This window comes from Kitasatospora sp. NPDC058406, from assembly GCF_042722765.1.
Classification (GTDB): domain Bacteria; phylum Actinomycetota; class Actinomycetes; order Streptomycetales; family Streptomycetaceae; genus Kitasatospora.
Genome location: NZ_JBHXKE010000039.1, coordinates 1 through 46,163, shown reverse-complemented (window position 1 = coordinate 46,163; position 46,163 = coordinate 1). Strand labels below are relative to the sequence as shown.

47 protein-coding genes are annotated in these 46,163 nt (G+C 73.3%); 21 read left to right on the top strand and 26 right to left on the bottom strand.

The genetic code is table 11. The annotated features are described in order from the left end of the window. Positions 1-48 precede the first annotated feature (48 nt). Positions 49-1,887 carry a phosphatidylglycerol lysyltransferase domain-containing protein gene (locus tag ACFWOG_RS10885; RefSeq protein ID WP_329949178.1) on the bottom strand — a complete coding sequence of 613 codons (1,839 nt, stop codon included), beginning with the start codon at positions 1,885-1,887 and terminating at the stop codon, positions 49-51. Positions 1,888-2,262: 375 nt separating this feature from the next. Here ACFWOG_RS10885 and ACFWOG_RS10880 point away from each other — a divergent pair, with 375 nt between their 5' ends. Together ACFWOG_RS10880 and ACFWOG_RS10875 are read left to right on the top strand one after the other, a co-directional pair. Beyond that, positions 2,263-3,414 (top strand): alpha/beta hydrolase-fold protein, encoded by a 1,152-nt coding sequence (locus ACFWOG_RS10880; RefSeq protein ID WP_329949177.1) that lies wholly within the window; start codon positions 2,263-2,265, stop codon positions 3,412-3,414. A gap of 113 nt (positions 3,415-3,527) precedes the next feature. Then, complete coding sequence (locus ACFWOG_RS10875; protein ID WP_329883965.1) at positions 3,528-4,334, top strand: ferritin-like domain-containing protein; 807 nt, start codon at positions 3,528-3,530, stop codon at positions 4,332-4,334. Positions 4,335-4,359: 25 nt separating this feature from the next. Here ACFWOG_RS10875 and folE read toward each other — a convergent pair whose 3' ends face one another. The 6 genes from folE to dacB form a co-directional block, all read right to left on the bottom strand. Beyond that, positions 4,360-4,965: a GTP cyclohydrolase I FolE gene (folE, locus tag ACFWOG_RS10870; RefSeq protein WP_329883966.1), complete on the bottom strand. Its 606-nt coding sequence runs from the start codon at positions 4,963-4,965 to the stop codon at positions 4,360-4,362. 112 nt (positions 4,966-5,077) lie between these two features. Then, positions 5,078-7,129 (bottom strand): ATP-dependent zinc metalloprotease FtsH, encoded by a 2,052-nt coding sequence (ftsH, locus tag ACFWOG_RS10865; protein ID WP_329949176.1) that lies wholly within the window; start codon positions 7,127-7,129, stop codon positions 5,078-5,080. Positions 7,130-7,358: 229 nt separating this feature from the next. After that, the gene (gene hpt, locus ACFWOG_RS10860; protein ID WP_030059589.1) at positions 7,359-7,913 is read right to left on the bottom strand and encodes a hypoxanthine phosphoribosyltransferase; all 555 of its coding nucleotides are present in this window, start codon (positions 7,911-7,913) and stop codon (positions 7,359-7,361) included. Positions 7,914-7,984: 71 nt separating this feature from the next. Then, entirely contained in the window at positions 7,985-9,112 is a 1,128-nt protein-coding gene (gene tilS, locus ACFWOG_RS10855) for a tRNA lysidine(34) synthetase TilS (RefSeq protein ID WP_380356889.1), read from the bottom strand. Positions 9,113-9,502: 390 nt separating this feature from the next. Then, positions 9,503-10,681 carry a zinc-dependent metalloprotease gene (locus ACFWOG_RS10850; protein ID WP_380356880.1) on the bottom strand — a complete coding sequence of 393 codons (1,179 nt, stop codon included), beginning with the start codon at positions 10,679-10,681 and terminating at the stop codon, positions 9,503-9,505. A gap of 49 nt (positions 10,682-10,730) precedes the next feature. After that, on the bottom strand, positions 10,731-12,287 hold the full coding sequence (dacB, locus tag ACFWOG_RS10845) for a D-alanyl-D-alanine carboxypeptidase/D-alanyl-D-alanine-endopeptidase (RefSeq protein ID WP_380356873.1): 1,557 nt from the start codon (positions 12,285-12,287) through the stop codon (positions 10,731-10,733). Between the two features lie 76 nt (positions 12,288-12,363). Here dacB and ACFWOG_RS10840 point away from each other — a divergent pair, with 76 nt between their 5' ends. Then, positions 12,364-12,855, top strand: coding sequence for an inorganic diphosphatase (locus ACFWOG_RS10840; RefSeq protein ID WP_148643392.1), 492 nt, complete (start codon positions 12,364-12,366; stop codon positions 12,853-12,855). Between the two features lie 230 nt (positions 12,856-13,085). Next, positions 13,086-13,757 (top strand): biliverdin-producing heme oxygenase, encoded by a 672-nt coding sequence (locus ACFWOG_RS10835; protein WP_329949175.1) that lies wholly within the window; start codon positions 13,086-13,088, stop codon positions 13,755-13,757. 96 nt (positions 13,758-13,853) lie between these two features. Here ACFWOG_RS10835 and ACFWOG_RS10830 read toward each other — a convergent pair whose 3' ends face one another. Then, positions 13,854-15,575, bottom strand: a complete 1,722-nt coding sequence (locus ACFWOG_RS10830) for an HtaA domain-containing protein (protein ID WP_380356869.1) — start codon at positions 15,573-15,575, stop codon at positions 13,854-13,856. Between the two features lie 42 nt (positions 15,576-15,617). Then, positions 15,618-17,198, bottom strand: a complete 1,581-nt coding sequence (locus ACFWOG_RS10825) for an HtaA domain-containing protein (RefSeq protein WP_380356866.1) — start codon at positions 17,196-17,198, stop codon at positions 15,618-15,620. Between the two features lie 158 nt (positions 17,199-17,356). Between ACFWOG_RS10825 and ACFWOG_RS10820 the strand changes: the two genes are divergently transcribed. From ACFWOG_RS10820 to ACFWOG_RS10810, 3 genes are read left to right on the top strand one after another with little or no spacing between them, the layout of a single operon-like run. Continuing rightward, positions 17,357-18,388, top strand: a complete 1,032-nt coding sequence (locus ACFWOG_RS10820) for a hemin ABC transporter substrate-binding protein (RefSeq protein WP_380356863.1) — start codon at positions 17,357-17,359, stop codon at positions 18,386-18,388. Between the two features lie 29 nt (positions 18,389-18,417). Continuing rightward, positions 18,418-19,455, top strand: a complete 1,038-nt coding sequence (locus ACFWOG_RS10815; RefSeq protein WP_329884022.1) for an iron ABC transporter permease — start codon at positions 18,418-18,420, stop codon at positions 19,453-19,455. After that, positions 19,452-20,270, top strand: a complete 819-nt coding sequence (locus tag ACFWOG_RS10810; protein WP_380356860.1) for a heme ABC transporter ATP-binding protein — start codon at positions 19,452-19,454, stop codon at positions 20,268-20,270. Before ACFWOG_RS10815 ends, ACFWOG_RS10810 begins: the two co-directional genes overlap by 4 nt. A 64-nt stretch (positions 20,271-20,334) precedes the next feature. On the opposite strand, the gene ACFWOG_RS10805 is transcribed toward ACFWOG_RS10810, so the two are convergent. The 3 genes from ACFWOG_RS10805 to ACFWOG_RS10795 all read right to left on the bottom strand — a co-directional run bounded on the left by ACFWOG_RS10805 (position 20,335) and on the right by ACFWOG_RS10795 (position 22,387). Next, positions 20,335-20,550 (bottom strand): dodecin, encoded by a 216-nt coding sequence (locus ACFWOG_RS10805; protein WP_329883979.1) that lies wholly within the window; start codon positions 20,548-20,550, stop codon positions 20,335-20,337. A 200-nt stretch (positions 20,551-20,750) separates the two neighbouring features. Next, positions 20,751-21,710 (bottom strand): asparaginase, encoded by a 960-nt coding sequence (locus ACFWOG_RS10800; RefSeq protein WP_329883980.1) that lies wholly within the window; start codon positions 21,708-21,710, stop codon positions 20,751-20,753. A 74-nt stretch (positions 21,711-21,784) separates the two neighbouring features. Continuing rightward, positions 21,785-22,387: an ABC transporter substrate-binding protein gene (locus tag ACFWOG_RS10795; protein WP_355406036.1), complete on the bottom strand. Its 603-nt coding sequence runs from the start codon at positions 22,385-22,387 to the stop codon at positions 21,785-21,787. A 470-nt stretch (positions 22,388-22,857) separates the two neighbouring features. On the opposite strand from ACFWOG_RS10795, the gene dtd reads away from it, so the two are divergent. Then, positions 22,858-23,298: a D-aminoacyl-tRNA deacylase gene (gene dtd / locus ACFWOG_RS10790; RefSeq protein WP_380356855.1), complete on the top strand. Its 441-nt coding sequence runs from the start codon at positions 22,858-22,860 to the stop codon at positions 23,296-23,298. A gap of 68 nt (positions 23,299-23,366) precedes the next feature. Here the strand turns inward: dtd and ACFWOG_RS10785 are convergent, their stop codons facing one another. The 3 genes from ACFWOG_RS10785 to ACFWOG_RS10775 all read right to left on the bottom strand — a co-directional run bounded on the left by ACFWOG_RS10785 (position 23,367) and on the right by ACFWOG_RS10775 (position 25,495). Beyond that, positions 23,367-24,329, bottom strand: coding sequence for a folate-binding protein (locus ACFWOG_RS10785; protein WP_329883983.1), 963 nt, complete (start codon positions 24,327-24,329; stop codon positions 23,367-23,369). Between the two features lie 10 nt (positions 24,330-24,339). After that, entirely contained in the window at positions 24,340-24,804 is a 465-nt protein-coding gene (locus ACFWOG_RS10780; protein ID WP_329883984.1) for a Fur family transcriptional regulator, read from the bottom strand. A 106-nt stretch (positions 24,805-24,910) separates the two neighbouring features. Continuing rightward, the gene (locus ACFWOG_RS10775) at positions 24,911-25,495 is read right to left on the bottom strand and encodes an FABP family protein (RefSeq protein ID WP_329883986.1); all 585 of its coding nucleotides are present in this window, start codon (positions 25,493-25,495) and stop codon (positions 24,911-24,913) included. A gap of 273 nt (positions 25,496-25,768) precedes the next feature. On the opposite strand from ACFWOG_RS10775, the gene ACFWOG_RS10770 reads away from it, so the two are divergent. After that, complete coding sequence (locus ACFWOG_RS10770) at positions 25,769-26,149, top strand: DsrE family protein (protein WP_329883987.1); 381 nt, start codon at positions 25,769-25,771, stop codon at positions 26,147-26,149. 46 nt (positions 26,150-26,195) lie between these two features. Here ACFWOG_RS10770 and ACFWOG_RS10765 read toward each other — a convergent pair whose 3' ends face one another. The 7 genes from ACFWOG_RS10765 to ACFWOG_RS10735 form a co-directional block, all read right to left on the bottom strand. Then, positions 26,196-26,468 (bottom strand): DUF3099 domain-containing protein, encoded by a 273-nt coding sequence (locus ACFWOG_RS10765; protein ID WP_329883988.1) that lies wholly within the window; start codon positions 26,466-26,468, stop codon positions 26,196-26,198. 67 nt (positions 26,469-26,535) lie between these two features. Then, entirely contained in the window at positions 26,536-26,826 is a 291-nt protein-coding gene (locus ACFWOG_RS10760; protein ID WP_030397542.1) for a DUF1416 domain-containing protein, read from the bottom strand. 40 nt (positions 26,827-26,866) lie between these two features. After that, positions 26,867-27,700, bottom strand: a complete 834-nt coding sequence (locus ACFWOG_RS10755; RefSeq protein WP_329883989.1) for a sulfurtransferase — start codon at positions 27,698-27,700, stop codon at positions 26,867-26,869. A gap of 259 nt (positions 27,701-27,959) precedes the next feature. After that, entirely contained in the window at positions 27,960-28,040 is an 81-nt protein-coding gene (locus ACFWOG_RS10750; protein ID WP_350517234.1) for an Ms5788A family Cys-rich leader peptide, read from the bottom strand. Positions 28,041-28,361: 321 nt separating this feature from the next. After that, complete coding sequence (locus ACFWOG_RS10745) at positions 28,362-29,078, bottom strand: DUF2993 domain-containing protein (RefSeq protein ID WP_329950621.1); 717 nt, start codon at positions 29,076-29,078, stop codon at positions 28,362-28,364. A gap of 184 nt (positions 29,079-29,262) precedes the next feature. After that, positions 29,263-30,756: a hypothetical protein gene (locus tag ACFWOG_RS10740; protein ID WP_380356849.1), complete on the bottom strand. Its 1,494-nt coding sequence runs from the start codon at positions 30,754-30,756 to the stop codon at positions 29,263-29,265. Between the two features lie 5 nt (positions 30,757-30,761). After that, on the bottom strand, positions 30,762-31,064 hold the full coding sequence (locus ACFWOG_RS10735; protein WP_380356846.1) for a MoaD/ThiS family protein: 303 nt from the start codon (positions 31,062-31,064) through the stop codon (positions 30,762-30,764). A 728-nt stretch (positions 31,065-31,792) separates the two neighbouring features. Here ACFWOG_RS10735 and ACFWOG_RS10730 point away from each other — a divergent pair. The 5 genes from ACFWOG_RS10730 to ACFWOG_RS10710 all read left to right on the top strand — a co-directional run bounded on the left by ACFWOG_RS10730 (position 31,793) and on the right by ACFWOG_RS10710 (position 37,418). After that, the gene (locus ACFWOG_RS10730) at positions 31,793-32,527 is read left to right on the top strand and encodes a response regulator transcription factor (protein ID WP_329950624.1); all 735 of its coding nucleotides are present in this window, start codon (positions 31,793-31,795) and stop codon (positions 32,525-32,527) included. Between the two features lie 124 nt (positions 32,528-32,651). After that, positions 32,652-33,698, top strand: a complete 1,047-nt coding sequence (locus ACFWOG_RS10725; protein ID WP_329950625.1) for a LacI family DNA-binding transcriptional regulator — start codon at positions 32,652-32,654, stop codon at positions 33,696-33,698. Between the two features lie 94 nt (positions 33,699-33,792). Continuing rightward, positions 33,793-35,001, top strand: a complete 1,209-nt coding sequence (locus ACFWOG_RS10720) for a S1C family serine protease (RefSeq protein ID WP_380356842.1) — start codon at positions 33,793-33,795, stop codon at positions 34,999-35,001. An 87-nt stretch (positions 35,002-35,088) separates the two neighbouring features. Further along, positions 35,089-35,865: a response regulator transcription factor gene (locus ACFWOG_RS10715; protein ID WP_329950627.1), complete on the top strand. Its 777-nt coding sequence runs from the start codon at positions 35,089-35,091 to the stop codon at positions 35,863-35,865. Further along, complete coding sequence (locus tag ACFWOG_RS10710) at positions 35,862-37,418, top strand: sensor histidine kinase (RefSeq protein ID WP_380356840.1); 1,557 nt, start codon at positions 35,862-35,864, stop codon at positions 37,416-37,418. The genes ACFWOG_RS10715 and ACFWOG_RS10710 overlap by 4 nt, the downstream gene beginning before the upstream one ends. A gap of 188 nt (positions 37,419-37,606) precedes the next feature. On the opposite strand, the gene ACFWOG_RS10705 is transcribed toward ACFWOG_RS10710, so the two are convergent. After that, complete coding sequence (locus tag ACFWOG_RS10705; RefSeq protein ID WP_380356838.1) at positions 37,607-38,095, bottom strand: hypothetical protein; 489 nt, start codon at positions 38,093-38,095, stop codon at positions 37,607-37,609. Between the two features lie 58 nt (positions 38,096-38,153). After that, entirely contained in the window at positions 38,154-38,669 is a 516-nt protein-coding gene (locus ACFWOG_RS10700; protein ID WP_380356835.1) for a hypothetical protein, read from the bottom strand. Between the two features lie 846 nt (positions 38,670-39,515). Between ACFWOG_RS10700 and ACFWOG_RS10695 the strand changes: the two genes are divergently transcribed. The 5 genes from ACFWOG_RS10695 (at position 39,516) to ACFWOG_RS10675 (ending at position 43,825) form a co-directional block, all read left to right on the top strand. After that, entirely contained in the window at positions 39,516-40,463 is a 948-nt protein-coding gene (locus ACFWOG_RS10695; RefSeq protein WP_380356833.1) for a hypothetical protein, read from the top strand. A gap of 235 nt (positions 40,464-40,698) precedes the next feature. Continuing rightward, entirely contained in the window at positions 40,699-41,385 is a 687-nt protein-coding gene (locus ACFWOG_RS10690) for a hypothetical protein (RefSeq protein WP_380356831.1), read from the top strand. Continuing rightward, positions 41,382-42,143: a hypothetical protein gene (locus tag ACFWOG_RS10685; protein ID WP_380356829.1), complete on the top strand. Its 762-nt coding sequence runs from the start codon at positions 41,382-41,384 to the stop codon at positions 42,141-42,143. The genes ACFWOG_RS10690 and ACFWOG_RS10685 overlap by 4 nt, the downstream gene beginning before the upstream one ends. A 349-nt stretch (positions 42,144-42,492) precedes the next feature. After that, complete coding sequence (locus ACFWOG_RS10680) at positions 42,493-43,056, top strand: RNA polymerase sigma factor (RefSeq protein WP_380356827.1); 564 nt, start codon at positions 42,493-42,495, stop codon at positions 43,054-43,056. 4 nt (positions 43,057-43,060) lie between these two features. Beyond that, positions 43,061-43,825 (top strand): hypothetical protein, encoded by a 765-nt coding sequence (locus ACFWOG_RS10675; protein WP_380356824.1) that lies wholly within the window; start codon positions 43,061-43,063, stop codon positions 43,823-43,825. Between the two features lie 77 nt (positions 43,826-43,902). Here ACFWOG_RS10675 and ACFWOG_RS10670 read toward each other — a convergent pair whose 3' ends face one another. Beyond that, the gene (locus tag ACFWOG_RS10670) at positions 43,903-44,277 is read right to left on the bottom strand and encodes a hypothetical protein (RefSeq protein ID WP_380356821.1); all 375 of its coding nucleotides are present in this window, start codon (positions 44,275-44,277) and stop codon (positions 43,903-43,905) included. 12 nt (positions 44,278-44,289) lie between these two features. Here ACFWOG_RS10670 and ACFWOG_RS10665 point away from each other — a divergent pair, with 12 nt between their 5' ends. Then, the gene (locus tag ACFWOG_RS10665) at positions 44,290-44,478 is read left to right on the top strand and encodes a hypothetical protein (protein WP_380356818.1); all 189 of its coding nucleotides are present in this window, start codon (positions 44,290-44,292) and stop codon (positions 44,476-44,478) included. A gap of 613 nt (positions 44,479-45,091) precedes the next feature. Here the strand turns inward: ACFWOG_RS10665 and ACFWOG_RS10660 are convergent. Further along, positions 45,092-45,568, bottom strand: coding sequence for a hypothetical protein (locus tag ACFWOG_RS10660; RefSeq protein ID WP_380356816.1), 477 nt, complete (start codon positions 45,566-45,568; stop codon positions 45,092-45,094). A gap of 59 nt (positions 45,569-45,627) precedes the next feature. On the opposite strand from ACFWOG_RS10660, the gene ACFWOG_RS10655 reads away from it, so the two are divergent. Beyond that, the gene (locus tag ACFWOG_RS10655) at positions 45,628-45,855 is read left to right on the top strand and encodes a hypothetical protein (protein WP_380356813.1); all 228 of its coding nucleotides are present in this window, start codon (positions 45,628-45,630) and stop codon (positions 45,853-45,855) included. Positions 45,856-46,163: the final 308 nt, after the last annotated feature.

The window sequence follows — 46,163 nt, the reverse complement described above, 5'->3', positions numbered from 1 at the left end:
CCGCCGAGGACACGCCTCGACGGGGGCCGGCGGACCGGTCGGCGCGGCTCAGGCGGCCTCGCCGACCTCCGGCCGGGCGTCGGCCGGCATCAGGCCCTGGCGCTGCCGCTTGCGGCCGATCCGGGGCATGCCGAGCGTGATGAAGGCCTCCGCCTGCATCGCGGCGAACCCGATCCGGGGCAGGTCGCGGGTGTTGGGGAAGACCAGGAACCGGGGCTCCCACTCCGGCTGGAACTTGGCGTTGAACTTGTACAGCGACTCGATCTGGAACCAGCGCGAGAGGAAGACCAGCAGCCCCCGCCAGGCCCGCAGCACCGGTCCGGCGCCGATCCGCTCACCGCGGGCGAGCGCCGAGCGGAACATCGCGAAGTTCAGCGAGACCCGCCGGACCCCCATCGCCGGCACCGCCTGCAGCGCCGCGACGATCAGCAGCTCGTTCAGGCCGGGGTCGGCGGCCCGGTCACGGCGCATCAGCTCCAGCGAGATGCCGTCCGTCCCCCAGGGGACGAAGTGCAGCACGGCCTTGAGGTCGTCGCCGGTCTCGCCCTCCTCCGGGGCCTTGTGGGCGGTGACCACCACGCAGGCGTCGTCACCCGGGTCCCCGAACCGGCCGAGGGCCATCGAGAAGCCGCGCTCGGTGTCGGTGCCGCGCCAGCGGGCCGCGGCGTCGGCGATCCGGTACTTCTCCTCCGGGGTCAGGTCGGAGACCCGGCGCACCTGGCAGGAGTAGCCGTTGCGCTCGATCCGCTTGACCATCTGGCGCACGTTGCGCATCGCCCGCCCGGAGAGCGAGAAGGTGGCCGTGTCGACGATCGCCTCGTCCCCCAGCTCCAGCGCGTCCAGGCCCGCCTCCCGGGTCCAGACCTCGCCGCCGACCTCGCTGCAGCCCATCACGGCCGGCACCCAGGCGTGCTCGCGGGCCTCGGCCATGAAGACCTTGATCGCGCCGGGCCAGGCCTCGACGTCGCCGACCGGGTCACCGGAGGCGAGCATCACCCCGGAGACCACCCGGTAGGAGATCGCCGCCTTGCCGCTGGGCGAGAACAGCACGCTCTTGTCGCGGCGCAGCGCGAAGTAGCCGAGCGAGTCCCGCTCGCCGTGGCGCTCCAGCAGCCCACGGACCTTCTCCTCGTCCTCGGCCGTCAGCTCCGGCTTGGGCTTCTCCGGGCGCAGCGCCAGGTACGCGGTGGTGAAGGCGGTGATCAGGCCCATCCCGCCGAGCAGGTAGGCGACCAGGTCGGAGACCCGGTCCGAGGTGTAGTGGACCTGTCCCTCGAAGCCGAACAGTCCGTAGACGACGTGCTCCAGCCGCTCGTACAGGCCGGCGTGGCCGAGCTCGTACCCGGTCCGGGTGGAGACGACCAGCAGGCCGAGCAGCACGCTGACGGCGCCCATCACGACCAGGTTGACCACCGCCCGCCAGCGCGTGCGGGGGTCCGCCTTGGCGTAGAACTCGCGCCGGTGGACCAGCACGACCACGAACAGCACCAGCGAGATGACCGCCGGGCCCAGCTGGTGCCAGCGCAGCAGGTGCAGCGCGGCGCCGATCGGCAGCAGGACGCAGACCGCCCGCCAGGCACGCCGCTTGCGCCGGCGCAGCGCGTGCGCGAGCAGCACCAGCAGCAGGCCGACCATCAGGGTGCCGGCGGCGGCCAGGGTGGTGGTGCCGCCGGGCAGCTGCCCGGCGAAGGTGTGCACCTTGGTGTGCCGGAGCTTGGGGAACACCGCGCTGGCGACGTCCACCAGCCCGATCAGCAGACAGGCGTAGCCGACCGCACCGGGCAGCCAGGCCCGGGGTACGGCGGCCGCTTGGGTACGAAGCGTCTGCAGGCCGCGACGGCGGGGCGGCTGCTCGGGGCTCGGCTCAACGGACACGGGAACGCTCATGGAGGTTCAGCGTAGAGGCTTCGGAGCGGTGTCCTGTCACTCCGGGGGAGGAGCCGTGATGGACCTTCATGCGATTTCCTTCATCAGGCAAGACGCACACCAAGGAACCGGAAACGAAGGGTAAGCCGAAGCCCTGGGGGCACTGCGATTGAGCCGAGGGGTGGGTGCCGGAGCCCCTCGCCGCGTGGCGCGACGGGCCCCCGCGTACGCGGTACGTACGGTGGACGCCGCATTCTAGGGCGTCGGTTGCGCACTGCGACCGGCGGCCTCCCGGGCCCTCCCGACGTCCGGACAGCCTAGCCGCGCTGGCCCCGGCTGACGCACCGCCAGACGATGAACCCTGCACCGACAGTGTCCCACCGGAAGGCCCACGGCATGGAACTGACCAGCGACGCGCTGATGAACTCGCTCCTCGCCCTGGGCTCGGCGGCGCTCGTCGCCACCCTCTGGATCTGGCCCAGGCTGGCGCGCCAGCGCCCGCTGCCGGTGCTCGGCCGGGTCGGACTGATGACGGTCACTCAGGTGTCGGTCCTCGCCGTGATGGCGCTCGCCGTCAACAACTCCTTCGGCTTCTACACCACATGGAACGACCTGCTCAGCTCCGGCGGCACCAAGCTCGCCCTGACCAGCAACGAGAACCACAAGGGCGGAGCGACCCCCGACGCACTGCTCCAGCCGACCAACGAGGGCGGCATGGAGACCGTCGGCGACCTGCCGAAGGGGCCGCCCGAGGAGGTCGGCAGGGTCGAGTCGGTCCGGATCACCGGGAAGGAGACCGGCCTGTCCGACCAGATGTTCGTCTACCTGCCGCCCGAGTACTTCGACCCGAAGTTCGCCCTGGTCCGCTTCCCGGTGCTGCTGGCCATCGCCGGCTACCCCGGCACGACGCTCAATCTGATGAAGGACCTGCCGGTCGTCCAGACCGCCGCCGAGCTCCAGCGCACCGGCAGGATGCAGCCGACCATCGTGGTGCTGTCCCGTCCGACCGTCTCCGCGTCGCGCAACACCGAGTGCGTGGACGTCCCCGGCGGGCCGCTCGCCGAGTCCTGGTTCACCAGGGACGTCCCGGAGGCGCTCCGCTCCGCGTACCGGACCAGCCGCTCGGCCGCCGCCTGGGGCACCTTCGGCTACTCGACCGGCGGCAGCTGCGCGTTCCGGCTGGCGATGCGGTTCCCGAACGTCTTCGGCGCGGCCGGCGGCCTGCACGGCGACTTCAAGGTCGTGGAGGACCAGTTCACCGGCGGCAGCCTGTTCGGCGGCGACGCGGCGCTGGCCGAGCAGAGCGACCTCGCGTGGCGGCTGCAGAACCTGCCCGTCCCGGCCCTGTCGATGCTGGTCGTCTCCACCCGCAAGGAGGCCGACTACCCGCGGACCGTCCAGTTCGTCGACCTGGCCCAGCAGGTCGCCGCCGCCAACCCCCAGTTCACGGTGGAGTCGCTCTACCTGGACGACGGCGGTCACAACTTCGAGAGCTGGGTGCGCGAGCTGCCCGCCTCGCTGGAGTGGATGGGCCACCACCTCGGCTAGGGCAGCCGGGTGACTACCGGCCGGTCGGGCGGACCGCCCGGCGCCCCGGGGGAACGCATCGAGACCGCCCGGCCGAACGGCCGGCACCGTCCCGGATCCGGGCAGGAGGCCCCATGCTCAGCACCCGATCACTCTTCGACGAGATCTACCGGAACGACGAGGCCTATCAGCTGTTCTGCAGCATCGCAGCCGGCGGCGAGGACCAGGGCGGCTGGGAGAACGAACGGATCACCGTCCTCACCCTCGACCCGGTGCTCGCCCCGAAGATCGCCCGGCACGGCGCCGACGAGCGCAAGCACGGCCGGATCTTCACCCAGCTGCTGAACAAGCGCGGCCTGCCCAGGATCGACGTCCCCGCCGAGGCCGACTACTGCATGCTGCTGGAGCGCCAGGGCGTCGGCCTCGCCCACGAGCGGCTCACCGGCGACGTCCCGCTGACCGAGCGCGAGATCATCACCTACCTGGCGCACAGCCGGGTCACCGAGCAGCGCGCGGCCGAGCAGATGCGCCAGCTGGTGAAGGCCTACGGGGACAACCCCGACGTCGGCCGGGCGATGCGGATGATCTCGGCCGACGAGGACAACCACCTCGCCTACTGCCACGAGGAGCTGCTCCGGCTGGTCTCCGAGGGCCACGGCCCGTACGTCCGGCACGTCCTGGAGACCTGCGCCCGCGGCGAGATCCGCACCCACCGGGACGTCGGGCTCGCGGTGACGTCCCGGATGGCGCGGATCCTGCGCTGGCCGCTCTGGCAGCGGGCCGTGGTCACCGCGGGCGTCCACGCGCTCTACCTGTACGACCGGTCGTACGGCTGGCGGCGGATGGTGCGGCTGCGGATGCCCGCGCGCCGAAACGCGCTGGGCACGCCCGCTCCGCCGCACGCGGTGTCCGACGCCCAGGAGGCGCAGGAGGCGATCTGACCGGCGGCCCGCGGCGCCGACCCGGTCAGCGCCCGATGATGAGGCTCATCGCCTCGGCCCGGGTGGCCGGGTCGCGCAGCTGGCCGCGCACGCAGGACGTGATGGTCTTGGCCCCGGGCTTGCGGATGCCCCGCATCGACATGCACATGTGCTCGCACTCGACCACGACGATCGCGCCGCGGGGCTCCAGGATCCGCATCAGCGCGTCGGCGACCTGGCTGGTGAGACGCTCCTGGACCTGCGGCCGGCGGGCGTAGACGTCGACCAGCCGGGCCAGCTTGGACAGGCCGGTGATCTTGCCGCTCGTGGACGGGATGTACCCGACGTGCGCGACCCCCCGGAACGGGACCAGGTGGTGCTCGCAGACGGACGTCAGCTCGATGTCCTTGACCAGCACCATCTCGTCGTGGCCGAGGTCGAAGGTGGTGGTGAGGACCTCCTCGGGCTCCTGCCAGAGACCCGCGAATATCTCCTTGTACGCCCGTGCCACCCGCGCGGGCGTCTCCAGCAGCCCCTCGCGGTCCGGGTCCTCCCCCACGGCCAGCAGCAGCTCGCGGATCGCGTTCTCGGCCCGCTTCTGGTCGAAGGTGCCGACGGCGGGCGGACCGTCGAGCGTCACCGGGTCGATCATGCGGGCCTCGCTTCTCGTGGGACTGACTTGGCTGAACAGCACGGATGCCGCGCCTCCAGGGTACAAACCCTGGTGACGCGGCATCCATTCCGGCGGGTGCCCGTGCTGCCGGTCAGCCCTCGGCGGGCGGTTCGGGCTGCAGCGGCGGGACCTTCGCCACGTCGGCCGGGGCGGCCTCGACGGCGGCGGCGCCGTAGGTGAGCGCCAGCTCCTTCGGGGACTGCACCGGCGGGCGGGTCGACGGGGTCCGACGGGCGGACCCGGTCCAGGCCGGACGAGCCGGGCGCTTCACGATGTGCGTGAAGATCTCGGCGATCTGCTCCTTGTTGAGGGTCTCCTTCTCCAGGAGCTCCAGGACCAGGTTGTCGAGCACGTCGCGGTTCTCGACCAGGATCTCCCAGGCCTCGTTGTGCGCGTTCTCGATGAGCTTCTTGACCTCTTCGTCGACCAGCCCGGCGACCTCTTCCGAGTAGTCGCGCTGGTGACCCATCTCACGGCCCAGGAACGGCTCCGAGTTGTCGCTGCCGAACTTGATGGCACCGAGGCGCTCGGTCATGCCGTACTGGGTGACCATGGCCCGCGCGGTGGCGGTGGCCTTCTCGATGTCGTTCGAGGCACCGGTGGTCGGGTCGTGGAAGACCAGCTCCTCCGCCGCACGCCCGCCCAGCATGTACGCCAGCTGGTCGAGCATCTCGTTGCGGGTGGTGGAGTACTTGTCCTCGTCCGGCAGCACCATGGTGTAGCCGAGGGCCCGGCCGCGGGACAGGATGGTGATCTTGTGCACCGGGTCCGCGTTCGGAGAGGCCGCCGCCACCAGGGCGTGGCCGCCCTCGTGGTACGCGGTGATCTTCTTCTCCTTCTCGGACATGATCCGCGTGCGCTTCTGCGGACCCGCCACGACGCGGTCGATCGCCTCGTCCAGGGTGTTGTTGTCGATCAGCTTCTTGTCCGAGCGGGCGGTCAGCAGCGCCGCCTCGTTCAGGACGTTCGACAGATCGGCACCGGTGAAGCCGGGGGTGCGCTTGGCGACGGCCGAGAGGTCGACGTCGGGCGCGATCGGCTTGCCCTTCTGGTGCACCTTGAGGATGTCCAGACGGCCCTGGAGGTCGGGACGCTCGACCGAGATCTGACGGTCGAAGCGGCCCGGGCGCAGCAGCGCCGGGTCCAGGATGTCCGGGCGGTTGGTGGCCGCGATGAGGATCACGCCGCCCTTGACGTCGAAGCCGTCCATCTCGACCAGCAGCTGGTTGAGGGTCTGCTCGCGCTCGTCGTGACCGCCGCCGAGACCCGCACCGCGGTGCCGGCCGACTGCGTCGATCTCGTCGACGAAGACGATCGCCGGGGCGTTCGCCTTGGCCTGCTCGAAGAGGTCGCGGACGCGGCTGGCGCCGACACCCACGAACATCTCGACGAAGTCCGAACCCGAGATCGAGTAGAACGGCACCCCGGCCTCGCCCGCGACGGCACGCGCCAGCAGGGTCTTGCCGGTTCCGGGCGGGCCGTAGAGCAGCACACCCTTGGGGATCTTGGCGCCGACGGCCTGGAACTTGGCCGGCTCCTGCAGGAACTCCTTGATCTCGTGGAGCTCCTCGACCGCCTCGTCCGCGCCCGCGACGTCGGAGAAGGTGGTCTTCGGGGTGTCCTTGGTCAGCAGCTTGGCCTTGGACTTGCCGAACTGCATGACGCGGGAGCCGCCGCCCTGCATCTGGTTCATCAGGAACAGGAAGACCAGAACGATGATCACAATGGGCAGCATCGACAGCAGCAGGCTGACGAGGGTGCTCTGCTTCTCCGGGCTGACGGTGTAGCCCTCGGAGAGCGTGCTCTGGTCGTTGTCGTTGATCTGGGCCTGCAGCTTGTCGGCGATCGCAACGCCCTGGTCCCCGATGTAGGAGGCCTGGAACTTGCTGCCGGACTGCGGCTTGCCGGTGCCCACTGCGGGCAGCTTGGCACCGTCCTTCAGCTGGATCTTGATTGTGCTCGAGTCACCCGTGGTGATCTGCGCCGACTTGACCTGCTTCGCGTCGATCGCTGCGACGACCTGCCCGGTGTCCACCGTCTTGTAGCCGTTCGAATCCGAAACGACCTGCATCAGCACGATGACGGCGAGGACGGCCAGCACGATCCACATGATCGGCGCACGGAAGTATCGCTTGACGTCCATCCATGCGGGGCGTTGCCGCCCCGTCCCTCCTGCCACTCAACGGCGCCGCGGGGCTGTGGGCCGCCGGCGCATCCGGTCTGTGCTCATGTGAAGAGCGGTTTTATTGGACCGTACCGCAGTACGACCCGCTCATGGCGGGAGCACAGCGACACGACAGTGTTTCTCTGTTCCCCCGACCCAACGGGCAGGAACGGCCAACCGTTCCCGCCCGTCGTCCGAACGGGGTCAATCAGCCGCCGTAGACGTGCGGGGCGAGCGTGCCGATGAACGGCAGGTTGCGCAGCTTCTCGGCGTAGTCGAGGCCGTAGCCGACCACGAACTCGTTGGGGATGTCGAACCCGACGTACTTGACGTCGATCTCGACCTTGGCGGCGTCCGGCTTGCGCAGCAGCGTGCAGACCTCCAGCGAGGCCGGGCCGCGCGAACCCAGGTTGCCGAGCAGCCAGGAGAGGGTCAGTCCGGAATCGATGATGTCCTCGACGATCAGCACGTCACGGCCGGCGATGTCGGTGTCGAGGTCCTTGAGGATACGCACCACGCCGGAGGACTTGGTGCCCATCCCGTAGGAGGAGACCGCCATCCAGTCCATCGTGACCTGCGAGTGCAGGGCCCGGGCGAGGTCGGCCATGACCATCACGGCACCCTTGAGGACGCCGACGATCAGCAGGTCCTTGCCTGCGTAGTCGCGGTCGATGCGCTCGGCCAGCTCCAGGAGCTTCGCGTCGATCTCGTCCTTGCTGATGAGCACCTTCGCGAGGTCAGCGCCCATGTCGTTCTGGTCCACCGGGGATACGTCCTCAAACGTGTCGGGGTCTGGATGGCCGGCGGCCGGCTTCCCCGGGGCACACCAGCCCGTCAGTCGCCCTGTCGCCGAAAGACCAGCGTGCCACACCGCCGGGTGGCTTCGACGCCCCCGGGTAGGTGCAGCGGTCCCTGGCCGCGCCATCCGGTGACCAGCAGGTCGATCGTTTCGAGGTGCCGGGCGAAGAGGTCCCCGGCCGGGCAGCCCGCGCGCAGCGCGGCCCGGCGCAGCACCCGGCGGCGCACGGCGGAGGGGAGTTCGGCCAGCTTCACGGCGTCCAGGGTGCCTTCGCCCGTCCGGAGGTCGCGTTCGGCCAGGGAGGCCCACTGGTCCAGCGCGTCGGCGTCGTCGCGGAACAGCCGGGCGGTGCGGGCGAGCGCCTCGACCACGCCGCCGCCCAGGTGCTTCTCCAGCACCGGCAGCACCTCGTGGCGGACCCGCGAGCGGGTGAAGGCCGGATCGCAGTTGTGCGGGTCGTCCCAGACCGGGATGGACTGCGCGGAGCAGGCCTGCCGGGTGGCGGCCCGGTCCAGTTCCAGCAGCGGGCGGCGGTAGCGGCCCTTCTGGGCCGGCATCCCGGCCAACGAGCGGGAGCCGGAGCCGCGGGCCAGGCCCAGCAGGACCGTCTCGGCCTGGTCGTCGCGGGTGTGGCCGAGCAGGACGGCGACCGCGCGGTGGCGCTCGGCGGCCTCGTCCAGGGCGGCGTACCGGGCGTCGCGGGCGGCGGCCTCGGGGCCGCCCTCGCGGCCGACCTGGACCGGGATCGCCTCGACCGGGTCGAGCCCGAGCTCGCGGAGCCGGTCGGCGACCTGGGCGGCCCGGTCGGCGGATCCCGCCTGGAGGCCGTGGTCGACGGTGACGGCGCCGACCCGCAGACCGATCTTGGGGGCCTCGAAGGCGGCCGCGATGGCCAGGGCCATGGAGTCCGCGCCGCCGCTGACGGCGACCAGGACCAGCGGGGAGCCCGGCGCGGCGGGGGTGCGCGGCAGCCCGGACGGGTGGCGGTGGGCGTTGCCGATCAACGTGGTGCCGACGGCGGCGACGGCCAGCGGCACGCCCCCGGTGCGTTCACGCGGCTCGCGGACCGGGGCGGTGAAGGTGGAGCCGGCCTCGGTGGCGAGGTCGGCGAGGGTACGGCGTACGGCCAGGCGTATCGCTGCGACGGCGGGGTGAGGGCCCACGGCGGACGACTCCTCGGCAGAGGGGGACAGGACGGCTGTGGGCGCGGCGGGGACCGCGCATCCATGCGCACCGCGTTACCGGGCGCTCACAGATGGTGGCAGAAAGGAGGCACCCGCTACGCCACCCGCGCCACCGGTACGACCACCGTCCCACGTTCGGGTGAATGGAGAAACGTATCTTCACCCGCCATCTGCACGACTGGACCACTCGTACGAACGGGTTTGACCGCGCGCGACCACCCTTCGGACCGAACGCCCCGCCGAGACGGTCGTCCGCCCCCGCTCCCGGCCCGTCCCGGGCGGCCGAAGGTCCGCGCCGGCCCGCCGAGGACGACGCCCTCCGGCCCGACGACGGGCACGGAGGGCGGGCGGACGGCGGGACGGAAGGGGTTACCGCGCGACCCGGGCGACCCAGGCGGCCGGGTCGTGGACCTCCTCCTTGGTCGGCAGGGTGTTCGGCGAGGTCCAGACCCGGTTGAAGCCGTCCATCCCGACCTGGTCGACCACGCCCCGGACGAAGACCGCGCCGTCCTGGTACTGGCGGAGCTTGGCGTCCATGCCGAGCAGCCGGCGCAGCACCAGGTCGAGCCGGTTGGCGCCGCGGTCCCGCCGCTGCTGGAACTTCTCCCGGATCTCCGCCACGCTCGGCACCACGGCCGGGCCGACACCGTCCATCACCACGTCGGCGTGGCCCTCCAGCAGCGACATCACGGCTGTCAGCCGGGCGAGGATCTCGCGCTGCGCCGGCGACTGGACGATCTCCAGCAGTCCGGCGGACGGGGCGCTCTCGGCACGGCCGCCGAGTCCGGGCAGGCCGCCGCCGAGCGTGCCGGCCGCGTCGCGCAGCCGGTCCAGCAGCGCCCCCGGGTCGACGTCGGTCTCGGACAGGAACGACTGCACCTCGGACTGGATGTGGTCGCGCAGCCAGGGCACCGCGGTGAACTGGGTGCGGTGGGTCTCCTCGTGCAGGCAGACCCAGAGCCGGAAGTCGGCCGGGTCGACGTCCAGCTCGCGCTCGACGTGCACGATGTTCGGCGCCACCAGCAGCAGCCGGCCCGGGCCTGCGGTCTCGGGGCCGAGCCGCGGCTTGTCGAACAGGGCCGCCGGGCTGTCCGGCGTCTCCAGCGAGGACTCGGCCGGGGCGAAGGTCTCGTACTGGCCGAGCACCTTGGTGGACAGGAAGGCCAGCAGGGCGCCGACCTCGATCCCGGTGGCCTTCTCCCCCACCGTGCCGAAGACCCCGGGGCCGGAGCCGTTGGCCCGGCGCGCCTGGAGCTTCTCCACCAGCGGCTGGACGATCGTGCGGAACCCCGCCACGTTGGCCCGCACCCAGCCGGGGCGGTCCACGATCAGCACCGGGGTCGCGACCGCCTCGGCCAGGCTGCTGGACCGCATGCCGGTGAACTCCCGGACGTGTTCCTCGGCCTCCAGGGCGTGCCGGCGCAGTTCGGCGACCACCGCGGCCGCCTCGGCCCGGCTCACCTCCGGCCCCGGCCGTACCAGCCTGGTCGCGGTTGCGACCGCGAGATTCCAGTCGACCATGTCAGCACCGCCGCTCGCGCTCGTCATGCCCTCACCGTACGTGCTCTCGTCCGCCGGGGGGAGCCACAGTGGCCGGTCAGTGGCAGCCGCAGGCCGCCAGCCGGGCGACGATGCGGTCCATCGCGGCGCGGGCCGCGTCGACGGGGGCCCCGGTCCGGGTCATCACGGCGAAGGAGAGCAGCCGGCCCTCGGCGTCCACCACGGTGCCCGCCAGGGTGTTGACGCCGCTGAGGCTGCCGGTCTTGGCGCGGACCAGCCCGGCCGCGTCGGCGGCGCCGGATCCGGCGCCGAACCGCTTGCCGAGGGTGCCGGTGAAGCCCGCGATCGGCAGACCGGTCATCACCGGTCGCAGCGCCGGGTGCTGGTCGGCGCCCGCCAGCGCGAGCAGCCTGACCAGGACGACCGGCGGGATCGCGTTGCCGGTGTGGAGGCCGCTGCCGTCGTTGATCACCACCCCGGTCATCGGCACGCCGAGCCGGGCGAGTTCCTGGGTGACCGCGGTGGCGGCACCCTCGAAACCGGCCGGCTGGCGGGCGGCGAGCGCGGCCTGACGGGCGATCGCCTCGGCGAGGGTGTTGTCGGAGGTGGTCAGCATCCGTTCGACCAGCCGGGCCATGGTCGGCGAGTCCACCCGGCCGAGCACCGCGGCGTCGGCCGCGGCCGGGGCGGACGCCTGCTTGGCCTTGCCCTGGACGGTGATGCCCTGGGCCTTCAGCAGGCCGGCGAACGCCTCGGCGGCCTGGCCGGCCGGGTCGGCGAACCGGGCCGGCGCGTCCTCGCGGCTCTTCGGGTCGACCTTGCCCTCGTCCACCATCAGGGAGGTGACCAGCGCGATGTTCTCCCCGTCGTGGTTCTTGTGCTGCGGGTTGCCCGAGTAGAGCGAGAGGTCGTAGTCCAGCGAGACGGTGGTGGTGCCGACGGCCTTCAGGGCGGTGGCGGTCTGCCGGGCCAGCGCGTCCAGCGACGCCGGGGCGGTGTCGGGGTCGGCGGGCAGGCCGGCGATCTGCACCTGGTCGGCGGGCAGCGCGGTCAGCGTGGGGTCGCCACCACCCACGAGGGTGATCCCGCCGGGGGCCGCGCCCTTGACGACCCGGGTGGTCAGCCGGGTCTCCGCCGGGATCAGCGAGAGGGCCGCGACCGAGGTGGCCAGCTTGGTGGTGGAGGCGGGCGTGGCCGGGGTGTTCTCCCCGCTGCCGTACAGGAGCCGGCCGTCGGCGGCGTCCGCGACGGCGAGGCTGACGGTGCCGAGGTTCCGGTCGCCGAGCACGGGGGCGAGGGCCTGTTGGAGTCCCTGCGCGGTGGGCAGTCCGGCGCCCGGGCCGGCCTCGGCGGCGGCCAGCACCGTGCCGGCGGCGGGTGCGGGGCGGGCGGCGGAGCCGGGGGACGCCGAGGCGGACGCCGCCCCGGGCGTGCCGGTCGCGGGCGTGCCGGTCGCGGGCGTACCCGGCCCGGGCGTGCCGGTGCCGGGCGGTGCGGTGGACCCGCCGGGCGTGGGCGTCGCCCCGGGCGTCGCGGAAGGCTGCGCGTACGCACCACCCGACGTCAGCACCGTCCCCGCGACCAGCAGTGCCGTCCCGAACAGCCCCGCGGCCGTCCCCCGACGGCGGCCCCCCGCCCCAGCCCCTGCGCGCACGACCCGGCCCCTTTCCTGAGCATCCACTCCCGTAGGAGACACTTGGATTCTGTCAGTCCCTACCTTGGAGGAACCGTTGGAGTTCGACGTCCTGATCGAGATCCCGAAGGGCTCCCGCAACAAGTACGAGGTCGACCATGAGACCGGTCGCCTTCGCCTGGACCGGATGCTCTTCACCTCGACCCGTTACCCGGCCGACTACGGCTACGTCGAGGGCACCCTCGCGGACGACGGCGACCCGCTGGACGCGCTGGTCATCCTGGAGGAGCCGACCTTCCCCGGCTGCCTGATCAAGTGCCGCGTCATCGGCATGTTCAAGATGACGGACGAGGCCGGCGGCGACGACAAGCTGCTGTGCGTCCCGGCGACGGACCCGCGCTGGGAGCACCTCCAGGACATCCACCACGTCTCGGAGTTCGACCGCCTGGAGATCCAGCACTTCTTCGAGGTCTACAAGGACCTGGAGCCGGGCAAGTCGGTCGAGGGTGCCAACTGGGTCGGCCGCGCCGAGGCCGAGGCCGAGGTCACCGCGTCGATCAAGCGTCTGGCGGAGCAGGGCGGCCACTGAGTCGTCGTACCGATCTCGTCCGCCCGGCGGTCCGTCCGCCGGAGCGGCTCGGGGCAGGTCGCGGCAGTCGAAGGCCGGGGTTCGCGGGGTTGTCCCGCGGGTCCCGGCCTTCGCCGTTCTCCGGGACTCCCCGGGGCGTACGAATCTTCCCGACACCCTGTCGGCATGACGAAAGATTAGGCTAGGCTAACCAAAGCAATCGGGGGTGTACTCGATACCTGGAGGCCCGCATGCCCATACCCGAGCAGCCCGTCCCGTTCTCCACCGTGCTGCGCACCGCGAGCAGCGCGGAACACGAGGCCGCGGAACAGTCCTCGTTCATGAGCCGGCTCCTCGGCGGGCACCTCGGGGTCGACGCCTACGCCGACCTCACCGGCCAGCTCTGGTACGTCTACCGCGCCCTGGAGGGCCGGGCCGCCGAGCTGGCGGAGCACCCGGTGGCCGGGCCGTTCATCGACCTGGCCCTGATGCGGACCGCCGCCATCGAGCGCGACCTGGCGCACCTGCTCGGGCCCGGATGGCGCGACGCGCTGTCGCCGCTGCCCGCCACCGCCGCGTACGCGGCCCGCGTGGAGGAGCTGGCCGAGCAGTGGCCGGCGGGGTACGTCGCGCACCACTACACCCGCTACCTGGGCGACCTGTCGGGCGGCCAGATCATCCGCGGCATCGCGGAGAAGACCTGGGGCTTCGACCGCAAGGGTGACGGCGTGCGGTTCTACGTCTTCGAGGAGGTCGGCAACCCGGCCGCCTTCAAGCGCGACTACCGGGCCAAGCTGGACGCCGCGGGGCTGGCGCTGGACGAGATCGAGCGCCGCCGGGTGGTCGAGGAGTGCAAGCAGGCCTTCCGGCTCAACGGCGCGATCTTCCGGGACCTCGACACGCGGTACCCGCTGAGCGCCTGAACGACCCCGTACGGCGACGGCCCCGGCGAGCAGCTGCTCGCCGGGGCCGTTCCCGTGGGGCCGCCGGCTCGGGACCGTCGAGCCGGCGGCCGGTCCTCAGGCCCGGGCCGCGCCGCGACGGCGGGCCAGGACGGTGGCGCCGCCACCGGCCAGCAGCAGACCGCCGGCGGTGGCCAGCAGCGGGGCCACCGGGGTGGACGAGCCGGTGGAGGCCAGCACGCCCGAGCCGCCCAGCGAGGCGCCGCCGGAGGTGGTGAGCGAGGCACCGCCCACCGAGCCCGCACCGGTGCCCGTCCCCGTGCCGGTACCGCTGCCGGTGCCGCCCGCGGCGGTCCCGCCCGTCGTGCCGCCGCCGGCCGGGTTGGTGGGCAGCTGGGCGTTCTTGTCGAAGGCCAGCGAGACGGTGACCGGGTCGAGCACCTCGCCCGCCGGGTAGTTGGCGAAGGCCGGCACGCCCTCGGCGGTCAGCGCGGCCGGAACGCCGGTGAGCGTCACCACGCCGTTGACCGGGGCGAGGGAGGCCTTGGACAGGTCGAGCTTGGCGATCCGGGCACCGGACAGCGCGGACGTCTTGCCGTCCAGGGACTTGGCGTTGACGTCGGCGGTCAGGAACGCGCCGTCCTTGCCGATGCTCAGGCCGAGCTTGGAGAAGGTGGTGTCCAGCTGGTAGCCGCCGGCCGCGGGGTGGCCGAGGAAGCGGACGGAACCGGCGAAGCCCGCCGACAGGGTGTGGTTCCGGGTGTCGTAGCTGCCGGTCGCGCCGCCGAAGCGGTAGTCGGCCGCGCCGCCGCCGAACTCGACCTTGCCGTTGGCCACCGGGCTCTGCAGGTACTTGCGGAAGCTCTCCTTGACCTTCCAGTCCAGGCTGCCGTCGACGACGGCGAGCTGGCCGGCGGCCGGCGGGGTGGTCGACGTGGTCGTGGCCGACGGGGTGCCGGTGGCGGTGGCCGACGGGGACCCGCTCGGGGAGCCGGTGGCCGACGGGCTGCCGGACGCGGAGGGCGAGCCGGTCGCGCTCGGCGACTGGGTGGCCGACGGAGAACCGCTCGGGGAGCCCGTGGCGGTCGGCGACTGGGTCGCGGACGGGGACTGCGTCGCCGAAGGGGAGCCCGTGGCGGTGGGCGACTGGGTCGCGGAGGGCGTCGCGGTGGCGGTCGGCGTGGCGGTCGGGGACGGGGTGGCCGGGCTCTGCTTGAGCAGCAGCGCCAGCGGGTCCATGTCCGAACCGGCCTGGTAGAAGCCCGCGAACGCCTTGGCGCCCTGCTCGGTGAGCTTGGCCGCCGCCGGCACGCCGTTGGTGGTGTCCCGGGCGACCGTGAAGGTCACCAGCGGCACGTCGTCCCGACGGGTGACCTCGGTGGCGCCCATCGACTCCTTGGACGCGGTGTCGGCGGTCAGCGTGCCGACCGTCCCGGCCGTGGTGATCCTCAGGTCGCTGAGGGCGACGTCGAGCGCGCCGTGATGGGCGGTGAAGCGGACCCCGCCGGTGAACGAGGAGCTGAGCGCGTGGGTGGACATGTCGTAGGCGGCACTCACCAGACCGAAGTGGAAGGTCCCGTCGGCGTTGGTGGTGGCGCCGCCGGTCAGCTCCACGGCGCCCTGGCCGACCGGGCCGGTCACGTAGTTCCGGAAGCTGGCCTTCACGCCCCAGTCCAGCGAACCGGTGTCGTACGTGACGGTGGTCGGCGCACCGGCGCCGAAGGCCAGCGCGGGGACGCCTGCGGCGGCCAGGCCGAGACCGGCGGTGACGGCGGCCAGGGCCGCCAGCCGGGTGCGGTTGCGGCGGCCGGCCGAAGGCAGGGCGGTGCTGCGGGACATGGGGGTACTCCGATCGGTGAGCGGGGGAAGGTGGAGCGGCGGTCAGGCCGCGTCGGCCGGGGCGGTGGCCGGGGGGTCCGTCGGCGCGGCCCGGCGCCGGCGGAGGGTGTACACGCCGCCGGCCGCGGCGAGCGCCGCCACCAGCACGACGCCGGCCACCACGGCCGCCGTCGGCACTCCGCCGGATCCGCCCGCATCGGCGGCGTCGGCCACCGGGGCGGCGGACGGCGAGGCGGTCGCCGACGGGGCCGGCGTCGCCGCCGGGGCGCTGCCGATGTCGGGCAGCGGCGGGAGGGCGGCGGCCGGGTCGAGCGCGACGGCGAAGCTCAGCGGGTCCATCACGGTGCCCGCCGGGTAGAGGTTGCCGAAGGCCTTGGCGCCCGCCTCGGTGAGCTTCAGCGGGAGTTCGGCGGCCTTGAGCAGGCCGCCCTCGGGCTTCAGCCCGGCCGGGTCGAAGGCGCCCAGCTCGACGCCGGTGAGCTGCTGGGTGGCGCCGTCCGGCGTCCGGCCGGAGACGTCGGCGAGCAGCCTCCCCTGACCGTCGGCGATCGTCACGCCGAGGTTGGCCAGGGTGAGGTCCAGCCCGTGGGTGTCACCGGTCTTCAGGCCGGTGAAGCGGACGCCACCGGTGAAGGCGGCGGTCAGGGCGCCGGTCGCCGGGTCGTAGGCGCCCTTGGCCGGGGTCCAGCGGAAGAAGGCGCCGCCGTCCGCCGCGCCGCCGGTGAGCTCCCAGCGGCCCTGGGCGATCGAGCCGGTGACGTAGTCGCGGAAGGTCCGTCGGACGCCCCAGTCGAGCGCGCCGTTGCCGAACTCCGCCCGGGCGGCGGCATCCTGGGTCGCCGCCGGGGCGGCCGGCGTCGTCGGTGCGGCGGTCGGCGCCGGCGTGGTGGGCGTTGCTGCGGTCGGTGCGGCGGTCGGTGCGGGCGCCCCGGCCGGGGTCGACGCGGCGGCCGTCGGGGCCGTCGAGGGTGCCGTCGAAGCCGGCTGGGCCGCCGGGAGGTTGACCGAGAGGTTGACCGGGTCGAGCGCCGTCCCGGCGGTGTAGAAGCTGCCGAAGGCCCTGGCCCCGGCGTCGGTCAGCGTCGCCGGGACGCCGCTGAGGGTCAGGGTGCCGGCCGCGCCGCGCAGGTCGACGCCGGCCAGCGAGAGGTCGGCCAGCTTGGCCTGGCTCGCACTGCTGACCTGGCCGGTCTCCTTGGACCTGCTGCTGATGTCCGCGTACAGCCCGGCCGCGCCGCCCGGAGCGGCCCGGAAGGTGAGCCGTCCGACACTCAGGTCGAGCACGTTGACACCGTTCTCCTGGTGCCCGGTGAACCGGACCCCGCCGGAGAACGCCGCGGTCAGCGCGCCGCTCGCCGGGTCGTACGTGCCGGTGGCGGAGTGGAACCGGAAGCCGCTGCCGGAAACGGTCGCCGCACCTCCGGTCAGCGCCCAACTCCCCTTGGCTATCGGCCCGGTGACGTACGTCAGGAAGGACTGCCTGATCCCCCAGTCGAGCCGCCCGCCGGAGACCTTCCCCTCGGCCGCCACCGCCTGGCCGGGCAGCAGCACGGCCGTCATCAGGGCAGCCAGGGCGGCCACCAGGACGGCGGCCAGACGACGTAGCCGGCTGGGCAGAGGCACGCGGATCACTCCTCGGCGCGACGGGGGAAAGAGAGTCGGTACACCACCGACCCCCTTGCGGAATTGAGGTAAGGCTAACCTAATATATGAGTCAAGAGCCCCGCCGGTCGCCCCCCACACATGGCACCCGGCAGGGACAACTCCCACCGAAGGGGACCATGTTGAGCAGCAGTACCACCCGAAGCCGGGCAGCCCTCGGGCCTGCCCTCCTGCTGCTCGCCCTCGGCCTGCTGCTCACCCTGACCGCCTGCGGCCCGTCCACCGGCTCCACCGGCGCCGCCACCGGAACGGGCGTCACGAAGGCCCCGGACACGGTCGAACCGCTGCCCGGCGAGCCCGCCCCGCAGCTCCCGGCCACCGTCGCCTCCGCCGACGGACGCCAGGTCACCGTCACCAGCGCCGACCGGATCGTCCCGCTCAACGGCAGCCTGGCCGAGATCGTCTTCAGCCTGGGCCTCGGCCCCAAGGTGATCGCCCGGGACGTCTCCACCACCTTCCAGCAGGCCGCCGCCCTCCCGGTGATCACCCAGGCCCACGACGTCTCGGCCGAGGGCGTGCTCTCGATGCACCCGACCCTCGTCCTCGCCGACCGCTCCACCGGCCCGGCCGAGGCGATCGAACAGATCCGCGCCGCCGGCGTCCCGCTGATCGTGCTGGACGACGCCAAGAAGCTCGGCGACGTCGGCCCGCGCATCGACACCGTCGCCGCCGCGCTCGGGGTCCCCGACGCCGGGCGGCAGCTGAAGGAGCGCACCGAGCAGCGGATCACCCAGGCCAGGGCCGCCCTGCCGGCCGTCGACCGCCACCCCAAGGTCGCCTTCCTCTACCTCCGCGGCAGCGCCTCGGTATTCCTGCTCGGCGGCCCGGCCTCCGGCGCGGGCTCGCTGATCGAGGCGGTCGGCGGCGAGGACGCCGGAACCGCCGCCGGGCTCTCCGGCGACTTCACCCCGCTCACCAGCGAGGCCCTGGTCAAGGCGGCACCCGACGCGATCCTGGTGATGAGCAAGGGCCTCGACTCCGTCGGCGGCGTCGACGGCCTGCTCAAGCTGCCCGGCGTCGCCCAGACCCCCGCCGGGCTGGACCGCCGGGTCGTCTCCGTCGAGGACGGCCAGCTGCTCAGCTACGGCCCGCGCACCCCGCAGGTGATCCGCGAGATCGCCGAACAGCTCTACCCGGCGGCCGCCAAGTGACCACCGCCGTACAGAAGAAGACCGTCCCCATGGCCCGGCCCCGGAGCCGGACCACCCTGGTCGTCGTCGGTCTGGCCGTCGCGCTGGTGCTCTGCGCCCTGCTCGCGGCCGGGATCGGCGCCTACCGCATCCCGCTCGGCGACATCCTCGCCTCGTTCGCCCACCGGCTCGGCCTCGGCGGACACCCGCTCGACCGCGTCCCCGAGTCGGTGCTCTGGAACGTCCGGCTCCCCCGCGTGGTGCTGGCCCTGCTGGTCGGCGGCTCGCTCGGCTGCGCGGGCGCACTGATGCAGGGCGTCTTCGGCAACCCGCTCGCCGAACCCGCCGTGATCGGCGTCTCCTCCGGCGGCGCGGTCGGCGCGGTCGCCTGCATCGTGCTCGGCCTGGACGCGTTCGGCAACTGGACCATCACCGCCTTCGCCTTCGCCACCGGCCTGCTGACGGTCTTCGCGGTGTACGCGATGTCCCGCTCCGGCGGCCGCACCGAGGTGGTCACGCTGATCCTCACCGGCGTCGCGGTCAACGCCTTCTGCGGCGCGCTGATCGGCCTCTTCCTCTTCACCGCCGACACCGCCGCGATCAACCAGGTCACCTTCTGGCAGCTCGGCTCGCTCGCCCAGGCCACCTGGGGCAAGGTGCTGGCCGTCCTGCCGTTCGCGCTCGTCGGACTGGCCCTCGCCCCCCGCTACGCGCGGCCGCTGGACCTGCTCGCGCTCGGCGAGCGGCCGGCCCGCCACCTCGGCGTCGACGTCGAGCGGATGCGCCTGGTGCTGATCACCCTGGTCGCCCTGCTCACCGCCGCCGCCGTCGCGGTCAGCGGCATCATCAGCTTCGTCGGCCTGGTCGTCCCGCACCTGCTGCGGATGGTCGCCGGACCGGGCCACCGGTTCCTGCTGCCCGCCTCCGCCCTCGGCGGCGCCCTCGTCCTGGTCGCCGCCGACCTCGCCGCCCGCACCCTGGCCGAGCCCGCCGAACTCCCGCTCGGCGTGCTCACCGCACTGATCGGCAGCCCGTTCTTCTTCTGGCTGCTGCGCCGCACCCGGACCAAGCAGGGAGGCTGGGCATGAGACTGCGAACCCGTCCCGGGGTGCCCGCACGCCCCGCCCCGGGCACCGAACTGCTCACCGCCGACGCCGTCCGGCTGACCGTCGGCGGGCGCGAGCTGCTGGCCGGCGCGGACGTCCGGGTGACGGCCGGCGAAGTGGTCGCCCTGCTCGGGCCGAACGGCGCCGGGAAGTCCACCCTGCTCTCCGTGCTGGCCGGCGACCTCCCGCCGACCGCCGGCGAGGTCCGCCTGCTCGGCCGGCCGCTGGCCGGCTACCGGCCCCCCGAACTCGCCCGGCACCGCGCGCTGCTGCCGCAGTCGGCCGCTCTCTCCTTCCCGTTCCCGGCGGACGAGGTGGTCCGGATGGGCCGCGCGCCCTGGTCCGGTACGGCCGCCGCCGCCGAGGACGACGCGGTGGTCGCCGAGGCGATGGCCGCGACCGAGTCCACCGCCTTCGCCGGACGGCCGTTCACCGCGCTCTCCGGCGGCGAGCGGGCCCGGGTGGCCCTGGCCCGGGTCCTCGCCCAGCGGACCGCGCTGCTGCTCCTCGACGAGCCCACCGCCGCGCTCGACCTGCGCCACCAGGAACTGGTGCTGCGGGTCGCCAGGGCCAGGGCCGCCGCCGGGGACGCCGTGGTCGTCGTCCTGCACGACCTCACGCTGGCGGCGGCCTACGCGGACCGGGTGGTGCTGCTGACCGGCGGTGCGACGGTCGCCGACGGACCGGTGGCCGAGGTGTTGCGCGCACCGCTGCTCAGCGAGGTCTACGGCCACCCGGTCGAGGTGCTGCCGCATCCGCGCACCGGCGTCCCGCTGGTCCTGCCCGAACGCGACTGACATGGGCCGGGCCGGGCCGGTCCGGGTCGGTCCGGGTGGGTTCGGTCCGGGTGGGTGGGTCGCCTCAGCCCTCGTCGTCCAGCCGGAAGCCGATCTTCAGGCCGACCTGGTAGTGCTTGACCCGGCCCTCCTCAAGGTGGCCCCGGACCTGCGTCACCTCGAACCAGTCGAGGTTGCGCAGCGTCCGGGAGGCCCGCTCGACCCCGTTGCGGATCGCGGCGTCGATGCTCTCGGTCGACGACCCGACGATCTCGGTCACCCGGTAGACGTGCTCGCTCATGACGGACTCCCTCAGCTGTGCGACGGCCCCCGGTCCACCGTGCACCGGAGGCCGTCCGTCCGCACTCCGGCGACCGCCGGCCGGGGCCGCCCGCGGCGCGGCCCCGGAGCCCGCCCGGCGGAGACCGCGGCCGCCGCCGAAGGGACCGGCCGCCGGGGCCTACGGCGAGGGGCCGCCGCCGGGGCCCACGACGCCGAGGCTCAGAAGGCCGCCCGGACCCCGCCCACCGGCACGCCGCCACCGAACAGCGGGGAGGCGGCTATCCGCTCGACCGTCCCGTCCTCGGCGGAGACGCCCAGCCGGTGCAGCGCGGCCGCCAGCACCGGTCCGCGGGCCCGCTCGGCACCGTCGTCGATCTTGAAGGCGAGCGCCCGGCCGTCCGGCAGCGCCACCACCTGGACCGCCTCGGCGCCCATCTTGGAGAGCGCGCCCGGCACCGCCCGCATCAGCCAGGTGTCGGCCCGGCGGGTGCCGGCGACGTACTCGGGGTGCGCCCGCATCGCGTCGGCCACCCGGCGCTGCGGCGTGCCGGCCCCGGCCAGCACCAGCGCCCGGTAGCCGCGGGCCAGTCCGGTGAGGCTGACCGCCAGCAGCGGCGCACCGCAGCCGTCCACCCCGGCGTGCCCGGCGGTCTCGCCGGTGGCCTCCTCCAGCGCCTCGCGGGCCAGCAGCTGGACCGGGTGGGCCGGGTCGAGGTAGCTGTCGACGGGCCAGCCGTTGGCGACACAGGCGGCCAGCCAGCCGGCGTGCTTGCCGGAGCAGTCCATCAGGATCGGCGCGCGCTCTCCGCCGGAGCGCAGGTACTGCTCGGCCTCGGTCTCGTCGAGCGGGAGGTCGGCCGGCGTCCGCAGGGCGGACTCGTCGAGCCCGGCCTCGGTCAGGATCCGTCGGACCCCGTCGAGGTGAAACGATTCTGCCGAGTGGCTGGAAGCCGCCAGCGCCAACAGTTCACCCTCGATCGCCAGTCCGGCCCGCAGGGTGGCCACCGCCTGGAACGGCTTGGCGCAGGAGCGCGGGAACACCGGCGCGTCCGGCGCACCCAGCGCGAACTCGACCGAGCCGTCGGCGGCCAGCAGGACCAGCGAGCCGTGGTGCCGGCCCTCGGTGAACCCCGAGCGGACGACCTCGGCGAGCACGGACAGGGCGGTGGGGTTGGACATGGCGGGAGCCTTCCGGAAATGAGGGTGGGCCGGGGGCGAGCCGGGAACGGCCCCGCCCCTGGCGCCTCACCCGGTCAGAGCGGGCCGCCTGCGAGCAGGTCGTCGACCCGTGCTTCCCCATCACGGTACCTGCGGGTGATCTCCGCGTTGCAGCCGTCCGCCGTCCGCAGCAGCAGCTGCCGCCGCCCGGAGACCTCACGCTCGTGCGCGCGCAGCCGGTCCAGTGCCGCCAGCAGCTCCTCGGCCGGGTGCGCGGCCAGGTCGGCCAGCTGCACGTCGCCCATCAGTGCGTCCGCCTCCAGCTGGGACTGCTGGCCGCGCGGCGGGCCCAGGGTGACGTGCCGGGCGGACCGACGGACGGTGGAGGGCGCGTCGGTGAGGATGGCCGGCAACCGTTCCAGCAGGGCGCCGGCCGGCTCTCCCCCGTCCGCAGGGCGGGGTGCCGCGCCGCCGGGCCTGCGGTCCAGCTCCGCCAGCAGGATGTCCATCCGCCCGTGCAGCAGCCGCCGCAGGTAGGAGAGGTCGGCCTCCTGCTCCAGGGTCTCCCTGCGCAGGATCCGCAGCTCCTCCAGGCCCAGCTGTCCCAGGCCCGGCGTTCCCGTCCCCGGTGCCGGACCGGGTTCCGGGTCTTCGGGCACCCGCCCGTACCGGTCCTGCGCCGTACTGCTCGCGTCCATCAGCCAACCACCTGCCGTCGTCCCGATCCCGCCCGCTCGCGGCACCCCGTCGCCTGCCGCCGGCCCGGCCCGTTCCCGTCGCGTGCGCCCGTGGCGCGTACCCCTCCGGGCCACGCCCTGACCACCCGCGAAGGTTCCCGCCCCCGACCGGCACCACCCGTCAGGGCGACACCGCCAGAACACCTGACCCACCGGCTCGGCCTCCTGGCCGAACCGGGCCCGGCGCGGCGGACCTTGGCGCCCCGGACCCCTTGTACGGTCCCCCAGCGTGCCACCCCGCCCGCCGCCGCCGCACCGCCCGTGCACCCGAACGGCCCCCTGGCGAAGAGGGGTGGCTGATATGACGGAAGCTTTTCGCAGGGAGAGCGGCGCCAACCGGCGCGCAGGCGCACGCTACCCAGCGCGCGCCAAGTCTTCGAGCGCCCCCAGGGGCCCGCGGGCGCCCCCACCGGCTCCGGCACAATGGCCGCATGCGAGCAGTGGTGCAGCGAGTGACCGAGGCCAGGGTGACGGTGGCCGGCGAGACCGTCGGCGCGATCGAGGAGCCCGGGCTCTGCGTCCTGATCGGCGTCACCCACGACGACACCCCGACCAAGGCGGCCCAGCTCGCCCGCAAGCTCTGGACCTTGCGGCTGCTGGCCCCCGACGCGGCAGGCGTGGAGCAGTCCTGCTCCGACATCGGCGCCCCGCTGCTCGTCATCAGCCAGTTCACGCTCTACGGGGACGCCCGCAAGGGCCGCCGCCCGACCTGGAACGCCGCCGCCCCCGGCCCGGTCGCCGAGCCGCTGGTGGACGAGGTGGTCGCCCAGCTGCGGGCGCTCGGCGCCAAGGTCGAGACCGGCCGGTTCGGCGCGGACATGCGGGTCGCGCTGGTCAACGACGGCCCGTTCACGGTGCTGGTCGAGGTCTGAGCGACCCCGACCGCCGTGCACGGCGTGTGTGCCGTGCACGGCCGGCGTGCACGGCGTGGGTGCTGCGGCTACTGCGGGACGATCACGTCCTGCGTCCCCGGCACCCGGCCGGCGAGCAGCACCGCGTCCACCGGCACGTTCCGCTTCACGATCGCCAGCGCGACCGGGCCCAGCTCGTGGTGACGCGCCGAGGAGGTGACGAAGCCGAGCGCCCGCCCGTCCGGGTCCGAGGCGAGCCGCACCTCCGTCCCGTGCGGGGGGAGCACCTCCTCGGTGCCGTCCAGGTGCAGGAAGACCAGCCGGCGCGGCGGGCGGCCCAGGTTGTGCACCCGGGCGACCGTCTCCTGCCCGCGGTAGCAGCCCTTCTGCAGGTGGACGGCGGTGGTCAGCCAGTCCACCTCGTGCGGGATCGTGCGGTGGTCGGTCTCGAAGCCCAGCCGCGGCCGGTGCCCCTCGATCCGCAGCGCCTCGTACGCCCAGATCCCGGCCGCCGGGCCGTACTCCCGGGTCAGCTCCGCCAGCTCGGCCCGCGGCAGGAAGAGGTCCCGCCCCCAGGTCAGCTCACGGACCGCCGCCGCGCCCTCGGCGGAGGCGGTGGAGCCGGCCGGCAGGTGGACCACCGCGTAGTCGGCGGTCGCGTCGGCCACCTCGACCCGGTAGAAGAACTTCATGCTCTCCAGGTAGCCGACCAGCGCCTCCTGGGTCCCCGGCTCAACGTGCGCCCAGGTGGTGGTGCCGTCGTCGACCAGGTAGAGCGCGTGCTCGACGTGCCCGTTCGGGGAGAGCACCAGCGCCTCGGTCGCCTGCTGCGGCGGCAGCGCGCTGACGTGCTGGGTGAGCAGCAGGTGCAGCCAGGTGAGCCGGTCGTCACCGGTGACGGTGAGCACGCCGCGGTGCGAGAGGTCCACGAACCCGGAGCCCTGCGCGAGCCTGCGCTGCTCACGGAAGAGGTCGCCGTAGTGGGCGGCCACCCCCTCGTCGGTTCCCTCGGCGGGGACGGCACCGGGCAGCGCAAGCAGCGGGCTCTTCATACCGGAAAGCTTACGGCTGCGCCCCGGCCCGCTTGGCGGTGCAGTCGGCGCAGCGGCCGAAGACGGCGAAGTGTTCGAGGTCGGTGTCGAAGCCGTGCTGCGCGCGCAGCCGGTCGACCAGCGGCTGGGCGATCTCGGTCCCGGTCTCGATGACCTGCTCGCAGTCCCGGCAGACCAGGTGCAGGTGGTGGTGGCGGCCGGCCAGGTGGTACGTCGGGGCGCCGTGGCCGAGGTGGGCGTGCGAGACCAGCCCCAGTTCCTCCAGCAGCTCCAGGGTCCGGTAGACGGTGGAGATGTTGACGCCGCTGGCGGTCCGCCGGACGTGACCGAGGATCTCGTCGGGGGTGGCGTGGTCGAGTGCCTCGACCGCCTCCAGGACGAGCTGGCGCTGGGGAGTGAGCCGGTAGCCGCGTTCGCGCAGGCCGGCCTTCCAGTCGCCGGAGAGCTGCCAGTCGGTGGTGCCGGTGTCCGCCACGGGTCCTGTCCCTGCCGATGTCGGGGGTCCTGAGGCAAGTGTAGGGACCGGCCGCGGGGCCGGTCCCTACCTCACGCGTGATGTGCCCGGCGCGGAACGCCCCGGCTCAGCGGAAGAACGCGATGCCGTCGTCCGGCAGGTCGTTGATGTCCTTGATCAGCTGGGCCGGGCTGAGCACCCGCTTCAGCTGCGCGGACATGTACGGGCGCAGCGGCACGTTCGGGGCGGCCTTCTCGCCGACCCAGAGCAGTTCCTCGTTGACGAAGCCGTAGAGACGCTTGCCGCCCGAGTACTCGGGCGAGCCCTCGATCCGGGCCACCGCGTCCGTGGAGACGTCGATCTGCGGCTTGCCGTCGGCCAGCTCGCCGTACCAGATCTCCACCGTGCCGTCGTCGCGGACGGAGGAGATCTCGATCCCCCGCACACCGCTGGTGCCCTGGTGGTTGCTGGTGATGCGCCAGAACGCGTGCTCGTTCTCCAGCGGACGGATCTTCTCGCCCTCGGCGTCCAGCACCCAGGTCCGGGAGCGGAACTCCAGGAAGGGCCGGCCGTCGTGGCGGATGACGATCTCCTGGCCGAAGTTGCACTTCTCCGAACCGGGGAAGTCGTAGACGCCCGCGCCCTCCCAGGTGCCGAGGAGGAAGGCGAGCGGGACGACGTCCCGGTGGAGGTCAGAGGGAATCTCGATCATGTTCCTGGTCACTGTCGTCGGTGCGGGACTGCTTCAACCGTACGGCAGCCGGTCAGCGCTGGCCCTGGTAGAGCTTCATCACCGCGAAGATGGCGAACCAGGTGATCAGCACGGCCATGAGGGCCAGCAGACCGTCGAAGAAGATTTCCAGACCGGACACGGGGGGCTCCCAGGGCGGCGACAGTGTGAAGGATTTTGCTGGCGCTCACTCTATCCGCCGGGTGCCGACGGTTCTCGGTGAGCCCCACCACGTCGGCGATCTAGGGTGTCGGCATGTCGTCTCAGTCGCAGCAGTCGAAGAAGCTCGTCATCAAGGTCACCGCCGGGGCGGACGCGCCGGAGCGGTGCTCGCAGGCGTTCACGGTGGCGGCGGTGGCCGTCGCCAGCGGGGTCGAGGTCTCGCTCTGGCTGACCGGCGAGTCGTCGTGGTTCGCCCTGCCCGGGAGGGCGGCCGAGTTCGAGCTGCCGCACGCGGCGCCGCTGCCGGACCTGCTGGAGTCGCTCCTGGCGGCCGGCACGGTCACTCTCTGCACCCAGTGCGCGGCGCGGCGCGGGATCGAGCAGAAGGACACCGTCGAGGGTGTCCGGATCGCGGGCGCACAGGTCTTCGTCAGCGAGATCATGGCCGACGGCGTGCAGGCGCTCGTCTACTGACGCGGCCGGACGGCCGGCCGCCGACCGGGGCCGTACGGGTGTCCGTCTACCCGCGGGGTTCGCGGTCGGGGCGGTCCCGGTCGTGGCCGGGGTCGTCCCACTTCGGGTCCTCCCAGCGCGGGTCGTTCCACCAGTCGTCCTCGGGGTCCCGCCGGTTCGCGAACACCGCGGCAGCGGGCGGGATCACCATCGCGACCGCGCACATGCCGATCGCGACCGGGACGGACCAGAACCGCACGACGCCCCAGGCCAGCACGAACAGCCCGAGGCAGACGCCCATCATGGCGAAGTAGTAGCGGTGTCGCCGGCGTGCCTGCACTCCTCCACGGTATGCCCGAGGGCCCCTGCACGGCAGGGGCCCTCGGGCACGACGTCACCGGGGTGGATCAGACCGCGATCGCGACCTCGGTCAGGTTGCCCTGGGAGGCGACCACCTGGCGGTCCACGGTCTGGCCCGGGATGAGCGCCCGCAGGGTCCACTTGCCCGGGCGGGCGAAGAACCGGAACTGGCCGGTCGCCGAGGTGGGCACCTCGGCGGTGAACTCACCGCCCTCGTCGAGCAGTCGGACGTAGCCGTTGACCGGCTCGCCGTCGCGGGTCACGGAACCCTGGATGATCGTCTCGTTCGCCACGTCAACTCCTGCCAGGTCCGGCCCACCGGCCTTCGCACCGCACATGTCTTGTCTTCCCTTCAGCCTTACGGGTGGAGCAGGCGGCTCAGTTGCCGAGCTCGATCGGCACGCCGACCAGGCTGCCGTACTCGGTCCAGGAACCGTCGTAGTTCTTCACGTTCTCCTGGCCGAGCAGCTCGTGCAGCACGAACCAGGTGAGCGCGGAGCGCTCGCCGATGCGGCAGTAGGCGATGGTGTCCTTCGCCAGGTCGATGCCCTCGGCCTCGTAGAGGGCCTTGAGCTCGTCGTCGCTCTTGAAGGTGCCGTCGTCGTTGGCGTTCTTCGCCCACGGGATGTTGCGGGCGCTCGGCACGTGGCCGGGGCGCTGCGACTGCTCCTGCGGGAGGTGGGCCGGGGCGAGCAGCTTGCCGGAGAACTCGTCGGGCGAGCGCACGTCGACCAAGTTGAGGCTGCCGATGGCGTCGATCACGTCGTCGCGGAAGGCGCGGATCGAGGCGTCGGCGGCCTGCGCCGTGTACGAGGTCGCGGCGCGGGCCGGCACCTCGGCGACGAGGTCGCGGGAGTCCAGCTCCCACTTCTTGCGGCCGCCGTCGAGCAGGCGGACGTCACCGTGGCCGTACAGCTTAAAGTACCAGTAGGCGTACGACGCGAACCAGTTGTTGTTGCCGCCGTAGAGCACGACCGTGTCGTCGTTGGCGATGCCCTTGGCGCTGAGCAGCGCCTCGAAGCCGGCCTGGTCGATGAAGTCGCGGCGGACCGGGTCCTGGAGGTCCGTCTTCCAGTCGATCCGGACCGCGTTGCGGATGTGGTTCTTGTCGTAGGCGGAGGTGTCCTCGTCGACCTCGACGATGACGACCTTCGGGTCGTCCAGGTGGGCCTGGACCCAGTCGGCGTCGACCAGGACGTCGCTGCGGCTCATGGTGATGTTCTCCATCCGAGGGCGGTTGGCGGAAGGTGGTGCTGCTCTGGGGTCCCCCGGCCGTGAGCCGGAGAGGGGTGCTGCGGGGTGTCCGACGGTGACCGGTCCGAATTCACGTCCGAATAATGGGACGGAGAAGGCCTGCGGCACGGCCGGGCGGTGATCTGCGGTGCACGGCGGCGACGTTCGGCCCGGGAGGCCGGTCCAGGTCACCGGAGGAATCGGCGGCGGGCGACAACTGCCCAGCCAAGATGCCGAGTTAACGCATTCGACACAGACAGGCGGCCACGCGGCACAGGTCTACCGCCCGCCGCTTCGTGAGGTCCGTCTGTCGCTTCATGCCGACGATGCTAGGGACACTCGACGCCCGCTGTCATCAGCGTATCGAATGTTGAGACCAGATGGATCACATGCTGGGATTTGGTCGATTCATGGGCGCCGTGAACCGGCCGGGCACCGTACGTCCCTCGGTCAGGGGGCGGAAACACGACCGCTCCGCGGTCCGCGCTGGACAGCGCGTCTCGCGGAGCGGAACGAAGGCGAACGACCACGACCGGCGGGAAGCGGACCCGCCCCGCCCCGGCCCGGCCCGGCCTGACCTGGCCGGTGCCGGTCAGCCGGTCAGGCGGGCAGCCGGTCAGCCGGTCAGCCGGTCAGCCGGTCAGCCGATGAGCTTCACGCCCTTGCCGTCGAAGGTCAGCCGGAGGCCGTCCTCCTGCGGCGTGACCGCAGCCAGGTTCAGACCCGCCGGGAGCGAGGAGAGGGTGAAGCTCACCGGATCCAGCTTCTGGCTGGTCAGACCGGCCAGCACCGCGGCCATCCCGGTCAGCCGGAAACCCTCCGCCGTCACCGTGTTGCCCTGGTTGCGCACCGTGCCCTCGCCGACCGGGACCGGCCCGAACGCGGCCTTGATCTTGCCCGGGCCGCCGTACGAGAGGCTCAGCCGGGTGTTGCCGCCCAGCGAGAGCCCGGTCGCGTTCGGCACCAGCTGGGAGGCCGGCGGCAGGAGCTGGGAGAGGTCCGCGTAGGAGATCAGGCCGCTCCCCGTCCCGGTGTCCACGGTGGCGCTGCTCATGCTGTCGCTCACCTTGACGCCCGCCAGCTTCGCCTCGAACGAGTGCAGCGCCACCTGGTGGCTGCCGTCACCCACGGTCAGGCCGTCCGAGGAGATCCGCACGTCGTCCAGCTTCATCGACAGGACCTGGGTGAGGAACGGGAAGCCCCCGATCGACACGTCCGGCCGCTGGTTCATCCGGCCGCTCTTCAGCATCTGTTCGGCGGCCTCGTCCTCGGCCACCCCGACGGCGACCCGGTCCGCGCCCACCAGTGCTCCCGAGAGCACCACCAGGCCGATCGTCACCTTCAGCCAGCCGCGCATCGCTCTCCCCCGTCGTCGCCGGTCGCTGTCGTTCGAAGTCGGATCCGACCGCTCAGGGGCGGCCGCCCTCGCACGACCGTACGACGTCCCGCCCCGGGGCATGGTTCCGGGAACGGGACGCCGTACGGCGCGTGCCGGGCCCGGCCACCGGCCCGTGGTGGGGCGGGCGGCCGGACCGGCCGGGTCAGCCGGCGAGCAGTTCGGTGGCGATCCAGACCAGCGGCGCCGCCACCGCGAGCGGGAGCGCCACCCCCGCCGTCATGTGCACGAACCGGGACGGGAAGTCGTACCCGGCCACCCGGCGCCCGACCAGGGCACCGATCCCGGCCGCCGCACCCAGCGCGGGCGGCGCGCCCACGGCCAGGCCGAGGCCCACCGCCGCCAGCAGGCCGAGCACGGGGCCCAGCAGCTTCGGGCCGGGCAGCGGCGCCGCTGCCAGCAGGGTCGCCAGGGCGACGCCGCCGACCGCCGCCGGCACCCAGTCGGCCAGCAGCAGCGCGGTGCAGAGCACCGTCACCACCGTGGCCGAGCCGAGCACGGTGAGCGCGTAGAACCGCTCCTTCGGATCGGCGGGCCGGAACGTCTGCAGCACCAGGACCAGCAGGAAGAATCCGCCGAGGGTCCCGACCACCGCCCCCGTGCCGCCGTCCGTGTCGGCCAGCAGCACCGCCACGTCGGCGACCAGACCGGACAGCGCCGCCAGCGCGATGCCCTGGCGGGCCGGCCACATGCCGTTCAGCCGGAACCATCCGGCGGCCGTCAGCACCTGGAGCAGCGCCACCACCAGGGCCAGCGGCACCTGGCCGAGGGCCGCACCGGCGGCCAGCAGCGCGGCCGCACCGGCGGTGATCACGGCCGGCAGGAGGCCCGGGTCGATGATCGGCGAACCGGTCCGGGCGGACCCGGCCGGGACGGCCGACGGCACGGGGGCCGGGAACGGCTGCGCCGGCGGCCCCGGAACGGGCCCGGCCGGGGCCGCGTACGCGGTGGGCGGCGCCTGCCGTGCGGGCGGAGCCTGCCGTCCCGCCCGTGCCGCACGCGCCGCGCGGGCGGCCCGGGCGGTGGCCGGATCGGTCGGGGTGGGGGCCGGCGGGCGCTTCAGCGTCATGGTCGGCGAGTCGAAGGGCTGGGCCTGGGCTTCAGCCTCAGCCTGTGCGTGCGCCTGGGCCTGGGCGTGCGCCTGAGCCTGTGCCTGGGCGTGGGCGTGGGCGTGCGCCCCGGGCGTCGCGTCCGATGCCGGGACCGGCGGCAGGAGTGTGGTGGCCGCCGGGTCCTCCAACGGGGGCACCGGCGGAAGCAGGGCGGTCGCGGCGTCGTCCGCCGCACCCGCACCCGGCCCGGCACCGTACGGCGGTCGGCCGTACGGGTTCTGCCCGCCGTGGCCGTTCCGGGGCTGCTCGCCGTACGACTGCGGCGCGGACGGCTGCTGGCCGTAGGGCGGTGCGGGGGGCTGCTGACCGGGATGGCCACCGTAGGGCGCATGCCCCGCATCGGGGGCGTACGACTGAGCCGCAAGCCCCTGCTGCGCATACGGATCCGGCGCGTACGCCTGCTGCGGGGCGTACGGATAGGGCGGTTGCTGCGGCGGCGGCCCCTGCGGGTACTGCGGCTGCGGCGGCCCGTACGGATACTGCCGCTGCGGCCTGCTGTCCGGGGTGGGGTTGTTCGGCTCGGTCACGCCGCTCACCCGCCCGCGAACGGGGGGAGTACCTCGACCGTGCCGCCCTCGGTGAGGGTCACGGCCGCGTGGTCACGGCCGCCCACCGGCGAACCGTCCACCAGGTAGGAGCAGTGTCCGAGCAGCCCGACGAGCTTCGGCCGGTCCGCGTGCTGCTGCCGGACGGCCGCCAGTGCCTCGGCCAGGGTCGCCGCCCGGTACGGCTCCTCGGCCAGCCCGGCCTCCGACTTCGCCGCCGCCCAGTAGCGGATCGTCCCGCTCACCCGCGTGGCGCCGGCCGGGTCGTGATGCCCGGTGGTCGCGCCCATGGCAACCCCTTCTCGTCGTCCTCGCCCGGGCCCGGTACCCCGGCCGGGTCCACCACCGGAGCGCCCGCGCCCCACCCGAAAGGGGTACGCGCACGGTGCCGCCGATGTGCGTCCCATGATGGCCTGTTCGCCCGCACCACCGGCAACCGCCCTGGCCCGGCGCCCGCCGTCGGCCGGGCGAAGCTGTGGCCAGGCTCACCCGGGGCGCGCCCGAAAAGGCCGAACCGCCGGTTTCGAGCCCTCCCCCGGGCGGGGACCCGTCGGCTATCCTCGACCCCTGAGGGTCCGGGCAGAGTCGCCCCCGGATCCTTTTGTGCTTTCAGGACGCCAGTACGGACGTCCGTGCGAATCGTCGGCCCACCCCCGGCGTGCCGCAGGGACCGCCCCGCCACCAGCGGCACAACGACGTGCCGGGGCCAGGCCGGGGTGTCGGAACCCCGGCTCCGGGCCGCCACCCGGAACCGGACAGGACCGGAAGGTTCACGGATGAGCAAGGCAGAAACGGTGCATCGCGGGTTGCGGGACCCTCGACGCGCGCCCCGTTCCGCCGTGCGCGCCGACGACTGCTCCGGCTCCCCACCGGTGTCCGCCGCTTCCCCCACCCTCCCGCCGACCGCCGCCGCCCCTCGCGGGACGCGCTGCGCTCGGCACCTCCCCGAACGTGCGCCATCCGGCTGTGGCGGCAGCCGTAACGCGACCGCGACGACCCGGAAAGGGGACTACCGGGTATGAGTTCTCTGCTCCTCCTCACCAACGCGCTGCAGCCCTCCGCGGAGGTACTGCCCGCCCTCGGCCTGCTGCTGCACAACGTCCGGGTGGCTCCGGCCGAAGGGTCCGCCCTGGTCGACACCCCCAGTGCAGACGTCATCCTGGTCGACGGCCGGCGGGACCTGCCGCAGATCCGCAGCCTCTGCCAGCTGCTCCGCTCCACCGGCATCGGCTGCCCGCTGATCCTGGTGGTCACCGAGGGCGGCCTGGCCGCGGTCACCGCCGAGTGGGGCATCGACGACGTCCTGCTCGACACCGCCGGCCCCGCCGAGGTCGAGGCCCGGCTGCGCCTGGCCATGGGCCGCCTCCAGGTGGTCACCGACGACGGCCCGATGGAGATCCGCAACGGCGACCTGTCGGTCGACGAGGCCACCTACTCCGCCAAGCTCAAGGGCAGGGTGCTCGACCTCACCTTCAAGGAGTTCGAGCTGATCAAGTACCTCGCCCAGCACCCCGGCCGGGTCTTCACCCGGGCGCAGCTGCTGCAGGAGGTCTGGGGCTACGACTACTTCGGCGGCACCCGGACGGTCGACGTGCACGTCCGGCGGCTGCGCGCCAAGCTCGGCGTGGAACACGAAGGGCTGATCGGCACCGTGCGCAACGTCGGCTACCGCTTCGTCGTCCCCGAGAAGCCGGACAAGGGGGAGCGGCCCGAGACCGCTTCGCTGCGCTCCTCGGCCCCGTTGGAGGCCTGACCGGTCGGCCGGGCGGGAACACCCGCCCGGCCTGTCCGCATTCGCCCCGCGCTGTCCTCCGGGTACCGCCCGGTAGCCGCGGTCCCCTCTGCCCCGCGGCACGCCACACGCGTAGACTCCCCCCGTGGCCAAAGTGACGCGCGACGATGTAGCCCGACTGGCTGGTACCTCGACCGCGGTCGTCAGCTACGTCATCAACAACGGGCCGCGACCGGTCGCGCCCGCCACCCGGGAGAAGGTCCTCGCGGCGATCGAGCAGCTCGGCTACCGGCCGAACAGCGTCGCCCAGGCGATGGCCTCCCGCCGCACCAACCTGATCGGCATGGTCGTCCCGGACGCCCGTCAACCGTTCTTCGCCGAGATGGCGCACGCCGTCGAACGCGCCGCCTCCGAACGCGGCAAGCTGGTGCTGATCGGCAACTCCGACTACGTCGACGACCGCGAGGTCCACTACGTCCGGGCCTTCCTCGGCATGCGGGTCTCCGGCCTGATCCTGGTCAGCCAGGGGCCGTCCCAGCGGGCCGCCGAGGAGTTCGCCGCGATGGAGGGCGCGAAGGTCGTCCTGCTGCACCGCCGGCCCGAGGCCATCGACGACGTCGCGGTGGTCACCGACGACGTGGGCGGCGCCGAGGCCGTCGTCCGCCACCTCCTGGAGGTGCACGGACACTCGTACGTGGCCTGCTTCGGCGGCCCGGTGGAGTCCCCCGCCCCCGGCGACCCGGTCATCGACCACGTCGAGGGCTGGCAGCGCGCCATGGACGCGCACGGCCTGCCCACCGAGTCGCGCCTGATCGACGCGCCGTTCCACCGGTACGGCGCCTACGACGTCGCGCTCGGCCTGCTGGGCTCCCCGGACCGCCCGCCGGCGATCTTCTGCTCCACCGACGACCAGGCGATCGGCGTGCTGCGCGCCGCCCGCGAACTCGGCCTGCGGGTGCCCGAGGACCTCGCGGTGGCCGGCTTCGACGACGTGCCGGAGGCCGCGCTGGCCGACCCGCCGCTGACCACCGTCGCCTCCGACCGGGACGCGATGGCCCGGGCCGCAGTCGACCTGGTGCTGGACGACTCGCTGATGGTGCCCGGCTCGGACACCGAACGGGTCCGCAAGTTCCCGTCGCGCCTGGTCGTCCGGCGTTCCTGCGGCTGCTCGCCGGCCGGCCCCGCGAACTAGCCTGACCAGGCTTTATGAGAAGTCAACAGGCTTCTCGGGGCGTTCTGAGCGCACTCTCACCGGATTCTCATCCGGCGGGCGGACGTTGGTCGGCATGAGCGATCACGAGCAGTACCGCGGCGGCACGCAGGACGACGGCCCGTACGGGACCGCGTACGGACGGCAGGACCCGTACGGCGACGGGCTGCCGTACGGCCAGGGGGATCCGCAGGTCATCCCGGGCACCGTGCTCGGCAGCAGCACCCACCGGGACCCCGGGTACCCGGCCGCGGGCAGCCCGTCGGTCGGCACTCCGCCCCCTCCCCCGCCCGCAGGCCCTCCCGCACCCCCGGTCCCGCCGGTGCCCCCGGTGCCCCCGGTGCCGTCCGGGCACGGCGACGGCGCCCCGGCCTCCCACGGCGGCCGGGCCCGCCGCGGCCTGCTGCGCGGCAGGCTCACCCTGGTCACCGCCGTCGCCGCGGTCGCCGCCGTGCTCGGCGGGGTCACCGGCGGCGTGGTCGCCGCCCAGGAGCACGGCTCCGGCAGCCGCACCGGCACCGTCGCCAGCCCGGTCGCCGCCCGCTCCGACGGCGGCGCCGACGTCGCCGCCATCGCCGCGGCCGTCTCGCCCAGCGTCGTCCAGATCAGCGTCCAGGGCACCAACGGCACCGCCACCGGCACCGGCGTCGTGCTCACCGCAGGCGGCCAGATCCTCACCAACTACCACGTGGTCGCCGCTGCGGCCGCCGGCGGGCAGATCACCGTCACCTTCCACGACGGCTCCACCGCCCGCGCCACCCTCACCGGCTCCGACAAGAGCCTCGACGCCGCCGTGATCACCGCGAGCGGCGCCAAGAAGCTCACCCCGGCCGTCCTCGGCGACTCCTCCGCCGTCGCGGTCGGCGACCCGGTCGTCGCCATCGGCAACCCCGAGGGCCTCACCGGCACCGTCACCTCCGGCATCATCAGCGCCCAGCACCGCGAGGTCACCGTCCAGCTCGACGAGGGCACCACCAGCGGCAACGGCGGGTTCGGCTTCCCCGACCTGCCCGGACTGCGCGGCAGCGACCGGCCCACCGGCGGCGACACCACCACCTACCGGGCCTTCCAGACCGACGCCGCCCTCAACCCCGGCAACTCCGGCGGCCCCCTGATCAACGCGGGCGGGCAGGTCATCGGCATCAACTCGGCCATGTACTCGCCCAGCGGTGCCGGCGCCACGGCCGGGGGCAGCGGCGCCGGCAGCGTCGGTCTCGGCTTCGCCATCCCGATCGACGACATCAAGCAGGTGCTGCCCAAGCTGCAGTCCGGCCAGAACGTCTGACGACGCCCGACAATTGACCCGAGCAGGTCCTCCGAGCACGGCCCTGCGACCACCGCGCCCTCAGGCCCAGAGAAAGGGCAACCGCCCATGACCCCGTCCGTTGACGACCGCACCTCCGCCGAGCCCGGGCAGCAGCCCACCGCCCGGCTCCTCGTGGTCGACGACGAACCCGCCCTCCGGGACGCGCTGGAGAGCAGCCTCGCCTTCGAGGGCTACGAGGTCTCCACCGCCACCGACGGGTACGAGGCGCTGGAGTCCGTCGAACGCGACCGGCCGGACCTCGTCCTGCTCGACATCATGATGCCCCGGATGGACGGCCTCACCGCCGTCCGCCGGATGCGCTCGCGCGGCGACACCGTCCCGGTGCTGATGCTCACCGCCCGGGACGCCGTCGGCGACCGGGTCACCGGCCTCGACGTCGGCGCCGACGACTACCTCGCCAAGCCCTTCGAACTGGACGAACTCCTCGCCCGGGTCCGCGCGCTGCTCCGCCGCAACGCCCTCGCCGGCGAGGCCGCCGCCCGGGCCGCCGCGGTCGAGGAGGAGGGCGACGTCCTGGCCTTCGCCGACCTCCGGATGAACACCGCGACCCGCGAGGTCACCCGGGCCGGCCGGCCGGTCGAACTGACCCGCACCGAGTTCATGCTGCTGGAGATGTTCCTCGCCCACCCCCGGCAGGTGCTCACCCGCGAACAGATCCTCAAGGCGGTCTGGGGCTTCGACTTCGAGCCCTCCTCCAACTCGCTGGACGTGTACGTGATGTACCTGCGCCGCAAGACCGAGCAGGGCGGCCTGCCCCGGCTCGTCCAGACCGTCCGCGGAGTCGGATACGCGCTCCGCCCGGCCGCCGGCACGCTCACGTGACCCCCGCCGTCCCACCACCCCCACTCGCCCCGCCGCGCGTCCCGCACCGCACCCGGCAACGCCTCCACACCTGGTACCGGGCCCGCTCACTGCGCAGCCGCCTCACCTTCCTGACAGCGGCGGCGGTCGCGGTGGCCATCGCCGCCTCGGCGCTGGCCTGCTGGTTCATCGTGGAGCAGAAGCTCTACGGCCAGGTCAGGGAGAACCTCTCCCGCGCCATGGACGTACCCCCGCCGGAACCGCCCGACCCGACGCTCCAGCGCAGCTGGCTCGGGTACTGCGCCGCGTCGCCCCCGGACGCCCAGGCCAAGGCGGAGGCCGCGGCGAAGATCCGCGACAGGCTCTCGACCCACCTCGTCGGCAACAACCCGCCCCGGGGAGCCGGCCAGTTCACGACCGAGCTCTACGGGAAGAACGGCACCGTCTGCCTCACCTCCGGTTCGGTGCCGAAGGCGGTCGAGGTCAAGGCCGGCGACCTCGTCGGCACCCTGTCCAAGGAATTCGTCTACCGGGACGGCCGCTACCTCGACGGCACCCCGGCCATGGTCCGCGTCAACCTGCTCGCCGACCCGTCGACCGGGGACCGCTACGCCTACCTCACCGCCGCCCCCGTCGACGGGATCGAGCGTGATCTCCGCCAACTCGCCTTCGTCCTCGGCGGAGTGGCCGTCGGCGGCGTCATCCTGGCCGGGCTCGCCGGCCGGCTCGTGGCCCGCTCCGCGCTCAAGCCGGTCGACCGGCTCAGCGACGCCGTGGAGCACATCGCCCGCACCGAGGAGGTCGGCACCACCATCCCGGTGCACGGGGAGGACGAGATCGCCCGGCTCTCCACCTCCTTCAACTCGATGAGCACCGCGCTGGCCAACTCCCGCGAGCGGCAGACCCGGCTGATCGCCGACGCCGGGCACGAGCTCCGCACCCCGCTCACCTCGCTGCGCACCAACGTCGACCTGCTCATCCGCAGCGACGACACCGGCCGCCCGCTGCCGCCCGCCACGAAGACCAAGCTGCTGGGCAACATGAAGGCCCAGATGCAGGAACTCACCGCCCTGATCGGCGACCTGCTCCAGCTGTCCCGTCCGGACTCCCCCAAGCCCGGCGGGAACCTCGCCGTGGTCGCGCTGCACGAGATCGCCGAACGCGCCGTCGCCCGCGCCAGGTTGCGCGGCCCCGGGCTGGTCTTCGAGACCGACGTCGCGCCCTGGTTCGTGCACGCCGACGCCGCGGCCCTCGAACGCGCCGTGATCAATCTGCTGGACAACGCGGTCAAGTACAGCCCGCCCGGCGGAGCCGTCGACGTCCGCCTCCAGCAGGGCGTACTGACCGTCCGCGACCACGGTCCCGGCATCCCGCCGGACGAACTGCCCTACGTCTTCGACCGGTTCTGGCGCTCGCCGTCCTCGCGCCAGCTCCCGGGCTCCGGGCTGGGGCTGTCAATCGTGGCGCAGAGCGTCCGGGAGGCCGGCGGCGAGGTGTCGCTCGGCCCGGCCCCGGACGGCGGCCCGGGCACGCTCGCCACCGTCCGGATGCCCGGCGGGCCGACCAGGGCCTGAGCCCGGGTGCCGCCCCGGAAGCCGCGCGCGACAGGCGGCGGGCGTCGGGCAACAGGCCCGGAAGACACAGAGGGGCGGGGGGCCCCCCCCGCCCCCCCCCCCGCCGCGGGGGGGCGGCGGCCCGCGCCCCGCCCCCCCCACTGCTCTGTCGTCCTTCGTCGCGCGGGTACTCCCCCGCTACCTTCCGTTCAGAGCTGGAGAGCCTCGAGGTGGTCCACCGGCCTGGTGTCCGCGACGATGACGCCGCGGAACTGGGAGTCGATGATCACGTGCAGGCCCGACTTGCGCAGGATGGCGGTGAGAGCCGTCTCCAAGCTCTCGCCAGCGGATCGGGTGAAGTGGTCGACGGTGTCGCCGAGGTCGCAATCGTCTTCCAGCGCGGTCAGTTCCGCACTGGGTCGCCATTCGACCGCGACGGATCCGGCCGGCCAGGAGGCGGCTGCCGACGGCAGCAGGGTGACGACGATGCCGGGGACGCCGCGGCCGGTGCTGATGGGCAGACCCAGCAATCCCAGGACCCGCTTCAGCCTGGGCAGGATCCGCTCGGTGCGCAGGTCACCACGCAGAGCGTCGGCCTCCCCACTCATGCCCATGACCTCGGCGAGGTCGAGCAGCGCCGCGCGGCTCTTCGGTGCCAGCAGGACATCGTCGGCGGGGGCCGGCTGGGGTGAGGTCATCAGGCTTCTCTCTTCGGGACTGGTGCTCTTGCGGGTAATCAGGACGGATCGACCCGTCTCAGGCCGATGTTCGGTGCTGTACGGCAGCCGCGAGCGCTTCCGCGTGCAGGGGGTGGTGCTGGAGCTCATCCAGAACGATGCGCGCGACCTCGGCCGGGACTCTGCTGCGGAATCCCTTGACGTCACGCTCGTAGGGCCCGCTTCTCCGGTCGAGCCGATGGCCGGCCTTGACGGTCCTGCGGATCGCCACGCCGACGCGGTGGCTCCCCTTCGGCTCGTCCGGGAAGAGCAGGGCACCGAGAGCGGCCGAAGTCGTCCACACGCCCGGCGTGCTGCACAGCTGACGGACGACGACCACGACGTCCAGGACCTCCGGCAGCTCGCGGACCCAGCTGCGCACATCGTCCTCGGTCCACGGCCCGTTGTAGCTGTCATCCGGGTCGCGCCAGACCTCGCTATCGACCAGGAGCGAGGGCTTGGTCCGGAACTTGTCCAGCCCGAACGCCTCCCTCACCACCCGGTCGATCTCCCCGTAACTGTCCTGCTCGGTATCGAACTCGATCGTCACCTTCACGTCGCCCTGCTGCTCCCCTCATGCCAGCGGTGTCACCGCCCGCAGCGCAGTCGGCGCCCCGCATAGGGTGGTCGCACCGGCACGCTGTCTGCCCTGCATGGCTCTGGAGCGACGCTATCGGCACCGGTCGGCCCGGCGGGGCCGATTGACAACTCGTCCGTCTGATCCGGACTCTGCGCCAGCACACGGAACGGCCGGGACGGCCCGGAGGCCGCCGGACGGGTCTGGCCGTCAACTTTCCCGTACCAGTGGCGCGGCGCGTCGTCGGCTACGACAGGACCGCCACCATCCGGAGCTCACGGCGGCCTGGCAACTTGGCCGGGTCTTCCCGCATCTCTTGCCTGAAGGGGAGTTCGTCCTCTTCGTTCGGCTTGCACAGCGGGCCTTGGAACGGTCCGCAGCCCTTCCCACCAGGTAGATGCCCACTTCGACCGCAGGGCTCGGGGTAAGAGATTCTTACCCCGAGCCACCGTCGTAGGGTGCGCATGCAGCTGCGCTGCTCGGCGACCTGGCCTCAGTGAGGAGGACAAACCGGATCGCCTGGGCGTGAACGATGCGATCGAGTCGGCCGAGCCACTGCAGCCCAAACCGCGCCTGCCTCCCGCGGATCTCCGACCCCTTCCCCTGACGAGATCGAAGCCGCCTGCACACCCGCCGGCGGTTGGACCCGGGACCAGCTCGCGGCCTGGGGCGTGCCGTGGCCGCCGCCCAAGGGCTGGAAGAAGGAGCTCGCCGACCGCTGGCAGGCCGAGCAGAACTCCGCCGACTGACCGCGGACCGGCGCCCCCCACGGCCCGGCGTCAAATTCCCGTGCTGCACGACGGGCCGAACCTCTACGGTGACGGGGTGACGACTCCGTGGACCCCACTGCCCTACCGCGACGGCGCCGCCGCTCCCCTGCGCGAGGACGTCCCCGCCGCCATGGAGACACCGCTGCGGGAGTGGATCCACTCCGCCGTGCTGCGCCATGGCGGGGAGGTCTGGCGGAGGGTCGCAATCCGCTGCGACCTGGTCCTGGACACGGAGGACGGCTTCGACGAGCCCGACGTCGACTACCCAGAGCGCCTCGCCTACTGGGCGCCGACGGAGCAGCTGCTGGAGGTGACCGACGCCCTGCTGGATCTGCTGCCGGTCCCGGCGCCGACCGTCGTTCCCGCCCGGCCGGTCGTCCCGACCGGGAATGTACCAAAGCCGGGTGTGCTGATATCGCTGATGGCCGGGATGAGCATGGTGGCCTCCCAGCAGGGGGCAGTGAGTCGTAGGCCGCTGCAGCAGCTGCTGGACGACGCACGCTCGCGCTACACGGTCCGCGGTGATGGCCGCGCCCTGGTCGCGCGGATCGACCCGGCAGTCGCGCGCACCCTGCGGGCCGCAGCCCAGAGCGCGGAGCGGCCGGAGCGGGGGTCGGCCTCGGAACACCTGCACGAAGCCGTCACCCGGGCGTACGCCCTCACCCCGGATCCGGTGACGGCATACAGCGAGGCGATCAAGGCGGTGGAGTCGGCGGCCCACGCCACCTTGGACCCCAAACGCGACCGGGCGACGCTCGGCACGATGCTCGGCGAGATGCCGAAGATCGCGCACAAGCTGGTCTTCGACATCGAGGGCGCCGACCCGCAGGAGGGCGTCGAGATGGTGCGCCGGATGATGAAGATGCTGTGGGACGGCCAGACCAGCCGCCACGGCAAGCAGCGACCCACCCGCAAGGAGACGCCGGCCGAGGCGAAGGTCGCGGCCCACCTCGCCGCTGTCCTGGTGCAGTACTTCTCCTCCGGGGCGATACGCCGGGCCTGAGGCGGACCGGTCGAGTCCGGCGGATCGCCGGTTCGAGGACACGTTCGGTGGCGGTCCCGCTACGGTGGCCGGGCCCGGGCGGCCCTGTCCGGACCCCATTGCGGCGGGCGCAGTGTGTACGAGCCGGACGAGGGCGGCCGGTGGACCTGGGTCCGGGATCTGCCCTGGGAGGCGCTGTGAGGGCGGGGACGGGCTGACGTTTGGTCACTCGAACACGTGCTCGAATAATGGGGGTGTGACCGCCGACGTGCCCTTCTCCCGCCCCCACCGCTCGCCCGAGCGGCCGGGCGACGCCGTGTGGGCGCCGCGGGAGCTGATGACACTGCCCGGCACCTCCCGGGACGTGCGCAGGTGGCGGTTGGTGGAGATCCGGCTGGGCGGGCGGTGGCGGCCCGGGCTGCTCACGGTGTGGCGGCTCCCGCCCGGCAGTGCGGGCTGGGTGGTCCACGTGCGGTGGGACGACGACGCGACCGCATCCGAGGGACAGGCCTGGGGCTGGTTCCTCTACGACGAGGAGACGGTGCGCCCGCTGCCCGAGCCCGGCGACCGGCCGCCTGCCCGGGCGCCGTTCCACGGGGTGTGGCGCGATGCGCTCACGGTGCCGTCCGAGCTCGCGGGCGCGCCCGACCCGGAGGGTGCGGACCGGTGCTGGCGTCTGGCGTGGGTGCGGACCGGCGGTGCCTGGCGCTCGGGCCTGGTCACCGCGCGCCGCCGCCCGGGCCCGGACGTGCCGTGGATCGCCCACGCGCGCTGGGGCGAGGACAGGCAGAGCGCCTGGCTGCTCTACGACCCGGCCGCGGTGCGGATCCTGCCCCACACCGAGCCCGGCGACGGCCCGGGCACGTCCACCGACCCCGCCGGCCCGGTAGAGGCCGTCCCGGCCGGCGACCGCGCACACACGGCGCCGGGAGCGGCCGGATGAGGAACGCCACCGCCCCGGACATCTCCGCGCCGGGTCCGGTACTGCCCGTGCCCGACCCGGGGGAGGAGCGCGGGTTCAGGCTGGCGAACCTGCTGGAGGAGACCAGCCCGGCCGCCCGCCGCGCGCGCGTCGAGGCCGCGACCCGCCCGGTCCTGCCCGCCCTTCAGCCGCTGCTGCCCGACGGCCGGCTGCCCAAGGGCGCCGTCATCGAGGTCGCCGGCGACACGGGCCTGCTCCTCGCCCTGGCCGCGGGGCCCGCGGCCGCGGCCCCCACCGTGTGGACCGCCGCCATCGCCATGCCCACCCTCGGCCTGGCCGCCGCCCGCGGCTACGGCCTGCCCTGGGAACGCCTCCTCGTCGCCGACACCCCCGGAGACCGGTGGAGCGAGGTCGCCTCCGTCCTGGCCGGCGCCTGCGAAATCATCCTCCTCGACCCACCCCTCCCGCCCCGACCCCGCGAGCTCAAGCGACTGGAAGCCCGCCTCCGCACCACCGGCACCACCCTGCTCACCACCACCCCCTGGCCCAGCGCCGCCCTACGCCTGACCACCACCACCCCGACCTGGCACGGACTCGGCGACGGCCACGGCGCCCTACGCTCCCGCACCATCGACGCCCACTGCACCGGCCGCGGCCGCGCCACCCGCCCCCGCACCACCCGCCTGCTGCTCCCCGACGAGAACGGCTCGGTGAGCGCGGCGCCGGCGGCGGCCGCCACCGGGACGGTGCCGGCGACCGGTACGGCCGCGACCGGGTAGCGGTCCGGGACGACGCTTCCTGGCGCCGCGGGGCCGGGCGGGGAGGCGGCGTCCCGCGTCCGGCGGCGGGGGGATGCGAGGGTCATCACTCGGTAGGCGGATTGACACCTTCCGTAACTTTCTGCCACTCGTGGCTAAACGCTCACGCCTTCAACGGGGAAAACTGTCACTAGGCGTCATGCCTCCCACACGCACCGACAGTTTCCGAGCGCGAGAGGTCCGCAGTGAACACCCTGCCCTGCCCCGTCCGACCCGAGCACACCGCCGCAGCCGACCACGCCCGACCCGCCGGCGACCACCCCGGTGCGGCCGGACGCCACCGGTCGGCCCGCGGCCCGGCGGCCGCCGCGTGAACCGCGTCCCGGCCGAGAACGGCGGCGACCCCCCGCTCCTGCTCCCCATAGAGTTCGATGCCTTCTTCGAGCTCTACCACCAGCGCTACCTGGACTACGCCCGAGCCCAGCTGACGCTGTGCGAGCTTGAGCAGATCCAGGACCTCGTCGAGGACGTCCTCGCCCACCTCGGCTCCGACTGGGACGGCGTCCTCCAGCGCCCCAACCCCACGAACTACGCCTGGGGCATGCTCCGCTTCGCCGTCGAGCACGAGCGCCGCCAGCGCGGCGAGGTCCTCGTACTGGTCGAGAAGGCCGTCTTCATGGATGCCGCCAACCGCGCCACGCGCCCCGTCTTCGAAGCGCTGGAGGACGGCCTCGGCATCTACCACGCCATCAGCGCCCTGCCCGAGCGCCAGTACGACGCGCTGCTGTTCAACCGCTTCCTCGAATACAGCACCGCCGAGACCGCCGACGTCATGGGCATCAGCCCCGGCACCGTCCGCGTCCTCATCCACCAGGCCCACAGCAAGCTCCGCGAGCGCTCGCTGCTCTCCGCCTCAGAGACCGACGAGGAGTAGACCGGTGAACACCGAACTCGACCACCTTGCCTCCACCGCCGCCCCCTACGCCCGCTTCACCGGCTACGACCCGGCCGCCGGACGCCGCCGGATCGCCGCGAAGATCGCCGCACTCAAACGCGCCGCCGACCAGCCCGCGGACACCACCCCCACGAGCCCGGCCGAACGCCCCGAACACGCCGTCGACGAGCAGGGCCTGACCTTCCAGCAACACGCCGAACGCGACCTGCGCAACCTATCCACCTGCGTCATCAACGAGGCGTCCGCCCCCGGCCGCCTCCACGCGATGGCCGACACCAGCGACTTCGACCCCAAGGGCGGCCTCGTCTTCGCCGCCCTGCTCTACCTCAGCGGACACCCCCGCCACGCCCAGTTCTGGTTCCAGTTCGCCGCCGGCTCCGGCGAGAGCACCGCCGCCTACGGCCTCTACCTCCACCACGCCGCCCTCGGCGAACTGCGCGCCGCCGAGCACTGGTACCACGAGACCGCCAAGCTCACGGACCAGAACGTCCACGACCGGCCCACCACCCCCGCCCCCGCACCGGCGCCACCCAGCCTCCCCCCGGTCGACGTCTACCTCTTCAACACCCCCTGGCACAGCGCGGCCATGCGCCTGCCCGACGACACCACCGACCTCCACCACCCCGACCAGGCGCTGCGCCGCGCGGTCGACCACCTCGACACGGTCCGCGAGGACGACCGGTTCGGCACGTTCGTGCTGCCTACCGAGACCATCGCCGAGCAACTCCACGACCTGGTCTGCCCCTAGCCGGCCCGCGGAGACCGGGCCGACCAGCCGTCAGCGACCAGAAACGAGCTCCCATACTGCATCTGGTGATCAGTCAGTTACGGTGCGTCGTTCTCGTGTGGTTTCTCCGGCGTGGCCTCGGTGCGGGCGTCGGCCAGGTCGGCGAGCTCGGCCAGGCGGCCGCGGATCTCGACCACCGCCCGCACCGGTAGCACCGGGCCGGTGTCCCCCGCGTGGGACAGGCCGGGGCCGGCCTCGCGGTCGACGACGTCCTCGACCGCCTCGGCGACGGCCGCCAGGCCCAGCAGCCGGTAGGCGGTGGAGCGGGAGATCCCGAACTTCGCCGCCGCGTAGCCGACCCGCGACGAGCACTTCAAGGCGATCCACGCCCGGGTCGGGTGGGCGGCGTGTACCCGGGCGGCCAGCAGCAGGGCGGTGGAGCGGACCTCCCTCGGCCGCCGGGCGCAGCTCACCGGTCGGCCGCCGTGCCTCGGCCTCGCTGGCCGGGGCGCCGGTTCCTGGTGCGGCTGTTCTTCCTCACCTTCCTCGCCCCTGCCGGCGGGCAGGGGCGCCCGTGCCTGTTGGGCCCGAAGCGCAAGTTGGGTCCGCCGGAGCCTGCCGGCAATCAGATCGTGGGCAAGGTCTACTGCGACGAGGAGAACACGTTCATGTGATATCAGTCACAGATTCGGGCTTGATCGTGAAACGCTCCGCATGTTTCACGGCATGCCCTGAGCAGCAGATTTAGCGCTTTGAACTGCGCAAATGCGCGGCTCCTCGTGGCACCCGGTTTTGTCGGTCCTCCGTGGTATCTCACCCGGCGGCTTTCTCACCGGTCGGGGTCGAGGGGCGGCGGAACTGTCGGGACTGGCGGATAGCCTCCTCGTACCTCGTGAGAGGAGCTCACCGGCCAACGCCCTAGGAAAGCCAGGCCGGCGAGCTCCCTCTCCGCGAGGCCGTCCGCATCGATTCAGGAGGCCAACGCTCGTGAACAGTAACTCACCAGGGTCTGACAGCCGTGGCTGGTTCGGTCGCCGCCGGACCCTCTGGGCCGCGTTCTACGCCGCCGTCACCGGGGCGGTTGTTCTCGGTGTCGTGGATCAGGGAACGGCGTCGCTCGCGCTGGCCACCGCGGCCGGCCCGCTCGGGATGACGGCCGCGGCAGCAACCCGCAGGTAGCCCGGTTGAGGGCGGCGCCCGGGCGCCGCCCTCAACCGGTCAGCGTGCGCGCCAAGCGGCTGTCTCCGGCCGGCGTCCTGCGGCACGGCGGAGCCGCCGCGGCCGGAGCTACCGCGGGCCGGCGGAGCGGCCGGTCTCGGTGGCGGCGTCCATCGTCGCGGTGATGACGGGCAGCTCGCGTGTCAGGTCGTTCAGCACGGTGCGGGGCAAGGCCGCGGCGAGTGCGCAGACCGTGATCAGCGCGATCCGCTCGCCGGTCGACAGCTCCGGCAGTCCGTCGGCGAGGACGCTGCCGGTGACGACGCCGGCGCCGGGGTCGTACGCCAGCTCCTCGTCCAGTAGTCCCTCGCCGCCCGGGACGATCTCCCGGCCGGCGGCCTGTTCGACGGCGTCGGCCGCCCGCTCCAGCACGGTGCGGTGCCCGGGCCGCGTCTGCCGGGCCGCGAGCTCGCGCACCCACCCCGCCGCCTTCCGGCCGGCCCCTCCCGCCGCGGCGATCAGGTCGTTCACCGCATGCTGCTGATCCTGGTCCTCGTCCTCGGCGGCCGGCTCGGCGGCCACCGGTAGGGCGGTCGTGTTCGTCATGACCGGTAAACCCTTCCGCCCGTCCTCCGGTCACGCCAGCCGGTGACAGATTGTCAGCCATGAGTGATCATTGCGGCCGTCCGGCCCGGCGCCCGCTGTCCCCGCCGTCCTCGCACCTGCAGGGGGCGGTCGAGGGGCCTCCCGCCGAGCGTCTGCTGCCCGCCGAGCGCCTGGACCCGTTCGCTGTCCCGGCCGCCCCGGTGCCCGCCACCCGCTCCGCGAGCGGCGGGCGGCGGCTGCTGGGAGAGGGTGGTATCTCCTACGTCACCGGCCCCGCCGAGGACTGACCAGGCTCCCGGCGCGGACGCTCCGACGGCCGGCCCCGCCGCGCGCGCACGGCCCCACCGCATGAGCGCTGTCCGCGGGGCCGGGCGGAAGCCGGGCGTTCGGCTGCGGCAGTCGCGACGACCCGGCTACGTTGCTGGATGCCCCAGCAACGAGGAGGTGGGCGGGATGGAGTTCCCGACGCGCACGGCTCTGACAGGACTCGGCCCGGCGGAGGGCTTGTATTTCAATTACTGCTTGCTCTGGTGGAGTTGGTGGGATGGTGGACCATGCCTGTGCGTCCGCCCATCACCGCGTTACGGGCCAAGTT

Bases quoted from the DNA above. Each gene is read 5' to 3' on its own strand.
- ACFWOG_RS10885 (WP_329949178.1), bottom strand. From the start codon at position 1,887: ATGAGCGTTCCCGTGTCCGTTGAGCCGAGCCCCGAGCAGCCGCCCCGC.
- ACFWOG_RS10735 (WP_380356846.1), bottom strand. From the start codon at position 31,064: ATGGGCGCGACCACCGGGCATCACGACCCGGCCGGCGCCACGCGGGTG.
- ACFWOG_RS10715 (WP_329950627.1), top strand. From the start codon at position 35,089: ATGACCCCGTCCGTTGACGACCGCACCTCCGCCGAGCCCGGGCAGCAG.
- ACFWOG_RS10655 (WP_380356813.1), top strand. From the start codon at position 45,628: ATGAGTGATCATTGCGGCCGTCCGGCCCGGCGCCCGCTGTCCCCGCCG.
- ACFWOG_RS10800 (WP_329883980.1), bottom strand. From the start codon at position 21,710: ATGTCCAACCCCACCGCCCTGTCCGTGCTCGCCGAGGTCGTCCGCTCG.
- ACFWOG_RS10835 (WP_329949175.1), top strand. From the start codon at position 13,086: ATGCCCATACCCGAGCAGCCCGTCCCGTTCTCCACCGTGCTGCGCACC.
- ACFWOG_RS10830 (WP_380356869.1), bottom strand. From the start codon at position 15,575: ATGTCCCGCAGCACCGCCCTGCCTTCGGCCGGCCGCCGCAACCGCACC.
- ACFWOG_RS10795 (WP_355406036.1), bottom strand. From the start codon at position 22,387: ATGGACGCGAGCAGTACGGCGCAGGACCGGTACGGGCGGGTGCCCGAA.
- dtd (WP_380356855.1), top strand. From the start codon at position 22,858: ATGCGAGCAGTGGTGCAGCGAGTGACCGAGGCCAGGGTGACGGTGGCC.
- ACFWOG_RS10770 (WP_329883987.1), top strand. From the start codon at position 25,769: ATGTCGTCTCAGTCGCAGCAGTCGAAGAAGCTCGTCATCAAGGTCACC.
- ACFWOG_RS10685 (WP_380356829.1), top strand. From the start codon at position 41,382: ATGAGGAACGCCACCGCCCCGGACATCTCCGCGCCGGGTCCGGTACTG.
- folE (WP_329883966.1), bottom strand. From the start codon at position 4,965: ATGATCGACCCGGTGACGCTCGACGGTCCGCCCGCCGTCGGCACCTTC.
- ACFWOG_RS10750 (WP_350517234.1), bottom strand. From the start codon at position 28,040: ATGAAGCGACAGACGGACCTCACGAAGCGGCGGGCGGTAGACCTGTGC.
- ACFWOG_RS10810 (WP_380356860.1), top strand. From the start codon at position 19,452: ATGAGACTGCGAACCCGTCCCGGGGTGCCCGCACGCCCCGCCCCGGGC.
- ACFWOG_RS10760 (WP_030397542.1), bottom strand. From the start codon at position 26,826: ATGTGCGGTGCGAAGGCCGGTGGGCCGGACCTGGCAGGAGTTGACGTG.
- ACFWOG_RS10785 (WP_329883983.1), bottom strand. From the start codon at position 24,329: ATGAAGAGCCCGCTGCTTGCGCTGCCCGGTGCCGTCCCCGCCGAGGGA.
- ACFWOG_RS10850 (WP_380356880.1), bottom strand. From the start codon at position 10,681: ATGACGAGCGCGAGCGGCGGTGCTGACATGGTCGACTGGAATCTCGCG.
- ACFWOG_RS10720 (WP_380356842.1), top strand. From the start codon at position 33,793: ATGAGCGATCACGAGCAGTACCGCGGCGGCACGCAGGACGACGGCCCG.
- ACFWOG_RS10755 (WP_329883989.1), bottom strand. From the start codon at position 27,700: ATGAGCCGCAGCGACGTCCTGGTCGACGCCGACTGGGTCCAGGCCCAC.
- ACFWOG_RS10775 (WP_329883986.1), bottom strand. From the start codon at position 25,495: ATGATCGAGATTCCCTCTGACCTCCACCGGGACGTCGTCCCGCTCGCC.
- ACFWOG_RS10745 (WP_329950621.1), bottom strand. From the start codon at position 29,078: ATGCGCGGCTGGCTGAAGGTGACGATCGGCCTGGTGGTGCTCTCGGGA.
- ACFWOG_RS10820 (WP_380356863.1), top strand. From the start codon at position 17,357: ATGTTGAGCAGCAGTACCACCCGAAGCCGGGCAGCCCTCGGGCCTGCC.
- ACFWOG_RS10705 (WP_380356838.1), bottom strand. From the start codon at position 38,095: ATGACCTCACCCCAGCCGGCCCCCGCCGACGATGTCCTGCTGGCACCG.
- ACFWOG_RS10880 (WP_329949177.1), top strand. From the start codon at position 2,263: ATGGAACTGACCAGCGACGCGCTGATGAACTCGCTCCTCGCCCTGGGC.
- ACFWOG_RS10815 (WP_329884022.1), top strand. From the start codon at position 18,418: ATGGCCCGGCCCCGGAGCCGGACCACCCTGGTCGTCGTCGGTCTGGCC.
- ACFWOG_RS10875 (WP_329883965.1), top strand. From the start codon at position 3,528: ATGCTCAGCACCCGATCACTCTTCGACGAGATCTACCGGAACGACGAG.
- ACFWOG_RS10730 (WP_329950624.1), top strand. From the start codon at position 31,793: ATGAGTTCTCTGCTCCTCCTCACCAACGCGCTGCAGCCCTCCGCGGAG.
- ACFWOG_RS10805 (WP_329883979.1), bottom strand. From the start codon at position 20,550: ATGAGCGAGCACGTCTACCGGGTGACCGAGATCGTCGGGTCGTCGACC.
- ACFWOG_RS10660 (WP_380356816.1), bottom strand. From the start codon at position 45,568: ATGACGAACACGACCGCCCTACCGGTGGCCGCCGAGCCGGCCGCCGAG.
- ftsH (WP_329949176.1), bottom strand. From the start codon at position 7,129: ATGGACGTCAAGCGATACTTCCGTGCGCCGATCATGTGGATCGTGCTG.